The 56,251-nt window shown below is 69.7% G+C and carries 51 protein-coding genes and 1 pseudogene (1 of these 52 cut by a window edge); 17 read left to right on the top strand and 35 right to left on the bottom strand.

The annotated features are described in order from the left end of the window. Window positions 1–529: the 3' portion of a DUF3747 domain-containing protein gene (locus CJZ98_RS05045; RefSeq protein WP_094588990.1), read on the top strand. 218 nt of this gene lie to the left of the window's left edge; 529 of the gene's 747 nt are visible here — the last part of the coding sequence; its start codon lies off the left edge, out of view; it ends in the stop codon at window positions 527–529. A gap of 373 nt (window positions 530–902) precedes the next feature. Here the strand turns inward: CJZ98_RS05045 and rplL are convergent, their stop codons facing one another. Both rplL and rplJ read right to left on the bottom strand, forming a co-directional pair. Further along, the gene (gene rplL / locus CJZ98_RS05040) at window positions 903–1,286 is read right to left on the bottom strand and encodes a 50S ribosomal protein L7/L12 (RefSeq protein ID WP_094588989.1); all 384 of its coding nucleotides are present in this window, start codon (window positions 1,284–1,286) and stop codon (window positions 903–905) included. Window positions 1,287–1,360: 74 nt separating this feature from the next. Further along, window positions 1,361–1,894 (bottom strand): 50S ribosomal protein L10, encoded by a 534-nt coding sequence (rplJ, locus tag CJZ98_RS05035; protein WP_094588987.1) that lies wholly within the window; start codon window positions 1,892–1,894, stop codon window positions 1,361–1,363. A gap of 359 nt (window positions 1,895–2,253) precedes the next feature. On the opposite strand from rplJ, the gene CJZ98_RS05030 reads away from it, so the two are divergent. Further along, complete coding sequence (locus tag CJZ98_RS05030; protein ID WP_198537503.1) at window positions 2,254–3,471, top strand: FIST signal transduction protein; 1,218 nt, start codon at window positions 2,254–2,256, stop codon at window positions 3,469–3,471. Beyond that, window positions 3,471–5,813, top strand: a complete 2,343-nt coding sequence (locus CJZ98_RS05025; protein WP_094588985.1) for a putative bifunctional diguanylate cyclase/phosphodiesterase — start codon at window positions 3,471–3,473, stop codon at window positions 5,811–5,813. The genes CJZ98_RS05030 and CJZ98_RS05025 overlap by 1 nt, the downstream gene beginning before the upstream one ends. A 4-nt stretch (window positions 5,814–5,817) precedes the next feature. Here the strand turns inward: CJZ98_RS05025 and rplA are convergent, their stop codons facing one another. The 6 genes from rplA to gloA all read right to left on the bottom strand — a co-directional run bounded on the left by rplA (window position 5,818) and on the right by gloA (window position 11,635). Beyond that, entirely contained in the window at window positions 5,818–6,525 is a 708-nt protein-coding gene (gene rplA / locus CJZ98_RS05020; RefSeq protein WP_094588984.1) for a 50S ribosomal protein L1, read from the bottom strand. A gap of 104 nt (window positions 6,526–6,629) precedes the next feature. After that, window positions 6,630–7,055, bottom strand: a complete 426-nt coding sequence (rplK, locus tag CJZ98_RS05015) for a 50S ribosomal protein L11 (protein WP_094588982.1) — start codon at window positions 7,053–7,055, stop codon at window positions 6,630–6,632. A gap of 135 nt (window positions 7,056–7,190) precedes the next feature. Next, window positions 7,191–7,865: a transcription termination/antitermination protein NusG gene (nusG, locus tag CJZ98_RS05010; RefSeq protein ID WP_390625480.1), complete on the bottom strand. Its 675-nt coding sequence runs from the start codon at window positions 7,863–7,865 to the stop codon at window positions 7,191–7,193. 52 nt (window positions 7,866–7,917) lie between these two features. After that, window positions 7,918–8,172 (bottom strand): preprotein translocase subunit SecE, encoded by a 255-nt coding sequence (secE, locus tag CJZ98_RS05005; protein ID WP_094588980.1) that lies wholly within the window; start codon window positions 8,170–8,172, stop codon window positions 7,918–7,920. A 156-nt stretch (window positions 8,173–8,328) separates the two neighbouring features. Further along, window positions 8,329–11,244 carry an ATP-dependent Clp protease ATP-binding subunit gene (locus CJZ98_RS05000; RefSeq protein WP_094588978.1) on the bottom strand — a complete coding sequence of 972 codons (2,916 nt, stop codon included), beginning with the start codon at window positions 11,242–11,244 and terminating at the stop codon, window positions 8,329–8,331. Next, complete coding sequence (gene gloA / locus CJZ98_RS04995; protein WP_094588976.1) at window positions 11,234–11,635, bottom strand: lactoylglutathione lyase; 402 nt, start codon at window positions 11,633–11,635, stop codon at window positions 11,234–11,236. Before gloA ends, CJZ98_RS05000 begins: the two co-directional genes overlap by 11 nt. 167 nt (window positions 11,636–11,802) lie before the next feature. On the opposite strand from gloA, the gene eno reads away from it, so the two are divergent. Further along, entirely contained in the window at window positions 11,803–13,095 is a 1,293-nt protein-coding gene (gene eno / locus CJZ98_RS04990; RefSeq protein ID WP_094588974.1) for a phosphopyruvate hydratase, read from the top strand. Window positions 13,096–13,254: 159 nt separating this feature from the next. Here eno and CJZ98_RS04985 read toward each other — a convergent pair whose 3' ends face one another. Together CJZ98_RS04985 and CJZ98_RS04980 are read right to left on the bottom strand one after the other, a co-directional pair. Continuing rightward, complete coding sequence (locus tag CJZ98_RS04985; RefSeq protein WP_232756214.1) at window positions 13,255–15,855, bottom strand: arylsulfatase; 2,601 nt, start codon at window positions 15,853–15,855, stop codon at window positions 13,255–13,257. After that, entirely contained in the window at window positions 15,848–16,834 is a 987-nt protein-coding gene (locus tag CJZ98_RS04980; protein ID WP_332835042.1) for a formylglycine-generating enzyme family protein, read from the bottom strand. Before CJZ98_RS04980 ends, CJZ98_RS04985 begins: the two co-directional genes overlap by 8 nt. Window positions 16,835–17,593: 759 nt before the next feature. Here CJZ98_RS04980 and CJZ98_RS04975 point away from each other — a divergent pair. Next, window positions 17,594–19,654 carry an HAD family hydrolase gene (locus CJZ98_RS04975; protein ID WP_094588970.1) on the top strand — a complete coding sequence of 687 codons (2,061 nt, stop codon included), beginning with the start codon at window positions 17,594–17,596 and terminating at the stop codon, window positions 19,652–19,654. Here CJZ98_RS04975 and CJZ98_RS04970 read toward each other — a convergent pair. Both CJZ98_RS04970 and purT read right to left on the bottom strand, forming a co-directional pair. After that, window positions 19,651–20,709, bottom strand: a complete 1,059-nt coding sequence (locus CJZ98_RS04970; protein ID WP_094588968.1) for an LCP family protein — start codon at window positions 20,707–20,709, stop codon at window positions 19,651–19,653. The two genes, CJZ98_RS04975 and CJZ98_RS04970, sit on opposite strands and share 4 nt — an antisense overlap. A gap of 63 nt (window positions 20,710–20,772) precedes the next feature. Then, window positions 20,773–21,963, bottom strand: coding sequence for a formate-dependent phosphoribosylglycinamide formyltransferase (gene purT / locus CJZ98_RS04965; protein WP_094588966.1), 1,191 nt, complete (start codon window positions 21,961–21,963; stop codon window positions 20,773–20,775). 50 nt (window positions 21,964–22,013) lie between these two features. Between purT and CJZ98_RS04960 the strand changes: the two genes are divergently transcribed. Beyond that, a complete protein-coding gene (locus tag CJZ98_RS04960) occupies window positions 22,014–22,184 on the top strand; it encodes a cytochrome B6 (RefSeq protein WP_094588964.1) in 171 nt (56 codons plus the stop codon). 7 nt (window positions 22,185–22,191) lie between these two features. On the opposite strand, the gene CJZ98_RS04955 is transcribed toward CJZ98_RS04960, so the two are convergent. From CJZ98_RS04955 to CJZ98_RS04945, 3 genes are all read right to left on the bottom strand, one after another. Next, window positions 22,192–22,428, bottom strand: a complete 237-nt coding sequence (locus tag CJZ98_RS04955; RefSeq protein ID WP_094588962.1) for a hypothetical protein — start codon at window positions 22,426–22,428, stop codon at window positions 22,192–22,194. Between the two features lie 46 nt (window positions 22,429–22,474). Further along, complete coding sequence (gene mraY / locus CJZ98_RS04950; RefSeq protein WP_094589063.1) at window positions 22,475–23,548, bottom strand: phospho-N-acetylmuramoyl-pentapeptide-transferase; 1,074 nt, start codon at window positions 23,546–23,548, stop codon at window positions 22,475–22,477. A 255-nt stretch (window positions 23,549–23,803) separates the two neighbouring features. After that, window positions 23,804–24,088, bottom strand: a complete 285-nt coding sequence (locus tag CJZ98_RS04945; RefSeq protein WP_094588960.1) for a DUF3134 domain-containing protein — start codon at window positions 24,086–24,088, stop codon at window positions 23,804–23,806. A 54-nt stretch (window positions 24,089–24,142) separates the two neighbouring features. On the opposite strand from CJZ98_RS04945, the gene CJZ98_RS04940 reads away from it, so the two are divergent. After that, window positions 24,143–24,400 (top strand): hypothetical protein, encoded by a 258-nt coding sequence (locus CJZ98_RS04940; protein ID WP_094588958.1) that lies wholly within the window; start codon window positions 24,143–24,145, stop codon window positions 24,398–24,400. Window positions 24,401–24,417: 17 nt separating this feature from the next. Continuing rightward, complete coding sequence (locus tag CJZ98_RS04935) at window positions 24,418–25,623, top strand: argininosuccinate synthase (RefSeq protein ID WP_094588957.1); 1,206 nt, start codon at window positions 24,418–24,420, stop codon at window positions 25,621–25,623. A gap of 4 nt (window positions 25,624–25,627) precedes the next feature. On the opposite strand, the gene CJZ98_RS04930 is transcribed toward CJZ98_RS04935, so the two are convergent. From CJZ98_RS04930 to CJZ98_RS04915, 4 genes are all read right to left on the bottom strand, one after another. Next, window positions 25,628–26,146: a hypothetical protein gene (locus CJZ98_RS04930; RefSeq protein WP_094588955.1), complete on the bottom strand. Its 519-nt coding sequence runs from the start codon at window positions 26,144–26,146 to the stop codon at window positions 25,628–25,630. Between the two features lie 278 nt (window positions 26,147–26,424). Further along, the gene (gene rpsF, locus CJZ98_RS04925; RefSeq protein ID WP_094588953.1) at window positions 26,425–26,793 is read right to left on the bottom strand and encodes a 30S ribosomal protein S6; all 369 of its coding nucleotides are present in this window, start codon (window positions 26,791–26,793) and stop codon (window positions 26,425–26,427) included. Between the two features lie 111 nt (window positions 26,794–26,904). After that, window positions 26,905–27,372, bottom strand: a complete 468-nt coding sequence (locus CJZ98_RS04920; RefSeq protein ID WP_094588951.1) for a Tic20 family protein — start codon at window positions 27,370–27,372, stop codon at window positions 26,905–26,907. A 101-nt stretch (window positions 27,373–27,473) separates the two neighbouring features. After that, the gene (locus CJZ98_RS04915; RefSeq protein WP_094588949.1) at window positions 27,474–28,469 is read right to left on the bottom strand and encodes a shikimate dehydrogenase; all 996 of its coding nucleotides are present in this window, start codon (window positions 28,467–28,469) and stop codon (window positions 27,474–27,476) included. Between the two features lie 141 nt (window positions 28,470–28,610). On the opposite strand from CJZ98_RS04915, the gene dnaK reads away from it, so the two are divergent. After that, window positions 28,611–30,506, top strand: coding sequence for a molecular chaperone DnaK (gene dnaK / locus CJZ98_RS04910; RefSeq protein WP_094588947.1), 1,896 nt, complete (start codon window positions 28,611–28,613; stop codon window positions 30,504–30,506). A 96-nt stretch (window positions 30,507–30,602) separates the two neighbouring features. On the opposite strand, the gene pstS is transcribed toward dnaK, so the two are convergent. From pstS to psbQ, 3 genes are all read right to left on the bottom strand, one after another. Next, window positions 30,603–31,631: a phosphate ABC transporter substrate-binding protein PstS gene (gene pstS, locus CJZ98_RS04905; RefSeq protein WP_094588945.1), complete on the bottom strand. Its 1,029-nt coding sequence runs from the start codon at window positions 31,629–31,631 to the stop codon at window positions 30,603–30,605. Window positions 31,632–31,692: 61 nt separating this feature from the next. Then, complete coding sequence (locus CJZ98_RS04900; protein WP_232756213.1) at window positions 31,693–32,865, bottom strand: NAD(P)/FAD-dependent oxidoreductase; 1,173 nt, start codon at window positions 32,863–32,865, stop codon at window positions 31,693–31,695. A 17-nt stretch (window positions 32,866–32,882) separates the two neighbouring features. Further along, window positions 32,883–33,374 carry a photosystem II protein PsbQ gene (gene psbQ, locus CJZ98_RS04895; RefSeq protein WP_094588943.1) on the bottom strand — a complete coding sequence of 164 codons (492 nt, stop codon included), beginning with the start codon at window positions 33,372–33,374 and terminating at the stop codon, window positions 32,883–32,885. Window positions 33,375–33,496: 122 nt separating this feature from the next. Between psbQ and purU the strand changes: the two genes are divergently transcribed. Then, the gene (gene purU / locus CJZ98_RS04890; protein ID WP_094588941.1) at window positions 33,497–34,369 is read left to right on the top strand and encodes a formyltetrahydrofolate deformylase; all 873 of its coding nucleotides are present in this window, start codon (window positions 33,497–33,499) and stop codon (window positions 34,367–34,369) included. Next, a complete protein-coding gene (locus CJZ98_RS04885; protein ID WP_094588939.1) occupies window positions 34,366–35,712 on the top strand; it encodes an O-antigen ligase family protein in 1,347 nt (448 codons plus the stop codon). Before purU ends, CJZ98_RS04885 begins: the two co-directional genes overlap by 4 nt. On the opposite strand, the gene CJZ98_RS04880 is transcribed toward CJZ98_RS04885, so the two are convergent. The 3 genes from CJZ98_RS04880 to acnB form a co-directional block, all read right to left on the bottom strand. After that, window positions 35,706–37,313, bottom strand: coding sequence for a B12-binding domain-containing radical SAM protein (locus CJZ98_RS04880; protein WP_094589059.1), 1,608 nt, complete (start codon window positions 37,311–37,313; stop codon window positions 35,706–35,708). The genes CJZ98_RS04885 and CJZ98_RS04880 overlap by 7 nt on opposite strands. A gap of 158 nt (window positions 37,314–37,471) precedes the next feature. Then, complete coding sequence (locus tag CJZ98_RS04875; protein WP_094588937.1) at window positions 37,472–37,906, bottom strand: hypothetical protein; 435 nt, start codon at window positions 37,904–37,906, stop codon at window positions 37,472–37,474. A 111-nt stretch (window positions 37,907–38,017) separates the two neighbouring features. Continuing rightward, window positions 38,018–40,651, bottom strand: coding sequence for a bifunctional aconitate hydratase 2/2-methylisocitrate dehydratase (gene acnB, locus CJZ98_RS04870; protein ID WP_094588935.1), 2,634 nt, complete (start codon window positions 40,649–40,651; stop codon window positions 38,018–38,020). Between the two features lie 250 nt (window positions 40,652–40,901). Here acnB and CJZ98_RS04865 point away from each other — a divergent pair, with 250 nt between their 5' ends. Continuing rightward, window positions 40,902–41,975: a 3-deoxy-7-phosphoheptulonate synthase gene (locus CJZ98_RS04865; protein ID WP_094588933.1), complete on the top strand. Its 1,074-nt coding sequence runs from the start codon at window positions 40,902–40,904 to the stop codon at window positions 41,973–41,975. Between the two features lie 139 nt (window positions 41,976–42,114). Continuing rightward, on the top strand, window positions 42,115–42,516 hold the full coding sequence (locus CJZ98_RS04860) for a hypothetical protein (RefSeq protein WP_094588931.1): 402 nt from the start codon (window positions 42,115–42,117) through the stop codon (window positions 42,514–42,516). Between the two features lie 52 nt (window positions 42,517–42,568). Here the strand turns inward: CJZ98_RS04860 and CJZ98_RS04855 are convergent, their stop codons facing one another. From CJZ98_RS04855 to CJZ98_RS04840, 4 genes are all read right to left on the bottom strand, one after another. After that, window positions 42,569–43,279: a diacylglycerol/polyprenol kinase family protein gene (locus CJZ98_RS04855; RefSeq protein WP_094588929.1), complete on the bottom strand. Its 711-nt coding sequence runs from the start codon at window positions 43,277–43,279 to the stop codon at window positions 42,569–42,571. Window positions 43,280–43,366: 87 nt separating this feature from the next. Beyond that, a complete protein-coding gene (locus CJZ98_RS04850) occupies window positions 43,367–44,479 on the bottom strand; it encodes an RpoD/SigA family RNA polymerase sigma factor (protein WP_232756212.1) in 1,113 nt (370 codons plus the stop codon). A 175-nt stretch (window positions 44,480–44,654) separates the two neighbouring features. After that, entirely contained in the window at window positions 44,655–46,793 is a 2,139-nt protein-coding gene (gene ppk1 / locus CJZ98_RS04845) for a polyphosphate kinase 1 (RefSeq protein WP_094588927.1), read from the bottom strand. Between the two features lie 88 nt (window positions 46,794–46,881). Further along, window positions 46,882–48,126 carry an MFS transporter gene (locus CJZ98_RS04840; protein WP_094588925.1) on the bottom strand — a complete coding sequence of 415 codons (1,245 nt, stop codon included), beginning with the start codon at window positions 48,124–48,126 and terminating at the stop codon, window positions 46,882–46,884. 81 nt (window positions 48,127–48,207) lie between these two features. On the opposite strand from CJZ98_RS04840, the gene CJZ98_RS04835 reads away from it, so the two are divergent. Further along, window positions 48,208–48,552 carry a YbjQ family protein gene (locus CJZ98_RS04835; protein ID WP_094589055.1) on the top strand — a complete coding sequence of 115 codons (345 nt, stop codon included), beginning with the start codon at window positions 48,208–48,210 and terminating at the stop codon, window positions 48,550–48,552. A gap of 7 nt (window positions 48,553–48,559) precedes the next feature. On the opposite strand, the gene CJZ98_RS04830 is transcribed toward CJZ98_RS04835, so the two are convergent. Both CJZ98_RS04830 and CJZ98_RS18175 read right to left on the bottom strand, forming a co-directional pair. Next, the gene (locus tag CJZ98_RS04830; protein WP_094588923.1) at window positions 48,560–49,582 is read right to left on the bottom strand and encodes a methyltransferase; all 1,023 of its coding nucleotides are present in this window, start codon (window positions 49,580–49,582) and stop codon (window positions 48,560–48,562) included. Window positions 49,583–49,759: 177 nt separating this feature from the next. Then, entirely contained in the window at window positions 49,760–50,221 is a 462-nt protein-coding gene (locus CJZ98_RS18175) for a GNAT family N-acetyltransferase (RefSeq protein ID WP_157910875.1), read from the bottom strand. Between the two features lie 90 nt (window positions 50,222–50,311). On the opposite strand from CJZ98_RS18175, the gene moaC reads away from it, so the two are divergent. Next, window positions 50,312–50,836, top strand: a complete 525-nt coding sequence (moaC, locus tag CJZ98_RS04820; RefSeq protein WP_094588919.1) for a cyclic pyranopterin monophosphate synthase MoaC — start codon at window positions 50,312–50,314, stop codon at window positions 50,834–50,836. Window positions 50,837–50,843: 7 nt separating this feature from the next. Further along, window positions 50,844–52,151 (top strand): molybdopterin molybdotransferase MoeA, encoded by a 1,308-nt coding sequence (locus CJZ98_RS04815; RefSeq protein ID WP_094588917.1) that lies wholly within the window; start codon window positions 50,844–50,846, stop codon window positions 52,149–52,151. A 34-nt stretch (window positions 52,152–52,185) separates the two neighbouring features. On the opposite strand, the gene CJZ98_RS04810 is transcribed toward CJZ98_RS04815, so the two are convergent. The 3 genes from CJZ98_RS04810 to CJZ98_RS04800 are packed head-to-tail and all read right to left on the bottom strand — an operon-like array spanning window position 52,186 to window position 53,922. Continuing rightward, window positions 52,186–52,686, bottom strand: coding sequence for a molybdopterin synthase catalytic subunit (locus CJZ98_RS04810; RefSeq protein WP_232756210.1), 501 nt, complete (start codon window positions 52,684–52,686; stop codon window positions 52,186–52,188). Continuing rightward, window positions 52,679–52,936 (bottom strand): molybdopterin converting factor subunit 1, encoded by a 258-nt coding sequence (gene moaD, locus CJZ98_RS04805; RefSeq protein WP_094588915.1) that lies wholly within the window; start codon window positions 52,934–52,936, stop codon window positions 52,679–52,681. The genes CJZ98_RS04810 and moaD overlap by 8 nt, the downstream gene beginning before the upstream one ends. Beyond that, window positions 52,933–53,922, bottom strand: a complete 990-nt coding sequence (locus CJZ98_RS04800; RefSeq protein ID WP_094588914.1) for a class I SAM-dependent methyltransferase — start codon at window positions 53,920–53,922, stop codon at window positions 52,933–52,935. Before CJZ98_RS04800 ends, moaD begins: the two co-directional genes overlap by 4 nt. An 84-nt stretch (window positions 53,923–54,006) precedes the next feature. On the opposite strand from CJZ98_RS04800, the gene CJZ98_RS04795 reads away from it, so the two are divergent. Then, complete coding sequence (locus tag CJZ98_RS04795; protein ID WP_094588912.1) at window positions 54,007–55,941, top strand: DUF3376 domain-containing protein; 1,935 nt, start codon at window positions 54,007–54,009, stop codon at window positions 55,939–55,941. Here CJZ98_RS04795 and CJZ98_RS04790 read toward each other — a convergent pair. Continuing rightward, window positions 55,917–56,251, bottom strand: a pseudogene (locus CJZ98_RS04790) (dihydrofolate reductase family protein); the annotation flags it as partial. The gene CJZ98_RS04795 and the pseudogene CJZ98_RS04790 overlap by 25 nt on opposite strands.

The following is a 56,251-nucleotide window of genomic DNA, read 5'->3' as shown; positions in this document are numbered from 1 at the left end:
CGATGGCCTGATCGATCCGGCCCTGAACCGCTTCGACTACACGGGCATCTGCAGCCGCTATCTGGACAGCAACGGCTATTCGCTACGGGTGGGCCAGCAGGATCTGGGCACCACCTACCGGCTGCGGCTCAGCCAGCAGGGCAGCACCCTGCAGCTGCTGGCCATGACTCCGGAGAACCCCACCGAGCTGCTGGTCGGCCGGGGAACCGTGACCCTGCGCGATCGTGACGGTTTCGTGGGCCTGACGCTGGAGCCGGGCTGGGAGCTGCAGCGCCGCGTCTACGGCCGCCAGACCCTCAATCACGTGTACTTCGCCAACGCCACGCCCCTGGGTCAGCTGATCGCCGCCAGCAGCGGCAGTGATGGCAGCAACGGTGACGGCCGCCCGGGCGACGGTCGCTTCGGCGCCAGCCGCCGGGCCGGCCTGGGTCCCGCCACGGCTCCCGGCCTACCTGGGGCTGGCGACTTCTCGGACAGGGCCCTGGCCAGCGGTCCCGTGCCGCTGCAGGTGATCCCCTTCCGGGAGTGAGAGGCCGGGGCGCCGCTGCGCGGCCAGCCACCCCCTGCAGGCCAGCGAAGCGGGACAGTTGCAGCAGCGGCCCTCCTCCCCCTTCCCCCTCCCTTCAGACCGGGTTATGGTCTAAGCGTGTGAGGAGTGCGGAACCCACTTCCGGGGTCGAAACGAGGACAGACTCCCAGAAGAGTTCCGGCTCAGAGCCCTGCCTTCGGCGGGGCTTTTTTTTGCCTGCCTATCCTTGGGCATCGCTGCCCCTGGCGTCGCTCTCCCTTGGGAGCGTTGTCAGCAAAAAGCCGGCCCCAGTGGGGCCGGCTGCGGTGGGACCAGGGTCCGGAAGGGCTGGGGTGGCGCCGGGCCCCTTGGGCCTGGTGCCACTCCGCGGCGATCACTTGATGGTGACCTTGCCGCCGGCCTCTTCCACGGACTTCTTGATGGCTTCGGCATCGGCCTTGGAGATGCCTTCCTTGATGGGGGTGGGGGCACCTTCCACCAGGGCCTTGGCTTCGCCCAGACCCAGGCCGGTGGCCTCGCGGACGGCCTTCAGCACCTTGATCTTGGCGGCGGCATCGAAACCATCGAGGATGGCGTCGAATTCGGTCTTCTCCTCAGCGGCCTCGGCGGCAGCGGCGGGAGCGGCGGCCACGACGACGCCAGCGGAGGCGGCGGCGGACACACCAAAGGCCTCTTCGATCTGCTTGACGAGCTCGGAAGCTTCCAGCAGGGAGAGGGTCTTCAGCTGCTCGAGGATCTGGTCAGTGGTAGCGGACATGGTTGGGAATCAGCAACAGATCTGTATGGACAGTGATCGGTTGAGCTCGGGCGGCTCGACGGGTGGGGCAGGCCTCAGTTGGCGCTGCCTTCGCCATCGGCGTGCTGCTTGAGCGCCCGGGCAAGACCGGAGGGAATCTCGTTGATGCCCACAGCAACCTTGGTGGCCACGGCGTTGATCGCACCGGCGATCTGGGCCAGCAGCACCTCCTTGGAGGGCAGGTCCCCGATGGCCTTGATGTCGGACTGGGAGAGGATCTGACCTTCGAAAAGGCCACCCTTCACCTCAGACTTCTTCGTGTCCTTCTGGAAGGACTGGACGGCCTTCACGGCAGCGCCGATATCGCCCTTGACCAGGACGAAGGCGTTGGTGCCAGTGAGCAGGGAATCGAGATTCGACCAGGCGTCGTTGCCATCAATGGCGCGGCGCATCAAGGTGTTTTTGGTCACCTTGCACACACCGTTGCTGGCCTGCAGACGGGTCCGCAGATCAGACATCTCCTTGATGGACAGGCCCTTGAAATCAAGGACCAGCGCCAGTTCGGCCTCACCGAGGAGCCCCTTGAGCTCTTCGACGATCTGTTGCTTGCTCTCCAGCGTGCGGCCCATAGGAAGTGGAACGGATCGGGGGAACAAGCGGGGTACGCGGCCCTGGACACCTGATCGCCCCTGGGAAGGGGCCGCTGGGGCAGTCAGACTGCCGCTGCTCAGGCTCGAGGCCGCTGCATGCTCGGGAACCGTTCCAGCAGGGAAGCCGCAGGGCTGCTCCGCCGGAGGGAATGAAGCTCTCGCGTGCACCTCGGCAGGGTTTACGGCCCGGAGGGAAATCCCGCTGGACTGACCTGCTGTCTGGGGTCGGGCGCGTGCCCTTCTGGACGAATCCAGTCCCTTAAGCTACCCCATGGCCATTCCCCCTATCCGTAGGCTGGCCACGGCCAGCCAATTTAGGTTGAGCCTCACTGTCGCCGATGGGCGCCATGCTTAGCTTCTGCTCCGGCAACACCCGCTCCGTGAATACCCAGCGGGCGGTGCTTGAGGCCCTGGAACTGGCGGGGATCGAGCGCCGGGGCAGCCCCGACCTGGTGCTGTTCAATGCCGCCGTCGGCCACGACCTCGCCAAACTGTCGGCGGCGATTCAGGCGGAATGCCCCGGCACCCGGGTGCTGGGGGCGTCCTGCGCCGGCGTGGTCGGACGGGATGGTCCGGGTGAGTCCATGCACGACATCGCCCTGATGGCCATCCATGGCGAGGGAGCCTGCATCAGCCACGTCGACGGCCTGTTCGGCTCCAGCTCCTACGCCAAGGGGGTCGAGCTGGCCGAGGGCCTGCTGGCAGCGCCTCGGCCGGTGCACATGCTCTACCTGCTCGCCTCCGGCATCGATATCGCCAACGACCAACTGATCGCCGGCATCGAGTCGGTGCTCGGGCCCGATGTGGTGATCTTCGGAGCCACCTCATCCGACCAGATGCAGGGCGTGGCCACCTTCCAGTGCATCGACGGGCAGCTCTACAAGCACGCCGCCTTCGCGGTGGGCATCTGGGATCCCAGCCTGGAGGTCGAGACCCAGGCCAGTCACGGTTTCGTGGCCGTGGGGACGCCCCTGCGGGTCACCCGCCGCGAAGGCAACCGCATCATCGAGCTGAACGGCCAAGCGGCCTGGCCGGTGTTCCTCGAACGCCTGGGCCTGCCGCCTGAAGCCCGGGAGGCCGACACGATCCCGATCGGTGCTCTGGCCGAAGCTCTGCCTGTCGCCCTGGCCGCGGAATACGGCAACGACCACATCCTTCGCGCGGTGACTCACCACTCGGAGCAGGGTGAGATCATCTACGCCACAGCCTGCGCGGAGGGGACCGACCTCTGGCTCACCGTGCGCGATGAGGAGCGGATCTTCAGCGACATGGAGCGGATGTTGCAGGCGATGGACTCACGCCAGCCAGGGCGCACACCTGTGGCCGTCTTCCATGCCGACTGCCTGGCACGGGGCCGTCGCCTGTTCGCCCGGGTGATGAAGGAAGAGCTGGTTCACCTCATGCAGGAGCCCTTCACCCACGAAGGAGCAGTGCCACCGTGGCTCGGCATGTATGGATTCGGCGAGTACGCTCGACTGGGCGGCCGCAACGCCTATCACAACTACACCACGGCCCTGGCGGCACTCTACCGCCGCAACGGTGCCGACGGCAGCTGATGGTGTCCGAATCACTGCCGTCACCCCAGGCCAGGGGACCGCGGGCTTTCCACAGCACGGATTACATCCGCCTGCAACAGGAGCTGATCGCCGTACGCACCAGCTTCGACCGGCAGATCGCCCAACTCACCCGACTCAACCGGATCTCCAATACGCTGCTCTCCCTGCAGCAGGGGGGGCATGGCCTTCAGGTCTTCGCGGAGACCATCCCCGATGTGCTGGATATGGCCATTGGTGTTGTCTGGGAGCTGAGTGGGCGCCAGGTGGTTGACCATTCCGCCTGCGGCCTTGACCTCGAGGGCAAGGACTGGCGGCATCTCAGCCTGGAGCTACTCGATCGGCTACTGGCTCACGAGACCCACGAAACCATCCGGGCCGATGCCGCAGAGATCCCGCTGCTTGCCCAGAGCGACCTCTGCGATGTGCTGATCTGCCGCTGCATCAACGGCGAGAACCAATGCATCGGTGTGGTGATGGCGGCCAACACCGTCACCCTGTCCGGCATGTTTGACCCCATCAGCAACGAGACGCTGGCGGTGCTCACCCAGGTGGCCGAACGCTTCGCCGCCCACCTCGAGATACGCCGCTTCCACGATCTGCTCGACCTGCGGCTGCAGGAGCTCAAGGATTCCGAGGAACGTCTGCTGCGTGTGCTGCAGGGCACCAACGACGGCTGGTGGGACTGGGATCTCAGCAGCAATCTCTGCCTGGTGTCGAGCCGCTGGATCGCCATGCTCGGCGGCGAGAGCCGTGAACCGCAGCTGCGCGAGGGTTTCTGGCTGGAATGCATCCAGCCCTCGGATCGCGACCGCTTCGAACGGAACCTGAGACAGGCCCTGGAGGGGCAAGGCGCTGACACACTCGAACAGGAGATGGAACTGTGCCGCAAGGATGGCCGCGCCCTGCCGGTGCTGGTGCGGGGCACCGTGAGCCACGATGACCAGGGCCAGGCGGTCCGGTTCTCAGGCACGATCCTGGACCTCACCGAGCGCAAGCGGCATGAGGCGCACGTGCACCGCCTCGCCTTCTACGACGACCTCACCGAACTACCCAACCGCCGCGGCCTGATGGATCAGCTGCCGGGAGCGATCGCCAGCTTCCAGACCACAGGGCAGCGGATGGCTCTGGTGATGATCGATCTGGACGGTTTCAAGACTCTCAACGACACCTACGGCCATGCCGCCGGTGATCAGATGTTGCGCATCGTCGGCCAGCGCCTGCGCCAGCGCCTGCGCAACAACGATCTGGTGGCACGGCTGGGCGGCGATGAATTCATGGTGGTGCTCCATGCCCTCGGCCAGGACCTGCAGACTGCGCAGGCGAGGGCCCGGGGGGTGGCCGAGGAGATCCTTGACCAGCTGAGCCAGCCCTACCAGTTGGATGTGGGCATCAGCCATCACAGCGCCAGCATCGGGGTGGCCGTGATCGACCACCGCAGCGCCACGGCCTCGGACCTGATGCAACATGCCGATGTGGCGCTCTACGAGTCCAAGGGAGCAGGACGGGCAACGGTGCGGGTGTTCAACACGCACATGCAGGAACAGGTCACCCGTCGAGTGCGGCTGGAGCAGGAGCTGCGCACCTCCATCGAGCAACAGGAGCTGGCCCTGCACCTCCAGGGCATCGTCAATGGCGCGGGGATTCTCAGCGGGGCCGAGGCGCTGTTGCGCTGGCCTCGCTCGGGGGGCCCGGTAGTGAAACCCGATGACTTCATTGCCATCGCCGAGGATTCAGGCCTGATTCACACGATCGGCGAGTGGAGCCTGATGCGCGTGGGCGCTGTGCTGCGGCAGTGGAGCGCGGAACTTCCAGCAGACTTCCGTATCTCCGTGAACCTGAGCCCCAACCAGTTTCTACATCCACAATTCGTGGAACGCACCCTGCAGCAATTGCAGGATGCAGGCATCGAGAGCCTGCGACTCAAGCTAGAAATCACAGAGGCGACAATAATGGACGATCTCGACAAAGTCACCGAACGCATGAACCACCTACGCGATCATGGCGTGGAATTCTCCCTCGACGATTTCGGCACGGGCTACTCCTCGATCAGCTATCTACGCCAACTGCCATTCAAGGAAGTGAAGATCGACAAGAGCTACGTGCAGAGGTTTCTCTCCAACCCCAACGACGACGCCGTCATTCGCTCAGTTGTGAGTCTGTGCCAGTCGCTGGGGATGGATGTTGTTGCCGAAGGAATCGAAACGGAGGAGCAGTGGCACCGCTTGCGCGACTACGGCTGCGACCGCTTCCAGGGCTACCTGTTCAGCCTGCCGAGGGAGCCTGGACCCACGGGCCCAGGCTCCCTGTTGCATCCCCGCTGGCAGCAAACCAGCCAGGACTAGGCCCTCAGGACTCCTGCTTGATGTCCTGCAGGGCCGCAACATCCACCTCCACGGAGGGGCCCATGGTGGAGGTGATGTAGAGGCTCTTCCAGTAGCGACCCTTGGCACCGCTGGGCTTGTTGCGGTCGATGGTCTCCTGCAGGGCCTTGAGGTTATCGAGCAGCTTGGCGGCATCGAAGCTGGCCTTGCCGAAGCGCACGTGCACGATGCCGGTGCGGTCGGCGCGGAACTCGAGTTTGCCGGCCTTGAACTCGTTGATGGCGCCCGCGAGATCGGTGGTCACGGTGCCGGCCTTGGGGTTCGGCATCAGGCCGCGGGGACCGAGCACCCGGCCCAGCTTGGCCACCTTGGGCATCATGTCCGGGGTGGCGATCAGCAGGTCGAAGTTCATCTCGCCCTTGGCGATGATCTCCACCAGCTCGTCGTCACCCGCCAGGTCGGCGCCGGCGGCCTTGGCCTCGGCCACCTTCTCGCCGCGGGCGATCACGGCAATGCGGATGGTCTGGCCGGTGCCGTGGGGCAGAGCCACGGTGGTGCGCAGCTGCTGGTCGGTGTACTTGGGATCGATGCCGAGGCGCGCGTGGGCCTCGAGGGTCTCATCGAACTTGGCGTTGGCGTTGGCCTTCACCAGTTCCACCGCTTCCAGCGGAGCGTAGGTGCGGTCTTCGACCGTCTTGGTGAGGGCGTTGAAGCGCTTGGAAATTTTGGGCATGACAGGAGTGGGGTGCGGGCGACCGGTATCGGTCTCCCCCGGTGGGGTGGATGGGGACGGAACTCAGCGGCAGGCCGGGCGGATGGCCGGACAGCCGATGGGACTCAGTCGGTGATGGCGACGCCCATGTTGCGGGCGGTGCCTTCGATGATGCGCTGGGCCGCCTCGAGGTTGGAGGTGTTGAGGTCGGGCAGCTTGGTCTTGGCGATCTCCTCGAGCTGGGCGCGGCTGATGGCGCCGACACCGCCCTTGGAGGAGGTCGCGGCACCTTTCTCGATGCCGGCCGCCTTGGAGATCAGCACGGAGGCGGGCGGGGTCTTGGTGATGAAGGTGAAGCTGCGGTCTTCGAAGACCGAGATCTCCACCGGGATCACGTACCCGGCCTTCTCCTGCGTGCGGGCGTTGTACTCCTTGCAGAACGCCATGATGTTGACGCCGTGCTGACCGAGGGCGGGGCCCACCGGCGGCGCGGGGTTGGCTTTGCCGGCCTGGAGGGCCAGCTTGATCACGGCTACGACTTTTTTGGCCATCGGCTGGGCTGCGGAACGGGTTTCCCCGCGAGGGGAATCTGCGGATCGCCGAACCTAGGGCAACGGCGGTGCGGCGCTCCCCCGCGGGCGGGGGATCACCTGGGGCCGCCCTCCGCAGGGAGGCGGCCGTGGCGATCAGCTCTGTTTGCTGATCTGGGAGAACTCGAGTTCCACCGGGGTCTCCCGGCCGAAGATCGAGAGCAGGGCCTTGAGCTTGCTGCGCTCGCCCGACACCTCGATCACCTCGCCCTGGAAGTCCTTGAACGGTCCGGCGGTGACCAGGATCTGATCGCCCTCGGCCAGATCCACCTTGACCACGGGCTTCTTCTCGGCGGCGCGCTTGAAGATGCGGTCGACTTCCTGACGGCTGAGGGGGCGGGGCTTGATGTGGCCACGGGCCTTGCCGGTGGCGCGCCGGTCTTCGGCGCCCACGAAGTTGATCACGTTCGGGGTGCTGCGCACGGCCATCATCGTGTCCTCGTCGAGAACCATGCGCACCAGCACGTAGCCGGGAAACACCTTCTCCTCGGTGCCCTGGCGGCTGCCGTCCTTCTTGATCTTGACGGCTGGGGTCTGGGGGATCTCGATCTCGAGGATGCGGTTGTCCACGCCCAGGGTCACGGCGCGCTGCTCGAGGGTCGCCTTCACCTTCTTCTCACAGCTGGAGGCCACCTGCACGGCGTACCAGCGAGCCACCTGGGCCCGGGGCGCCGCCTCACCGGCCTCGGGGGCCGCGGCGCCGGCCAGATCCAGCACGGTCCCGGCGTCAGTGGAGGCGAGATCGGTGGTGGTCAGGTCGACGTCGGACACAGGCGGGGGCGGCGGGAAAGAGGACGAGAACGGCGGGACGGGCGGGCCCGGCTCAGCGGAAGACCTGGGTATTGGCCCAGCTGTAGAAGCGATCCACGGCGGCAATGGCGAAGGCCGAGAGGGTCACCATCAGGATCACCGCCAGGGATTCGCTGAACAGCTGCTGGCGACTGGGCCAGACCACCTTGCGCAGCTCCTCGAGGCTGGTGGCCACGAAGCCCGTCTTCGGCGTCTCGGTGGGGCTCACCGGATCGCCGCTGGGCGCCGTGGTGCCGGGCGCCGTATCAGCCGTATCAGTGGATGTCACCGTCGGGTCCGGGGGGCTGGGGGATGTCGGTCGACTGGGGGAGCTGGGGTCCCCAGGTGATCGCGCGGCACTGGGGCGGCGCGGACCGGCAAACAGTCACCCTACCGGACGTCGTTCCGGGGCCGGTAGGGCAGGAGAATTGGGCTGGCCAGCCGTTCAGGGGAGCGGGGTGAAGGCCAGCCGGTCGGCGCCGGAACCCGCACTGCCCTCACCGGCGACACTGACCCGCACGCCGCGGGCGCCGCTGAAGTGCTCCTCCAGCAGCTCGGTGGCCAGCGGGTTCTCGATCGCCCGGCGCAGCAGGCGCCGCAACGGCCGGGCGCCGTACTCCGGCTCGTAGCCCTGGCGGGCCAGCAGCGGCAGCACCGGCGGGTCGACCTCCAGCTCCAGGCCCTGCTCCCGCAGCAGCAGCGCCAGCTCCGCCAGTTGCAGACGCACGATCCGCTCCAGATCGGCCGGCTGCAGGGGCCGGAAGCGGATCACCTCGTCGATCCGGTTGAGGAACTCGGGGCGGAAATGGCTGGCCAGGGCCCGCTCGATCGCTGCGGCCAAGGTCGCCTCGCGGGCCTCGGACTCAACCTCCGCCCCCGGCCCCCCGACGCCGGCCTGATCCCGGGCGCTGTCGAGGATGGCGCGGCTGGCCAGGTTGCTGGTCATCACCACCACGGTGTGGCGGAAGTCCACGGTGCGGCCCTGGGAATCGGTGAGGCGGCCGTCGTCGAGCACCTGCAGCAGCACGTTGAACACATCCGGGTGGGCCTTCTCCACCTCATCGAGCAGCAGCACCGCATAGGGGCGCCGCCGCACCGCCTCGGTGAGCTGGCCGCCCTCCTCGTAGCCCACGTAGCCGGGGGGGGCCCCCAACAGCCGGGCCACGGCGTTGCGCTCCATGAACTCGCTCATGTCGAGCCGCACCAGGGCCTCCTCCTCGTCGAACAGGGAGGCGGCCAGGGCCTTGGCCAGCTCGGTCTTGCCCACACCGGTAGGGCCCAGGAACAGGAACGAGCCCACGGGCCGGCGGGGATCCTTCATGCCGGCCCGGGCCCGGCGGATCGCCGCGGCCACGGCCGCCACGGCCTCGGGCTGGCCGATCACCCGCTCGCCCAACCGGGCCTCCAGCTCCAGCAGCTTCTGGCGATCGCCGGCCAGCAGCCGCTGCACCGGGATGCCGGTCCAGCGGGCCACCACGTCGGCGATGTCACCGGCCTCCACCTGCTCCCGCAGCAGCGACTGGCCACTGGCCTGGTCGGCCTGGAGCAGGGCCTCCAGCTCGCTGCGTCGCTGCTGCACCCCATGCAGTTGGTCGTACTGCAGCCGGGCGGCCTCCTCCAAGTCGCCATCGCGCTCGGCCTCGGCAATGGCCTGGCGCAGGGCCTCGTCCTCGGCCAGCAGCTGGCGCAGCTCGGCCAGCTGTTCGCGCTCGCCCTGCCAGCGCTGCTGCAGCTCCTGCAGCCGCTCGGCGGCGACGCGCCGCTGCTCCTGCAGCTGGGTGCGCTCGGCCAACGGTGCCGTCTCGGCGGCCAGCAGGGCCAGCTCCACCCGGCGCAGCTCGCTTTCTGCCTCCTCCACCAGCCGCGGCTTGGAGGTCACCTCCATCTTCAGCTGGGCAGCGGCCTCATCGATCAGGTCGATGGCCGAATCGGGCAGGCAGCGGTCGGCGATGTAGCGGTCGGCCAGGCGGCTGGCGGCCACCACGGCCCCGTCGGCGATCGCCACGCCGTGGTGCAGCTCGTAGCGCTCCTTGAGGCCCCGCAGGATCAGGGTGCTCTCCTCGATGCCAGGCTCCTTGATCAGCACCTGCTGGAAGCGGCGGTTGAGGGCCGGGTCCTTCTCCACGCTGCGGCTGTATTCCTCGGGGGTGGTGGCGCCGATGCAGCGCAGTTCGCCCCGGGCCAGGGCCGGCTTGAGGATGCTGCCGGCGTCGCTGCCGGAGCGCTCGCTGCTCACCACCGCGTGCAGCTCGTCGATGAACAGGATCACGCCGGCCTCCCCAGGGGTGGCATCGGCGTCGGCCACCTCCTGGAGCACGCTGCGCAGGCGCTCCTCGAACTGGCCGCGGAACTTGGCGCCGGCGATCAGGGCGCCCATGTCCAGGGCGATCAGGCGCTGACCCCGCAGCGAATCGGGCACCTCACCGGCCACGATCCGCTGGGCCAGCAGCTCGGCGATGGCGGTCTTGCCGACGCCGGGCTCGCCGATCAGCACCGGGTTGTTCTTGCCCCGGCGCGAGAGCACCTGGATCAGGCGACGGATCTCGGTATCGCGGCCGATCACCGGATCGAGCTGACCGGCGCGGGCCGCGGCGGTGAGGTCACGGCCGAACTGCTCCAGGGCGCCGGGTTCGCGCTCCAGGGTGAGTCCGCCGTCACCCGCCTCACCGCTGGCCTCGCTGGCCCCGCCCGACCCCGCCGGACGGGGCTGCGACGCCACGGACCTGGGGGATCGCCCCCCAGCCGGACTGGCCGCAGGGGGAAAGACCTCGGCGGCCTGGGGCCGCTCGGGGCGGCGCGGCACGGCCGGCAGCGACGGCGCCGGAGGACCGGTGGCCGGCCGGCCGCCGGAGCCGGCAGCCCCAGGCCGCAGCTGGCGCAGCAGGATCTCCTCGCTCAGCCCCGCCTCGGCCAGCAGGGCCGCCCCGATCCGCGGCTCATCCAGCAGGGCCAGGAGCAGGTGGGGCACATCGAGCAGGCGCGAGCCCCAGGCGGCACGGCGCCGATCGGCGTCCTCCAGAAGATCTTCAAGCGCATCGCCGATGAACAGCTCACGGCCGCTGCCCGAGGGCAGATCGGCACAGAAATCCTCGAGGCGATCCAGCAGCCGGCCGGTGTCCAGCGGCAGGGGATCGATCCAGGCGGCGTAGGGCGGTTCGGAGAGCAGAACCTGCAGCAGGTGCTCCACATCCATCTGGCCGTGGCGCCAGCGGCGGGCCGCGTCCTGGCTGGCCAGCAGCAGCTCCCAGGCCGCGTCGCTGAAGCGCTCGGGCGTGCTGGTGAGGGAGCCGCGCTCCGGGCCAGCGCCGGAGGTCGGGACGGCGCCCGGGGGGACGCCAGCGCCGCCGAAATCAGGCCCCATGGGCCCTCGAGGCGAGTTCGATCAGTTCCACCTTGTAGCCGTCGGGATCCTCCGCGAAGGCGATCACCGTGGTGCCGTGCTGCTTCGGCCCGGGCTCGCGCACCACCCGACCGCCCTTGGCGCGGATGGCCTCACAGGTGGTCACGATGTCGTCGACTCCCAGGGCGATGTGGCCATAGCCGGTGCCGATCTCGTAGTGGCTGGTGTCCCAGTTGTGGGTGAGCTCCAGCACCGTGTGGTCGCTCTCCTCCCCGTAGCCCACAAAGGCCAGGGTGTAGCGGCCGCCGGGATAGTCCTTGCGGCGCAGCAGCCGCATGCCCAGCACCTCCGTGTAGAAGGCCAGCGAGCGCTCCAGGTCCCCGACCCGCAGCATGGTGTGGAGCAAACGCATGGAGGAGGTCAGCCGGGCGGCGCAGCCTTCCATTCTGGCCAGTGACGCCAGCGCCCGAACCGCCACGGCCCTGAGCGTCCGGGCCTGAAGGCCAATTTCGTGCCAACGATCACCAAAGGCCGGGCAGGGGCGACCCATAGGATCTGGCGCACAGACCCAAGGCCGCTGTGATCGACACCCTCGACCTCGTCATCGACACCATCGTGGCCCGGGAAGTGCTCGATTCCCGCGGCACCCCCACGGTGGAGGCCGAAGTGGTGCTTGAGGGCGGGGCCAGCGGCCGGGCGATCGTGCCCAGCGGCGCCAGCACCGGCGCCCACGAGGCCCACGAACTGCGCGACGGCGGCAGCCGCTACGCCGGCAAGGGCGTGCTGCAGGCGGTGAAGAACATCGAGGAGAAGATCGCCCCCGCCCTCTGCGGTTTCAGCGCCCTGGACCAGGGCACCGTGGACCAGGCGATGCGCGACCTGGACGGCAGCGACAACAAGAGCGCCCTGGGCGCCAACGCGATCCTGGCCGTAAGCCTGGCCACCTCCCGGGCCGCCGCCGCCGGCGTGGGCCTGCCCCTCTACCGCTACCTGGGCGGCCCGCTGGCCACCCTGCTGCCGGTGCCGCTGATGAACGTGATCAACGGCGGCGCCCACGCGGCCAACAGCCTGGACTTCCAGGAGTTCATGATCGTGCCCCACGGCGCCCCCAGCTTCCGCGAGGCGCTGCGCATGGGCACCGAGGTGTTCCACGTGCTCAAGGGCCTGCTCTCCGAGCGCGGCCTCAGCACCGCGGTGGGCGATGAGGGCGGCTTCGCCCCCGATCTCGGCAATGACGCCGCCGGCGACCTGCTGGTGCAGGCGATCGAAAAGGCCGGCTACCGCCCTGGCGACCAGATCTCCCTGGCCCTCGATGTGGCCAGCACCGAGTTCTACAAGGACGGCCGCTATGCCTTCGGCGGCGGCAGCTACAGCAGCGCCGAGATGGTGGAGGAGCTGGCCAAGCTGGTGAGCCGCTACCCGATCGTGTCAATCGAGGACGGCCTCGCTGAAGACGACTGGGACGGCTGGGCCCTGCTCACCGAGCGCCTGGGCAAGACCGTGCAGCTGGTGGGCGACGACCTGTTCGTGACCAACACCAGCCGCCTGCAGCGCGGCATCGACCTGGGGGTGGCCAACTCGATCCTGATCAAGGTGAACCAGATCGGCTCCCTCACCGAAACCCTGCAGGCGATCGACCTGGCCGGCCGCGCCGGCTACACGAGCGTGATCAGCCACCGCAGCGGCGAAACCGAGGACACCACGATCGCCGACCTGGCGGTGGCCACCCGCGCCGGCCAGATCAAGACCGGCTCCCTCAGCCGCAGCGAACGGGTCGCCAAGTACAACCAGCTGCTGCGCATCGAAGACGAGCTCGGCAGCCAGGCGGTCTATGCCGGCGCCGAGGACCGCGGCCCCCGGGGTAGGGGCTGAGGCCGCTGCGCTGACAGGCCCTCTCCTGGCCGGGCCGCCAGCTCAGCGCCCCCGCTATCCCGCACCTAAGCCGATCCAGGGCATGACCAGGGCCGTGGCCCAAACGGCCCCTGGGCGTGATGCCCTGGATCGGCGATCAGCACAGGCCTGACCAGCGCCCTATTCGCTCAGCCGGTTGTTGCGCATCGCCGCCTCAAGGCTCTTGATGTCTGCAGGGGACAACTGGGGCCGATCGATCTTGATCGTCAGCTTGTTGAGCGTGCCGGTGAACCGGAACGGCGGCTGGTAGTCGGCGTCGTTGACACCGGTGAGGGTGTCGGAGCCGATGTCGAAGCTCTCATCCCACTGCAGGATCATCGGCAGGGTTTTCTCCATGGTTTTGGTAGCCACCGCCTTGCCGTCGACCTTGAGGGTGCCGGTGCCGGGGCGGCCGACGCCGCTGAAGTCGTTGAAGGCCAGGGTGCCAGCCCCCTTGCCGTCGTAGACGAAATCAAACTCCACCTTGTGCCTGCCCGGGGTGAGCGGCTCGGTGCCCTCCCACTTCAGGCGCTCCAGATCCACCATGTTCCAGAGCCAAACCGGTCTGTTGTTTTTCAGGTAGAAGCCGTAGCCACCGAAGCGGCCCCCCGAGGTGAGCAGCATGCCCTCGGCCCCACTGGCCGGCACGTCGATGTCGGCGGTAACGGTGTAAGAGGTGTTGAGCAGAACGGGCGAATCGCCCTGGGGCAGCCCCACCATCGGGCGGGTGTAGACGAAGCTGTTGCGGCCAGCGGTGATGTTGGGCCGTGGCGCCACGATGCGCGCCGCCACCGAAGCATCGAGTGGGAACACCTGATACTTCTTCGCCTCAGCGATGAACGCCTGCTTCAGCTCCTTCACCTTCTGGGGATTCTGCGCAGCCAGATCGGTGGTCTGACTGAAGTCTTTGTTCAGGTTGTAGAGCTCCAGGGTCTGATTGTTGAGGGGATCGGGGTTGGCCGGGCCGAAGGCGTCCCAGGGGGCGCGGTTCACCTTGGTACTCAGCAGCCAGCCGTCGTCGTAGAGGGCCCACTGGCCGAACATCTCGAAGTACTGGGTCTTGTGGCGTGAGGGCACCTTGGCATTCTTCGCATCAAAGGTGTAGACGAAGCTGGTGCCCTCGATCGGTTTCTGGGGGATGCCATCCACCACCTCGGGCGCCCGCAGACCAGCCGCCTCCAGGATCGTGGGCACCACGTCGATCACGTGCACGAACTGCTCACGCAGGCCGCCCCTGTCCTTGATGCGCGCCGGCCACGACACCACCATGTTCTGGTTGACGCCGCCCAGTTTGGAAGCGTTCTGTTTGAACCAGGTGAACGGGGTGTCGAAGGCCCAGGACCAGCCCGCTGACATGTGGTTGTAGGTCTGCTCGGTGCCCCAGACGTCGATGAACTTGGATTGCACCTCGACGGGCAGCTTATTGAGGCCATTGAAGAAGGCCACTTCGTTGGGGGTGCCCAACGGACCGCCTTCGGCGCTGGTGCCGTTATCGCCGTTGATGTAGATCACCAATGTGTTATCGAGCTTGCCGAGGTCGTCAAACTGCTGGATCACCCGGCCGATCTCGTAATCGCTGTAGGCGGCGTAGGCGGCGAACACCTCCACCTGGCGGATGAACAGTTTCTGGGCTTCCGGGCTCAGCTTGTCCCAGGGGGTGATCACATCGGCGGGCCAGGGTTCCAGCTTGGCGTCCTTCGGAATCACGCCGAGCCGCTTCTGGTTGGCGAAGATCCGTTCCCGCAGTTTCTCGTAGCCGTCATCAAAAAGATGCATGGCATGGATCCTGTCCACCCACTCCTTGGTGGGGTGGTGGGGGGCATGGGTAGCGCCTGGTGCGTACTTGATGAACAGCGGCTTGCTGGGGTTGATCTGGTGCATCCGCGTCATGTAGTCGATGGCGTCATCGGCCATCTCGGTGACCAGATTCCAGGTGCCGGGATCCTTGCCCTCAAACGGATAGATCTGCGTGGTGTTGCGGAACAGGTTCGGCTGCCACTGGTTGGCGTCACCGCCCACGAATCCGTAGAAGTACTCGAAGCCCATGCCGGTGGGCCACTGATCAAACGGCCCGGCCTGGCTGGCCTGGAAAGCGGGCACGTTGTGGTCCTTGCCGAACCAGGCGGTGGCGTAGCCGTTGTCCTTGAGCAGCCGGCCGATCGTGGCCTTGTCGCGCTCGATGATGCTGTTGTACCCAGGGAAGCCGGTGGACTGCTCCGAGATCACCCCGAACCCAGCGGAGTGGTGGTTGCGGCCGGTGATCAGGGCAGCGCGGGTGGGGGAGCACAGCGCCGTGGAGAACATGCGGTTGTAGCGGAGCCCCGCCTTGGCGATGCGGTCCATCGCCGGGGTGGGGATGACGCCGCCGAAGGTGCTGGGCACCCCGAATCCGGCGTCGTCGGTGATGATCAGCAGCACGTTGGGCGCGCTCTGCGGCGGCACGATCCGCGGCGCCCACCACGGTTTGGATTGCAGGGCGCCGTCCTTGATCACCCCACCGAAGGGTGGGGATGGGGCCGGGAGCTGGTTGCCGGGGAGTGTGGTGGTGGCATTGGGGGCTCCGGGGGTGCCGCTGATCCGTTGGGCGGCAGCCGGCACCCAGCCCACCTGCCAGCCCACCAGCACGACCACCAGGGCCAGGGCCCCGAGGCGGCGCACCAGGCCGGGGGTGCCGGAGACACTGAACCAGGCCAGGAGACGACGGATCCGGGCGAATCGGGCGTTGGAGGGGGAATCAGCCACGGAGGGGCAGCGGGGAGGGCAGGGAAGGGGAGGCCAGGGGAGCGGCCAGGCGGAAGCCGATGTGGGAGGTGCCGGTGTCCGGGCTCTGGGCCTCGCGGGCAGCAGGCCGGTAGCGGCTGCAGTAGTCGGGGGAGCAGAGGAAGGAGCCGCCCTTGATCACGTGCTTGGCCACGCCCGGATCGCGAGGATCCCCCGTGGCCACCGCAGCGCTGACCACGGGATCGGCGCGATTCGCCTGGGCTTCATGGCCAGGCTCATACCAGTCCTCGGTCCACTCCCAGACGTTGCCGGTCATGTCGAAGAGGCCGTAGCCGTTCGGCGTGAACGAGGCCACCGGGGCCGTGCCGGAGAATCCATCCTCGGCCGTATTGCGGATCGGGAACGGCCCCTGCCAGGTGTTGGCCCGGCGCGGGTTCCAGGTGTTGCCCCAGGCATAAACCTGATCGCTCAGGCCGCCCCGGGCCGCAAATTCCCACTGGGCCTCGCTGGGCAGGGAGGCCCCTGCCCAGGCGGCGTAGGCCTCCGCGTCCTCGTAGGCCACCTGGACCACGGGATGGTCGTCCAGGGCGGCGAGCGTGCTGTCCGGTCCGGCCGGGTGGCGCCAGTCGGCCCCCGGAACCCAGTGCCACCAGCTCAGCTCCTCGATCGGCCCGTGCCCGGAGACGGGCCGAAAGACCAGCGAACCCGGTGCGCGCTCGGCCGGCGCCAGGTCGGGGAACTGCTCGATCGAGAGGGGGCGCTCCGCGACGGTGCGGTAGCCGGTGGCGGCCACGAAGGCGGCGAACTCCCGGTTCGTCACCTCATGGGCACCGAGGCAGAAGGGGGAGAGGCGAACCCCGCCCGCGGCGCGCTCCTCCCCCAGTTGCCCCGCGGCTCCGATGCGAAACTGGCCCGCAGGGATCGGCACCATGCCCGCCGGGCAGGCCGATGCCGTCGCCGCCTGGGCCAGCAGCGGCCGCATGAAGAGAACCGCCAGCACGACCGGGAGCAACCAGATCAGTTCAGGCCGAGGCATTGAGGCTCGGCCGTGCACAGGTGAACGGATCGCAGGAGTGGAGGCGCAACTGGGTCGCCATGTTCCGACATCTTCAACGGGAAGCCTGACCAGCCACAACAGTCCTGGAAGGAGTCCTGCATTGGAAATTCACAGACTGCAGGATTGCCGCGAAGACAACGGGCAAACAGGGCGGCAACGCAGGTCCCGAAGCTGATGTCCCGGTCGTTCTGAATGATCGAGCCCTGGATGGGAGGGATGAAACAGCCCTGGCGGAACGCATCCATGCCGACACCCACCTGCGGGACATGGCGAGCACAGGTGGACGCCGGGGTGCTTCTAATTGCAATAACGCAATACCGCGATTCCGCGATTCCGCGATTCCGCAATCCCATAGTCCACGATGCCGCTGGGATCGCTGATCCTGCCCACCAGCATTCCCGGTCCTCTGCTGCTCGAAGGGAAAGGAGTCGAGAGCGTTGGCCGCCATCGCCTAGGCCGCCATTCCGGCGGACCCCTCCCCAGACCAGGGCGGCCCAAGTGTTTCGATATGCAACAGAATCGGGGCCTGGTCTTCCCTTTGGAGGCCTCGCTTCCCTTGTGCCAGCGTCGATCTGGGCCTCCTCCATAGCAGGCGCGGGCTGCTGAGCCCTTTTGGTGGATTTGCGCCCACCCCCTTGAAACGCGCCTAGGCGTGAGGTAACAGCCGGCGCCTGGCGCTGCGCCCACCGCTTCGGGGGACCCATGGGCTTCCAGCTCCTGCATCTGCACCTACACGGCCTGTTCCGCGGCCGCGATCTGGAGCTCGGCCGCGATGCCGACACCGGCGGCCAGACCACCTATGTGCTGGAGCTGGTGCGTGCCCTGGCGGCCCGCCCTGAGGTGGACCAGGTGGAGGTGGTGACGCGCCGCATCCCTGACCGGCGCGTCTCGCCCGACTATGCCGAACCACACGAGTCGCTCGGCCCAGGTGCCGGCATCCTGCGCTTGCCCTTCGGCCCGCGCCGCTACCTGCGCAAGGAGCAGCTCTGGCCCCACCTCGATGAACTCGCCGATGCCCTGGTGGCGACCCTGGCCGCCCGTCCGCGGCTGCCGGACTGGATCCACGCCCACTACGCCGATGCCGGCTACGTGGGCACGCTGGTGAGCCGGCGCCTCGGCATCCCGCTGGTGTTCACCGGCCATTCCCTCGGTCGCGAGAAGCAGCGGCGCCTGCTCGCCAGCGGCCTCACCCATGAGCAGATCGAGCAGACCTACGCCATGGGTCAGCGCATCGAGGCCGAGGAGCAGGCCCTGGCGGCCAGCTCCCTGGTGGTGACCAGCACCCGCCAGGAGGTGGAGAGCCAGTACGCCCGCTACGACCGCTTCGCCGGCGAACGGGCCGAAGTGCTGGCGCCGGGGGTGGACACGCGCCGCTTCCATCCGGCCCTGCTGCCCGGCGAGGCGGCGGCGGTGGAGGCGCTGCTGGCGCCGTTCCTGCGGGACCCGGCCAAGCCGCCGCTGCTGGCGATCTGCCGGCCGGAACGGCGCAAGAACATCCCCGCCCTGATCGAGGCCTTCGGGCGCTCCGACCTGCTGCGCCAGCGCCACAACCTGGTGCTGGTGCTCGGCTGCCGCCAGGACCCCGGCCAGATGGACCGTCAGCAGCGGGAGCTGTTCCAGCAGGTGTTCGAGCTGGTGGACCGCTTCGATCTCTACGGCCAGGTGGCCTACCCCAAGCAGCACAGCGGCGCACAGATCCCGGCCCTCTACCGCTGGGCCGCCGCCCGGGGCGGGGTGTTCGTGAATCCGGCCCTCACCGAGCCCTTCGGCCTCACCCTGCTGGAGGCGGCCGCCTGCGGCCTGCCCCTGGTGGCCACCGATGACGGCGGACCCCGCGACATCCTGGCCCGCTGTGACAACGGCCAGCTCGTCGATGTGACCGACCTGGATGCGCTGCAGACGGCCCTGGAGGCCGCCGCCGCCGACCCGCTGCGCTGGCGCCGCTGGCGCGACAACGGCCTGGAGGCGGTGAGTCGCAGCTACAGCTGGGATGCCCACGTGTGCGGCTACCTGGGCCATGCCACCCACCGCTGCCGACCGGAAGCCACCGGCGCCGCCCCTCGGGTCGCCAGTCCTGTTGCCAGCCCCGGCTCCAGCGCCCTGGTCCCCATCCCGGAGCGGCTGCTGCTACTGGATCTCGACGGCTGCCTCCAGGCCCCCGAAGCCGCTGGCCTCGACCAGCTGCGTCGCCGCCTGGCCGCCGATCCGTGCAGCGGCCTGGGCATCCTCAGCGGCCGCAGCTACCAGGCGGCCCGTCACCGCTACGCCGAGCTCCAGCTCGTGGATCCCCAGGTGTGGATCACCCAGGCCGGCACCGAGATTCGCCTGGGCCACGGCGCCGAACTCGACCTGCTCTGGCAGCAGCAGATCGCACCAGGCTGGGACCGCCAGGCGGTGCTGGCGGCCCTGGCGGAGCTCGACTCCCGGCTGCGGCTGCAGGCGGAGGCCATGCAGGGAGCGTTCAAGCTCAGCTATCTCCTGAGGCCGCCCCCGGCCGGAGCGCTGGCGATCGTGCGCCAGACCCTGCGCCAGCGGCGTCTGGAGGCCCGGGCCCAGCTGGTTCAGCACTGGTACCTGGACGTTCTGCCGCCGCGGGCCTCCACAGCCGAGGCGATTCGCCACCTGTCCCTGCGCTGGCGGCTGCCCCTCGATCGCTTCCTGCTGATGGCCTCACCCCAGGGCGGGGCCGAGCGGCTCGGCGCCCTGGGGCTTCACCACTCCGGTCGGGCCCGCGACCCCGTGGCGGGGTTGAACCTGCCCTAGGGCGACGGTTGCTCCTGGCTTCGGTAGTAGGCGCTGTCAGGGTTGGCGTCCGGCATCCAGTAGCTGATGTCGTTATGCCAGTAGGGGGTGCCGGGCAGCCGGCTGGAGGAGAGCTTGGTGGTGCCCATGGCCGTCAGCAGGGCGCCCAGATCAACCGGCGAGAGATCGGTACGGATGTCGCTGCCGGCGATGCGCAGCAATTCCGGCAGGCGGGTCACGGTGGCGGGGCTGGCCAGCTTGCGGAACACCTCAGCGAGCACAAGCTTCTGGCGCTCCATGCGGCCGATGTCGCCCAGCTCGTCGTGACGGAAACGCAGGAAGCCCTCCAGCTCCTTGCCCTTGAGCAGCTGACGACCGGGGTAGAGGTCGATGTAGAGGCCCTGACTGTTGTCCACGTAGTAGAGGCGCTTGGGCACATCCACCTCCACGCCGCCAAGGGCATCGGCCAGACGCTGCACCGCCTCCAGGTTCACGAGCATGTAGCGGTCCACCGGCGCCGCCAGCAGCTTGCTCAGCTCCTGCTTCACCAGCTCCGGCCCGCCGCTGGCGTAGAGGGCGTTGGCCTTGATCACCCCATACCTGGGCGAGTCGATGAAGGTGTCGCGCGGCACCTGGGTGAGCACCGTGCGGCCCTGCTGCAGCTGCACCGTCATCATCACGTCGGTGTTGCTGGCCACCTGGTCGCTGCCCAGCACCACGATGCGGCGGTTGCCCATGCCCGCCGGAGACACCAGGTCGGTGAGGGAGGTGCCGGGGTGGGGCAGGGCGGCCAGGGCGGCGATGGCCAGGCGGGGCAACGGGCCGCTGAGGCCGTAGCCCAGCCCCAGGCCCGCCACGAACACCGGCAGGCTGGCGACGCCGCGGCGCAGGAGTCCTGGCGTCGCCTTGCGGCCGCGCTGGCGCGGCTCCTGGCGACGCTGGCGGCGGCCGTCCAGGGCCGTCACCGTGGCTGGCTCCGCCTCAGCCCGCCCTTCCGCCACGCGCCGCCCATCGTCCCGCCGGGCCTTGCCGCGCCGGGGGCGTTCACTGTCGTGGCGGGGGACGGCCTGGGCCATGGCTGCTTGCGATCGCCGCACCATAAAGCCCGTGATTCCTCGTGGCCAGGGGCCTCTGCCGGTTCAGGGAGCCGCCACCACCCGCACCCGCCCGGCGGCGCGATCGGCCTTGGCGCGGGCCTCCTCCAGGTCGGAGCCGCTGGCCAGGGCCACGCCCATGCGTCGCTGGGGCCGGGCATCGGGCTTGCCGAACAGCAGCACCTGCACGTCGGTTTCGGAGAGGGCCTGCTCCAGGCCCGTGTAGGCCACGCTCTCCAGGGCGTCCTCGGCGAGGATGACGCGGCTGGCGGCGGGCCCCGTGGAGCGGATCTCCGGAATTGGCAGCCCCAGCACCGCCCGCAGGTGCAACTCGAATTCGCTCAGGTTCTGGCCGGCCAGGGTCACCAGGCCCGTGTCGTGGGGTCGGGGCGACAGCTCCGAGAACACCACCTCGCTGCCGCCGTCCGGGCCGGCGCACACGAAGAACTCCACTCCGAACAGCCCCGCGCCGCCCAGGTTGTCCGTCACGGCCCGGGCCATGGACTGGGCGGCGGCCAGCTGGTCCCAGCCCAGGTGGGCCGGCTGCCAGCTGGTCTGATAGTCGCCGCGCTCCTGCAGGTGGCCGATCGGAGGGCAGAACAGGGTGGGGCCTTCCCACTGCTTGACGGTGAGCAGGGTGATCTCCTGCTCGAAGCGCAGGAACTCCTCCACGATCACGCGCTCGCCGCTGCCGCGGGCGCCGGCCATCGCCGCCTCCCAGGCCACGGCGATTCCCTCGGGACCCTCCACCACGCTCTGGCCCTTGCCCGAGGAGCTCATCACCGGTTTGACCACCACGGGCCAGCCGAGGGGCGCGGCGGCCGCCACCAGCTCCTCGGCGCTGCTCGCATAGGCGAAGCGGGCCGTGCGCAGGCCCAGCTCGCCGGCCGCCAGATCGCGGATGCGGTCGCGGTTCATCGTCACCGCCGTGGCGCGGGCGGTGGGGATCACGGTGGTGCCCTCCGCCTCCAGTTCCGCCAGGGCATCCACCGCCAGGGCTTCGATCTCCGGGATCAGCACATCCGGTCGGTGGCGGCGCACAACGGCCTTGAGGGCCTCGGGGTCGGTCATGGCGATCACCTCGGCCGTGTCGGCCACGTGCATGGCCGGCGCGCCGGCGTAGCGATCCACGGCGATCACGCGGCAGCCTAGGCGCTGGGCGGCGATGGCCACCTCCTTGCCCAGTTCGCCGCTGCCCAGCAGCATCAGGGTGCGGGGAAACGGTCGGCTGGCCATGGCCGCGGCGGGGGACGAGATACTCGACAGACTCTGCCGCGTCGAACCCCGTGCCGACCCCCGTACTGCTGGCCTACGCGACGGCGGGCGATGCCGCCAACGGCCTGCTCAACGGCTGGAGCATCGACGATCTGCAGCGCTGGGCCCTGATCTACCTGGGCATCTCCTCGCTGGCCTTCATCGTGGTGTGGGTGGTGGGCTACGTGCGGCGCCCCGGCTGACGGCCCTTCACGCGATCAGGTCGAGCTGGCGCACCGGCGACTCCTCGTCGATGAAGCCGTAGGCCTCGAACACCGTGGCATCGCCGTGGGTGATGTGCTGGCCGTCGCTGTGCCGCTCCAGCACGAAGCCCTCGCTGGCCATGCGCCGCATCAGGGCCGCCGCCTCCTCGAAGCGGGCCGCCATCGCCTCCAGGCTGGCGCAGTCGGCCGTCAGGCCGGTTTCCTTCCAGGTGAAGTAGGCCATGGCAGGGGGTGAGGACAGGGACACCGGCAGGGGCTTGCGCTCCGGGTCAGGGCAGCAGGGCCAGCCCCACCAGTACCAGTAGCAAGCTCGCACCCCAGAAGCCCACCACAACCTGCTGCTCGCTGGCTCCCCCCAGCTCGAAGTGGTGGTGCAGCGGCGCCATGCGCAGCACCCGCCGGCCCACACCATCGGGCCCCTTGGTGGCCTTGAACACCCACACCTGCGTGATCACCGACAGCGATTCGGCCAGGAACACGCCGCCCATCACCAGCAGCGGCCAGAGGCTGTTGCTCAGCAGGCTCACCGCCGCCAGGGCGGCGCCCATGGCCAGGGATCCCGTGTCGCCCATGAACATCCGCGCCGGGTGACGGTTCCAGAGCAGGAAGCCCAGCCAGGTGCCGGCCATGGCCGCGCAGAACCCCGCCAGGGCGGGGTCGCCCTCATTGCCCCGCAGCATCAGCTGCAGTCCCAGGCCGCCGAACACAATGGCACCGCAGCCTGCAGCCAGGCCGTCGAGGCCGTCGGTGAGGTTGGTGGCGTTGCTCTCGGCCAGCACCACGAACAGCCCCAGGGGCCAGATCAGCAACCCCAGAGGCAGCACCCAGCCCAGGGGCAGGGCGATGTCGCCGGGATCGGCACCGCCGAGCCACTGGCCGTGCCAGGCCCAGCCCAGGAAGGCGGCGGCGACCAGGGCCTGCAGCAGCAGCTTGCCGCGGGGGCTGAGGCCGGTGTTGTGGCGCTTGGTCAGGCTCTGCCAGTCGTCGATGGCTCCGATGGCCATCGCGGCCAGGGTGAGGGCGGCCACGGCCAGCAGCCGCGGATCGTCCGGTGCCACCAGGCCCCCCACGATCACCCCCACCGGCACCGCCAGCAGGCCGCCCATCGTGGGTGTGCCCGCCTTGCTCAGGTGCGCCTGGGGGCCCTCCTGGCGGATCACCTGTCCCAGCTTGAGGGCCCGCAGGCGCGGCACGCCCCAGGCCCCCACGCCCGCGCTCACCAGGGCCGCCACCAGCAGCGGCAGGCTCAGCTGGGGCGCCCTGGCCAGCCAGTCGCCGGCCAGAGCCAGCCCCAGCAGCACAAGGCCCAGCAGCAGGGCCAGCGGGCGACTGTTGCCGGGCAGGGAGGCCAGCAGCCGGGTGATCGGCCCGGCGGGGCGGCTGGAGGCCCCGGAGGGCGAGGACGGGGAGGCCAAGGGGTGACTTGGGGGCGGCGGGCGAATGGCGAGCGGGACACGCAGCCGCAGCGCGAGGCGGGCGAGCGCGCTGCCCGTACCGCGCCGGACCCTAGGTCAACCGGTCAGGCGGCCAGCCAATGGGGCGGCCCGCCGAATTGGGGCAAGCCGTGCTGGGGCAAGCCGTGTTGGGCCAGCGGGACCTCAGTCTTCCCAGTCTTCTTCAGTCTGCTCGTCAGCGGCGTTGTAGTCCTCCTTCTCGCCCATCAGCGCCGAGAGCTCCTCCTCCTCCACGGTGCTCACATCCGGGCTGGCGGTCTCCTCGTCCGCCACCAGGCGGCCGCTGGTCTCCAGCCAGCTGAGCAGATCGGGCTCTTCGCGCAGCGGCAGCACCGGCGCGGGCTCGTTGCGGCCGTAGCGGGTCAGCGACGGGTTGATCCCGTCCAACTGACTCAGGCTCTGGCTGAGGCTCGTGCTGGGGCTGCCCATGGATTTGGAATCTCCGCCAATCGACCATTGTAACGGACCTGTGGCAACTTTCCTTTGACGCCTCCGTTCACCACCAAACTCGTGCAACTGGCCTGGGTCTGGGGGTTGGCCCTGGGGCTGAGTGCCCTGCTCCGCTGGGCCGGGGTGCTTTGGCCCAATGGACTGGCAGTGAACCCCGAGCTGGCCTTGGTGCTGGTGCTGGTGCCTCCGGCCCTGATGGGCCTGGCGCTACTGCGGGGCCTGCTGGCGCCTCCGCCGCCCGGAGCCGGCGCGCCCCTGGGCGACCCCGGCAGGGGAGAATCGTCCGACTGAGCACACGGAGAGCATTGATGGGTCGGGCCAAGAAAGCGGTGCTGGCGTATTCCGGCGGCGTGGACACCAGCGTCTGCATCCCCTACCTCAAGCAGGAGTGGGGCGTGGAGGAGGTGATCACCTTCGCCGCTGACCTGGGCCAAGGCGATGAGCTCGAACCGATCCGCCAGAAGGCGCTCGATTCCGGCGCCAGCCAGTCGATCGTGGGCGACCTGATCGAGCCCTTCATCACCGAATTCGCGTTCCCGGCGATCCGCGCCAACGCCCTCTACGAAGGCCGCTATCCCCTCTCCACCGCCCTGGCCCGGCCCCTGATCGCCCGCCGGCTGGTGGAGATCGCCCGCGAGGTGGGCGCCGATGCGGTGGCCCATGGCTGCACCGGCAAGGGCAACGACCAGGTGCGCTTCGATGTGGCCATCGGCGCCCTGGCCCCCGATCTGAAGGTGCTCACCCCGGCGCGGGAGTGGGGCATGAGCCGCGAGGAGACGATCGCCTACGGCGAGCGCTGCGGCATCCCCTCGCCGGTCAGCAAGAAGTCGCCCTATTCGATCGACCTCAACCTGCTGGGCCGTTCGATCGAGGCGGGCCCCCTGGAGGATCCCAACGTGGAGCCCCCCGAGGAGATCTACGCCCTCACCGTGAGTGTGGAGGCCGCTCCCGATCAGGCCCAGGTGGTGGAGATCGGCTTCGAGAACGGCAACCCCGTGAGCATCGACGGCGTGCGCCTCGATCCGGTGAGCCTGATCCGCCAGGCCAATGCCCTGGCCGGCAGCCACGGCTTCGGCCGGCTCGACATGATCGAGAACCGGGTGGTGGGCATCAAGAGCCGCGAGATCTATGAAACGCCTGGTCTGCTGCTGCTGATCAAGGCCCACCAGGAGCTTGAGAGCCTCACCCTGGCGGCGGATGTGCTGCGCACCAAGCGCCAGCTGGAGCAGCAGTGGGCGGATCTGGTGTACCAGGGCCTCTGGTATGGCCCGCTCAAGGAGGCCCTCGACGGCTTCATAGAGCGCACCCAGCAGACCGTGAATGGCACCGTGCGGATCAGGCTGCACAAGGGCAACGCCACCGTGGTGGGCCGCAGCAGCGCCACCAACAGCCTGTATGTGCCCACCATGGCCACCTACGACGCCGGCGATCAGTTCGACCACCGCGCCGCCGAGGGCTTCATCTACGTGTGGGGCCTGCCCACCCGCCTCTGGGCCGCCGCCCGGCGCGGCTAATCGCTCAGGCCACCCGGCCGTTCTGACCCATCAGGCGGCTGGTGGCGGCCCGGCCGCGCCGCAGCTGGGGCAGCGACGGCAGGCTGGGTTGGCCGGGGCCCTCCGGCTCCGGCGCCTGGGACGGGGTTTCTGACGCTGGGTCCGCCGCGGCGGGTTCCGGCGGCTCGACAGCTGCCCCAGGGCTGCCCCCGGTTTCGCCTGCCTGGGGCAGGAGCCGGCTCAGGCGATCGTGCAGGGCGTGATTCTCATCGAGCAGCAGGCGCTGACGCTCGAGCAGGGGCTCGATCCGCTCACCGAACTTGCGCTCGAAGATCGCCGGCAGGTCGCTGAGCAAACCCTCCAGCTCGGTGAGCTGGCGCTGGCTGGCCTCCAGCTCCAGGCGCGCGGCCTCCAGAGCGGGCCGCTCCAGCCCACCTGCCGCACGGCCAGACGCTGACTCCCCAGCCACCTGGCTGCCGCTGGGCTGGATGCCGTTGGCTGGGCCGCCGCTGGGCTCTCCAGGAGTGGGACTGTCGCTGCTCAAGGTCGTCTGCAGGGCCTGGCGTGGAGAGCCTTCGGGCTTGGCTGGTCAGGGAATGCTGGGTAATCGGCCGTCCGAGGGGGCCTGAGCGGGCGGCTCGTCACCGCGTGGGACTCAGCCTAGAGCGATTCCGCCGTGTCGGCTCGCCGGGCTGAACCTGCCGGGGCCAGCGCAGCGGCACCGGGCGCCCTTCCACAGTGAAAAGGCCCCCGCAACGGCGTGAACCATCGCAGGGGCCTGGCAGTGAAGCGGCCACGGACCTGGCCGGGGCGTGTGGGACTTCAGGCCTCGGCCGTCTGCAGGGCCGCGGCGTCGCTGGTGGCGGTGGCCACGGGGCCGCTGCGGGGAGCGGGCAGGGGGCCGTCCTGCTTGACGGTGAGGTAGCGGATCACGTCCTCGCTGAGGCGCATGGCGCGCTCCAGGCTGGCCACCTGCTGACCGTCACCGTTGTGGGTCAGCTGCACGTAGATGCCTTCCTTGTGCTTGGCGATGGGGTAAGCCAGGCGGCGCTTGCCGCGCATCTGGCAATCCAGCACCTCGGCACCGGCCTCGGTCACGAGGTCGCGGTACTTGGTCACATGGGTTTCCACCTCTTCCTCCGGGATGTCCGGACGAAGGATGTACATCGTTTCGTAGTAGGGCTGCGACATGGCTTGCGCGATCCGACGTGGGCGCCGAAGGGGACGGTGGCTGGCGGCGGGCCCCGGGGGCTTGCCCCACCAGCGACGGATCCACCACCTTATCCCGCGGTGGGGAGCCCCTCAGTAGAGCTGCATCCGCACGGCGTCGGACACGCTGGGGATGTCCGCCTCCTTGCCCCGCACGCACTGCACCACGGCGTAGGCCACGAGCACCAGCACCCCCAGAAACACGGTGTTGCTGAGGGTGCGGGCGGCGAAGCCGCCGCCCAGGGGGCTGAGCAGGATGCTGAAGGCCAGGGAGATCACCACCAGCACGATGTCCAGCAGGATCGCCTGCAGCACGTTGAAACGCACGTAGTAGGGCACCCGCTGGTTGCGCACCACCGCCAGATAGAGGGCCAGGAACAGCAGGAAGCCGCCGAAGGGCACCATCTGCTGCAGCATCACCACCGGCAGGGCGGGCAGGCTCAGCCACTGCAGCGCCGGGAACAGGCCGAACAGGGAGCGCCCGAAGGGCAGCCCATCGCTCCAGGGCAGCAGGTAGGCCAGCAGGGCCAGCAGGCGCTGCCAGGGGGGAATGTCGGCCATGGGTGGGGCAAGCCCGCTGCTGGGCCGAGGCTAGGGCGCCCGCCGCTGGCCGGTGCCCTGCCCGCCCGCTCGGCGAGCGTCCTCCTCCGCGGTCGTCCGGCTCAGCGGCCTTCCAGCTGGACCAGGGCAGCAGCGCGCATCGCCGCCACGGGAATGGCCTCCTGGCCGCTCCACAGCCGCAGGGCAGCGGCCCCCTGCTGCACCAGCATCTCCAGTCCGTCGTGGGTGGGGCAGCCGCGGGCCGCGGCCGCCTCCAGCAGCGCCGTTGGTCGTGGGGTGTAGATCAGGTCGTAGACGGTGGCGCCGGGCCGGAGGGCTTCCAGCTCGGCCGGTGAGATCGGCGAGCGCTGGGCGGCGGCGGGATCGGTGGCGCTCGCCATGCCCACAGGGGTGGTGTTCACCACCAGGTCGGCGGCAGCCAGGGCGGCGGTCAGGGTGTGGGGCCCGCTGGGGTAGGAGCTGGGCGCGGTGCCGGCACCCACGCCGGGGCCCGCGCCTGGTTCCGGTTGGCCCCAGACCAGGCCCTGCAGCTGAGGCGCCCAGCCCCGGCAATCCGTCAGGAAGGCCTCGCGGCTGGCGGCGCGCCGTCCCGCCAGCTGGATCGACCCCAGGCCCAGCTCCACCAGGCCCGCCACCACCGCCCGGGCGCTGCCGCCGTTGCCCAGCACCAGGGCCCTCTTGCCCTGCCAGCTCTGGTCGGCCTGGCGCAGCGGCACCAGGAAGCCCTCCACATCGGTATTGGTGCCCAGCCAGCCGCCGCCCGGCCGCGGCACCAGCGTGTTCACGGCCCCAAGCCGCCGGGCCAGGGGGCTCAGCTCACTCGCCAGGGCCGCCACCGCCTGCTTGTGGGGGATGGTGATGTTCAGGCCCCGGCAGCCGATCGCCTCCAGGCCCCGCACGACGGCCTCCAGCTGCGGCGCCGGTGCCGGCAGGGCCAGATACACCCAGTTGAGCCCCAGCTCCCGCAGGGCCGCGTTGTGCATGGCCGGTGAGAGCGAGTGGCGCACCGGATCCCCCAGCACCCCCACCAGGGCAGTGTGTCCATCGATGGCGAGAGCCGCGGCTGGGGCTGCGGCGGGAGGGGTGGCAGGCGGCATCGGGGGGCATGCGCCGGCGCGGGCCGGACGCGGTTGGGGCCGCACCGTACGGCCCCGGTTCGGCAACCACACCTAGCCCCACCAGGGGCCTGCTGTTGAGGATGCCTTCAGTCTGAAATCCCCTGCGGGAGGCGGTTATCCATGGGCAAGGTTGTCGGAATTGACCTTGGCACCACCAACAGTTGCGTCGCGGTCATGGAGGGCGGCAAGCCCACCGTGATCGCCAACGCCGAGGGCTTCCGCACCACGCCCTCAGTGGTTGCCTACACCAAGAACCAGGACCAGCTCGTCGGTCAGATCGCCAAGCGCCAGGCGGTGATGAACCCCGAAAACACCTTCTATTCGGTGAAGCGCTTCATCGGCCGCCGCGTCGACGAGGTGAACGAGGAATCGAAGGAGGTGAGCTATGGCGTGGAGAAGGCCGGCGCCAATGTGAAGGTGAAGTGCCCGGTGCTGAACAAGCAGTTCGCCCCGGAAGAGGTGAGCGCCCAGGTGCTGCGCAAGCTGGCAGAAGACGCCGGCAAGTACCTCGGTGAAACCGTCACCCAGGCGGTGATCACCGTGCCCGCCTACTTCAACGACTCCCAGCGCCAGGCCACCAAGGACGCTGGCAAGATCGCCGGCCTCGAGGTGCTGCGCATCATCAACGAGCCCACTGCGGCTGCCCTGGCCTACGGCCTCGACAAGAAGAGCAACGAGCGCATCCTGGTGTTCGACCTGGGTGGCGGCACCTTCGACGTGTCGGTGCTGGAGGTGGGCGACGGCGTGTTCGAGGTGCTCTCCACCTCCGGTGACACCCACCTGGGCGGCGACGACTTCGACAAGGTGATCGTCGACTATCTGGCCGACAGCTTCAAGTCCAACGAGGGCATTGACCTCCGTCAGGACAAGCAGGCCCTGCAGCGGCTCACCGAAGCCGCCGAGAAGGCCAAGATCGAGCTCTCCAGCGCCACCCAGAGCGAGATCAACCTGCCGTTCATCACGGCCACGCCCGAGGGTCCCAAGCACCTCGATCTCACCCTCACCCGCGCCAAGTTCGAGGAGCTGGCCTCCAAGCTGATCGATCGCTGCCGCGTGCCGGTGGAGCAGGCCCTCAAGGACGCCAAGCTCGCCTCCTCCGAGTTGGATGAGGTGGTGATGGTGGGCGGCTCCACCCGCATCCCCGCCGTGCTCGAGCTGGTCAAGCGCGTCACCGGCAAGGACCCCAACCAGACCGTGAACCCCGACGAGGTGGTGGCCGTGGGTGCCGCCATCCAGGGCGGTGTGCTCGCCGGTGAGGTGAAGGACATCCTGCTTCTGGATGTCAGCCCGCTGTCTCTCGGCGTGGAGACCCTGGGCGGCGTGATGACCAAGATGATTCCCCGCAACACCACGATCCCCACCAAGAAGTCGGAGACCTACTCCACCGCTGTGGATGGCCAGACCAACGTCGAGATCCACGTGCTGCAGGGCGAGCGCGAGCTGGCCAGCGACAACAAGTCGCTGGGAACCTTCCGCCTCGATGGCATCCCTCCGGCCCCCCGTGGCGTGCCCCAGATCGAAGTGACCTTCGACATCGATGCCAACGGCATCCTCAGCGTGACCGCCAAGGACAAGGGCAGCGGCAAGGAACAGAGCATCTCGATCACCGGCGCCTCCACCCTCAGCGACAACGAGGTGGAGAAGATGGTGAAGGACGCCGAGGCCAACGCCAGCGCCGACAAGGAGAAGCGCGAGCGCATCGACCTCAAGAACCAGGCCGAAACCCTCGTCTACCAGTCGGAAAAGCAGCTCTCCGAGCTGGGCGACAAGGTGGGTGCCGAGGACAAGGCCAAGGTGGAGGGCTTCGCCAAGACCCTCAAGGAGGCGATCGAGAAGGAGGACTACGACACCATGAAGGGCACGCTGGAGCAGCTCCAGCAGGCCCTCTATGCCGCCGGTGCCGCCGTGTACCAACAGGCTGGCGCCGAGGGTGCCGCCGCCCCGGGTGGGGATGGTGCCGGTGCCAGTGCCGGCGGCGACGACGTGATCGACGCCGAATTCACCGAGTCCAAATGAGCTGATCGGGCCTGATCCCCACAGGCCCGATCAGCACAAAGCCCCCCATCCGGGGGGCTTTTTCATGCGCCGGTGGTGTGGCGGCGGGGCCGGGCCCTACGGGGCGACCGTGGCCAACGCGGCGCGGGCCTTCTCCAGCACCGGCGCCGGCAGGCTCACATAGCCGAGGGCGGGGGCGCCGGCCTGGGCGGCATCGGAGAGGGCGTAGCCGAAGGTCTTCTGCAGGGCCGGCAGTTTGGCGCCGTTGCCGCCCTTGTAGAGCAGCACCCAGGTGAAGGTCACGATCGGGTAGCCCGCCTTGGGGTTGGGATCGCTGCCAGTGAGGTCGGGGCCCAGGGCGATGCTGGCAAGAGCCTTGGCGGCCTCGGAGGTGTCGGGCTTGCTGAAGCTGCCGGCGGCGTTCTGGATCGCCGCCGCCTGCAGGGGCGGGCGCACGAAGGCCGCCTCCACGTAGCCGAGGCCGCCCTTCACCTGCTGCAGGCTGGCGGCCACTCCCTCGTTGCCCTTGGCGCCGATGCCCGTGGGCCACTGCACGGATTTGGCGGCGCCGGGGCCCGACTTCCAGCTGGAGCTGAAGGCTGAGAGGGAGTTGGTGAAGTTGTAGGTGGTGCCGGAACCATCGGAGCGAAATACCACCTTGATGGCCTGATCGGCGCAGCCCAGCTCCCTGTAGTTGGTGATCTTGCCCTCGAAGATGCCCACCAGCTGGGCCTGGGTGAGCTTGAGGCTGCAGCCCGGGTGGTTGTAGGCCACGGCGATGGCGCCGGCGGTGAGCGGGATCTGCACCACGCCGCGCTTCACGACGGCGGCCTCCTCCGCATCAAGGGGCTTGTCGCTGGCGGCGAAGTCCACCGTGCCGGCGCTGAACTGGCGAACGCCGGCGCCCGAGCCGACCGACTGGTAGTTCACCCGGGCCTCTCCCTTGGCTGCCAGTTCAGCGAACCAGCGCTGGTAGATCGAGGCGGGGAAGGTGGCCCCGGCCCCCTGGAGCGTGGCTCCACCGCTGGGCGCCCCACCCGGACTGCCGTTGCCACAGGCCGTGAGGGCGAGGCTGCCCAGCAGGCCCAGGGTGGCCCCCAGGGGAACGCGGCGCGGACTGCTGGAGCGCTGGCAATTGAGAACCATCGGGGGAAGAGGCTGGGTCAGGCGGCGCTGTGCAAGGCCGTGCCGGCGTCGCCCCCGCAGGTTACGGCGAGCCTGAAATCCCACTCAGGCTGCTGCCCGCCGCGATCCGCTCCGCCACCCACTCCGCCGTGGCCGGGGCCAGCAGCACGCCATTGCGGTAGTGGCCCGAGGCCAGCAGCAAGCCGGGTTCCAGCTGCTCCAGCAGCGGCGCCGGTGCCCCCTGGGGTCGGGCCCGCAGGCCCTGCCAGTGGCGCAGCACCGTGGCCTGGCGCAGCCAGTCGGGGGCAGTGCCACCCAGATCCCTCAGGTTGGCCAGTTCCGCCGCACTGGCCTGGGCTGCGAATGGCTCGCCCGCCGGCGGTTCCAGGGTGGCCCCCAGCCACAGGCGGCCGCCGGGGCGGGGCACCAGGTTCACACCCCCCCAGCTGATCGAGCCGGGCCACTGGCAAGGGTCGGGAGTCCCGGCTGGCAGCTGCAGCTCCAGGGCCTGTCCCAGCACGGGCACCTGGGGGTGGCGGTGGCCCAGGGGATCGAGAAGTTCCGGGCAGGCCAGGCCGGCACTCATCACCAGCCAGGGTGCCTCCAGCCAGCCGCCTCCGGCCAGGGCGATGCGCCAGCGCTCCGCACCCGCCTGGCGCTCGATCGCGGTAGCGGCGTCCGCCACCAGCTCCAGGCCCCGCTCCAGCGCGTCGGCGCGCAGGGCGGCCATGGCGGGGAGGGGATCCAGCTGGCCGTCCTCGGGCGAGAACAGGCCGCCTACGGCACCGGAGGGCAGGCTGGGGGCCAGGGCGGCCAGGGCCTCGGCGGGAAGGGGCTGCAGGGTGAGGCCCCGGCGGGCCCGCTCCGCCGCCAGGCGGGTCTGGGCCGCAAAGGCTGCGGCATCGGGGGCCAACTGCAACAGGCCCGGCCGCCAGGGCAGCCGCTGGCCAGCCGCCTCGAGCTGCTGCCTCCAGCTGCGCCAGAGCTCCAGCGAGCGCTGGCGCAGCCGCCAGCCACGGCCGCTGGAGCGCCGGTAGATACGGGCCATCAACAGGCCCAGGGCCGCGCTGCTCCCGGCCTCCGGTGGCTGGGGCCGGGCCACGGCCGGATCCACCAACATCACCCGATGGCCCTGGCTCTGCAGCAGCCAGGCGGTTGAAAGGCCCACCACCCCCGAACCGATCACCACGACCGGCTGGGGATGCTGGGCCCGGGGTTGGGGCTGGATCAGCGGAGCCTGCTCCGGGGACGACAAGTCCAGAGGCGACCGGCTCAGCTGAGGACGGCGGCGGGGATCACCTCGGCGTAGGAGCCGAAGCCGCTCGCCACGCGGATGTAGGCCTTGCGCAGCTTCTCGCCGTCCTGCTGGCGGGCGGCTTCATCCAGGTCTGCGAGGGCGGCCTTGAGCTTGTCGGCGCGCTGGTTGGCCTCGGCCCGGTCACTGGGCAGCAGGCGCTGGTTGATGTAGAGCATCTCGCGCCCCACTTCCTGCATCGGACCGTGGATCAGGTTGCGGGTGAAGGTCCAGTCGCGCTCGTTCACAAGGGTGGCCAGCTCGGGCAGACGCTCCTTGGCGGCCAGGAAGCCCTCGGCCTGGCGGCTGATGATCGCCAGATCGGCGGGGCTGATGGTGGGAGGCTTGGCCTCGGCGCCGCTGCAGGCCACCAGGCCCACGCTCAGCACCAGGGCCATCGCCAGCAGGGCCAGGCTGCGCAGCGAGGAGCGGAGGGTCTGGAGGAACGCGGACACGCGCTGGACGGCCATGGCGGGCGGTGCGAATCCGGCGACTTTACCGGCGACGACTGCCCTGCAGGCCTGGCGGTCGCGCACTGCAACCGAAGCCGGCCTGGACGGGCACAATGCCAGCACTCCCCCTGCCAGCGGCCATGACGGGCCCCACCGCCATCCTCCAGATGATCTGTCCGGATCAGCCCGGGCTGGTGCGGGAGCTCGCCGGCTGGGTGGCGGCCAACGGCGGCAACATCGTCCACGCCGACCACCACAGCGACCAGGGCGCTGGGCTGTTCCTCAGCCGCATCGAGTGGCAGCTGGAGGGCTTCGGGCTGCCCCGCGAGGCGATCGATCCCGCGGCGGGGGCCCTGGCCGAGCGGCTTGACGGCAGCTACCAGCTGCATTTCTCCGATGTGCGCCCAGCGGTGGCCATCTTCGTGAGCAAGCAGGACCACTGCCTGCTCGATCTGCTCTGGCGCACCCGCACCGGTGAGCTGCCGATGCAGGTGCCGCTGGTGATCTCCAACCACCCCGACCTGGGCCCCATCGCCGAGGAGTTCGGCGCCCGCTTCGAGCACGTGCCGATCAACGCCGCCAACCGCCAGGAGGCCGAGGCCCGCCACCTGGAGCTGCTGGCCGAGCACGGCATCGAGCTGGTGATCCTGGCCAAGTACATGCAGGTGCTCACCCCCGGCTTCCTGACGGCCTTCGATCCCCCGGATGCCTTCCACCAGGTGATCAACATTCACCACTCCTTCCTGCCGGCCTTCAAGGGGGCCCAGCCCTACCACCGGGCCTGGGAGCGGGGCGTGAAGCTGATCGGCGCCACCGGCCATTACGTGACCGAGGAACTGGATGGGGGGCCGATCATCGCCCAGTCCACCCTGGCTGTGAGCCATCGTGATGAGGTGGAGGATCTGATCCGCAAGGGTCGTGACACCGAGCGGCTGGCCCTGGCCCGCGCCGTGCGCCTGCACATCAAGCGCCAGGTGATCGTGTACCGGGGCCGTACGGCGGTGTTCGAATGAGCGCGGCCCCACCGGAGCCTTCGATCGCACCGGAGCTCCAGGCCCTGCCGGCGCGGCTGCGCACGCTCCTTGACAGCGCGCGGCCCGAGCCGGCCAACCCCCTGGCTTGGCGCTGCTTCCAGCTCGGGGCCTTCTTCCTGGCCTCCAGTGCCCTGGTCGCCGGGGTACTGCTGTTTGTGGCCCTGGTGCTGGGCAGTCGCCAGCGGCAGCCCTGGTGGCGCGATCGCGCCAATGGGGCGCTGGCCATCGCCGCCGCCCTGATGCTGCTCGGTTGCCTGGGGGCCAGCAGTGGCCTCCTGGCCTGGGTGGGTCTGGGCAACTGGCTGCCCTTCTTCTGGGCCTTCTGGGGCTTCCAGCCCTATCTGGTCACCCCGGCGGCGCGGCGGCGGGTGGCCATGGCCCTGGTGGCCGGCACCGTGCCGGTGATCGTCACAGGACTGGGCCAGCTGTGGTGGGGGTGGAGCGGGCCCTGGCAGATCCTGGGGGGGCTGATCGTGTGGTGGATCAAGCCCGGCGGCAATCCCGAAGGTCGGCTTTCGGGCCTGTTCGACTACGCCAACATCACGGCGGCCTGGCTGGCCCTGAGCTGGCCCCTGGTGTTGGCGGCCCTGCTGGAGCGGGCCCGGCGCTGGCGCCAGCGCCGATCGGGCACTGCCGCGCCGGCCGATCACCCCGGGGGCCTGGCCCTGCTGCTGCTCGCGCTCGGACTGGCGGTGGCCCAGGTGGCGGCCCTGTATCTCACCGATTCCCGCAACGCCTGGGGGGCCCTGGTGCTGGCGGCCCCGATCGTGGCCGGACCCATCAGCTGGCCCTGGCTGTTGCCCTTGCTGGCGCTGGTGCTGGTGACCTTGGCCCTGGCCAGCCTGCCTGGGGTGCCGGCGCTGCTGCAGGCCCCCGCCCGCGCCCTGGTGCCCGAGGCGATCTGGGCCCGCCTCAACGACATGAAGTTCGCCGGCGAGCGCAACCTGGCCAGTACCCGCCTCAGCCAGTGGGGGGTGGCCCTGGGCCTGATCGCCGAGCGCCCCTGGCTGGGCTGGGGCGCAGCCGCCTTCAGCGTGATCTACCCCCTGCGCACCGGCCAGTGGCACGGCCACCCCCACAACGTGGTGATCGACCTGGCGGTGAGCCACGGCCTGCCGGTGGCCGCGATCGTGGTGGGCCTGGTGCTGTGGCTGCTGATCCGCGCGGCCCGGCGCGGGATCGCCAGGGCGGCGGTGTTTGAGCGGGCCTGGTGGGCTGCGGCCCTGGTACTGGTGGCCCTGCATGCCACCGACATCCCGATGTATGACAGCCGCATCAACATCGCCGGCTGGATCCTGCTGGCGGGGTTGCGCTGCTACTGAGCTGGGCTGGAGCCCAGAGCTTCCGACCGGTGCTTGTCCAGGGTGCGTTTCGGGAGGGGCCCCTCCAGATGGTCCCAGGGAAGCACCACCTCGGCGCCCCAGCACTGGTGGATCACCTGCTCCCAGGCTGGCGGAAGCGGCAGCGGATAGCCAGGGGCGGTGGGGCTGCTCTGGTTGTCGCCGGCCAGCACCGCCCGGTACGCCTTCTTCCAGCCCCCCAGGCTCTCGTGGCTGCCGCGGGCGGCGGCGATCACCGGCGCCAGGCGGCGGTCGCTGCGGGATATCAGGGCCTGGATCACGCTCCAGCCGTAGCTCTCGGGGCGCAGTTCGATGCCCTTGGGCTTGAGGCGCTTGGCCAGCAGCTTGAGGCGCTGCTCGGCCTCGGGCCGCACCCCCTCCCACTGGAAGGGGGTGTGGGCCTTGGGCACGAAGCTGCTCACCCCTAGCGAGAGCCGTAGCCCCGGGGTGGCCTTCTTCAGCTCCAGCACCAGCGCGGCGGTGGCCTCCACATCGGCCTCTTGCTCCGTGGGCAGGCCCACCATTCCATAGAGCTTGAGGCCAGTGAGGCCGCCCTCTTTGGCATAGCGGGCGGCGGCGAAGATCTCCTCGCGACTGAGCTTCTTGTTCACCACCTCACGCATCCGCTCGCTGCCGCTCTCGATCGCGATCGTGAGCGACTTGCTGCCCCGTTTGGCCAGGATCCGCCCCAGCTGGGGGGTCACGGTGGCGGCCCGCACCGAGCTAACGCTGACGCGCGTGCCCTCTAAGCGGTCCTGGTCCAGCCAGGTCAGCAGGTCGGAAAACTGGGGATGCTGGGTCACCGAGGCGCCGAGCAGGCCCAGGCGCTGGGTGGCTGCCAGGCCCTTCTCCACCGCCGGGATCAGGCCGTCATCGAGGCTGGGGGTGCGAAACGGGAGCGTGAGGTAGCTGGCCAGACAGAAGCGGCACAGCTCCGGGCAGCTGCGCACCACCTCCACCATGTGAATCGAGGGCCAGGCGGCCTCCGGGGTGATCACCGTGGAGTGGCTGAGGGTGTTGCCCCGCCAGGTCTGTTTGGCGACGGTGGCGGGGATGCCCGGTTCGATCGGCTCAACCGCCAGCAGGTCACCCTCGGCGGAGTAGCGGGGGGCATAGAGGCCGGGCACGTACACCCCCGGCACCTGGGCCAGCCGCCGCAACCGCTCGGCCCGCGGCGCGCTGCGGTGCTTCTGCAGGGCATCCAGAAAGTCGGGCAGCAGCAGCTCGCCATCCCCCAGCAGCACCACATCAAAAAAGGGTGCCAGTGGTTCGGGGTTGGCGGTGAGCACCGGACCGCCACCGAACACGATCGGATCGCCGTCGCCCCGCTCGCTGGCCCACAGGGGGATGCGCTGCCGTTCCAGCAACTCCAGCAGCACCGGCCCATCCAGCTCCCAGCTCAGCGACAGGCCGAACAGATCGAGGCCAGGCCCGCGGCCGCGGCTGCCGCCGTGGGGCGGATCACCCTGGTCGGTGAACAGCCGGCGCACATCCACATCGGCCCGCTGGGCGAGCGTGGCCCACACCACCTGATAGCCAAGGCTGGTGATGCCCACCGAATAGGTGCTGGGGAAGGCGAGCACGGCCCGCAGGGCACCGGCCTCCGGCTGGGCGGGCTCGAACAGCAGGGTTTCCTGGTTCAGGGTGAAGCAGACGCCGGGATGTCCCCAGCGTCTCACTGCAACGGCTGACCGCTCCCGTGGGGTGGTTGTGGCGACTCCTGTCGTGGAGCGCTGCGGGTCTACTTCCCAATCAGGGCGCTCAGAGGACCGATCAGGCCCGAGATGGCCGCGCTGGCTGCCGCGGCATCGGGGGTGGCCCCCTTGTCGAAGGTGCTGAGCACCGTGTTGGCGGCGGTGTTGATTGCGGGCCACTTGTCGCCGGCCAGGGGCTGGATCACGGGCGCGGCCTTCTCCCAGAGCACCTTGAAGCCACCCAGCATGGCCACGGCGCCCCCAAGCCTGCCGGCCTTGACCTCACTCTCGCCCCGCTGGAGCAGATCGAGCACGGGCTGCACAGCAGGGGCCAGGGCCGCCTGACCGGTGGCCCTGGCGGTGTCCGCCAACATCTCGGTGGCCTGCCGGGCGGCTTCCTTCTGGCTGGAGCAGGCGGTGAGGCTGATGGCCCCGACCACGGTCAGGGCCATCCCCGCGGTGAACAGTCGGTTAAAGCGCATGGCCGATCCGAACGGAGGATGTGCCGAACCGTAAGAACGCCAGTCGCCACCGGCGGTTTCTTCGGGTTGTTGTCAGCATTGCTACCAAACTCCGGGTCGTCCTGGGCCGCCTCACACCCCCGCCAGCACCTGGGCCTCCTCGTCGGCGCTCACCACCCGGCCGCTGTCCTCGAAGCCATCGATCTGGTCGAAGTTGAGGTAGCGATAGAGCTCGGCGCCACGGGGATCGATCTTGGCGGCGGCGATGGCCAGGTACTGGTCCTTCGTGGGGATGCGGCCCAGCTGGGCACACACCGCCGCCAGTTCGGCGCTGCCCAGGTACACTTGGGCGCCGTTGCCGAGGCGGTTGTTGAAGTTGCGGGTGCTCGTGGAGAACACGGTGGTGTCGTCATCCACGCGGGCCTGGTTGCCCATGCACAGCGAACAGCCGGGCATCTCCATGCGGGAGCCGGCCTTCTCGAAGATGGCGTAGTAGCCCTCCTGCTTGAGCATCTCCTCGTCCATGCGGGTGGGCGGGCACACCCACAGGCGGGCACTGTTCTCGCCCTGACCCTCCAGAACCGTGGCGGCGGCGCGGTAATGGCCGATGTTGGTCATGCAGGAGCCGATGAACACCTCATCGATGCGCGCGCCCGCCACCTCCGAGAGCGTCTTCACGTTGTCGGGGTCGTTGGGGCAGGCCAGGATCGGCTCAGTGATCGCATCGAGGTCGATCTCGATCACGGCGGCGTACTCGGCGTCGGCGTCGGCCTCCAGCAGCTGCGGATTGGCCAGCCAGGCCTCCATCGCCTTGATGCGGCGGGCCAGGGTACGGGCGTCGCCGTAGCCGCGGGCGATCATGTTCTTGAGCAGCGCCACGTTGCTGCGCAGGTATTCGCTCACCGTCTCCACGCTGAGCTTGATCGTGCTGCCGGCACAGGAGCGCTCGGCGGTGGCGTCGGTGAGTTCAAACGCCTGTTCCAGCTTGAGATCGGGCAGCCCTTCGATCTCCATGATCCGGCCGTTGAACACGTTCTGCTTGCCCTCCTTGGCCACGGTGAGCAGTCCCTGCTGGATCGCCACGTAGGGGATCGCGTTCACCACATCCCGCAGGGTTACGCCCGGCTGCAGGGAGCCGGAGAACTTCACCAGCACCGATTCGGGCATGTCGAGCGGCATGGCGCCGATGGCGGCGGCGAAGGCCACCAGGCCCGAGCCGGCCGGGAAGGAAATGCCCAGGGGGAAGCGGGTGTGGCTGTCGCCGCCGGTGCCCACGGTGTCGGGCAGGAGCATGCGGTTGAGCCAGCTGTGGATGATGCCGTCGCCGGGGCGCAGGGCCACACCGCCGCGGGACGCCATGAAGTCAGGCAATTCGGCGTGGGTTTTCAGGTCCACCGGCTTGGGATACGCGGCGGTGTGGCAGAAGCTCTGCATCACCAGATCGGCGCTGAAGCCCAGGCAGGCCAGCTCCTTCATCTCATCGCGGGTCATGGGCCCGGTGGTGTCCTGGGAGCCCACGGTGGTCATCAGTGGCTCGCAGCTGGTTCCCGGGCGCACGCCCGGCAGGCCGCAGGCCTTGCCCACCATCTTCTGGGCCAGGGTGAAGCCTTTGCCAGTGTCGGCGGGGGCCACGGGGCGGATGAACAGGTCGCTGGCGGGCAGGCCCAGCTGGGCGCGCACCTTGTCTGTGAGCGAGCGGCCGATCAGAAGCGGGATGCGGCCGCCGGCTCGCACCTCATCGGTGATGGTGCTGGGCTTGAGCTCGAAGCGGGCCACGATCTCGCCGGCATTCGGCTCGCCGGCGGCGCGCTCGATCGTGCCGGCGTAGGGGCGAATCGTGATTACATCGCCGCTGTTGAGGACGCTCACGTCGCACTCGATCGGCAGGGCGCCGGAATCTTCAGCCGTGTTGAAGAAGATCGGGGCGATCTTGCCGCCGAGCACCACGCCGCCGCTGCGCTTGTTGGGCACGTGGGGAATGTCGGTGCCGGTGTGCCAGAGCACCGAGTTGATGGCGGATTTGCGCGAGCTGCCCGTGCCCACCACATCGCCCACGTAGGCCACGGGGTGGCCTTTCTGCTTGAGCTGGGCGATCAACTCCAGGCCACCCGGCATCCGCGTTTCCAGCATCGCCGTGGCGTGCAGGGGGATGTCCGGCCGGGTGGTGGCGTGGGTGGCGGGGGAGAGGTCGTCGGTGTTGGTTTCGCCCTCCACCTTGAACACCGTCACGGTGATCTCGGCGGGCAGTTCGGGCTTGGCGGTGAACCACTCGGCTGCGGACCAGCTGTCGATCACCCGCTGGGCGTAGGCATTGCTGCGGGCCAGCTCCAGCACGTCGTGGTAAGCGTCATAGACGAGCAGGGTTTTGCTCAGCCCGGCGGCGGCGGCCTCGGCGATGGCCGGATCGGCGCTCTCCAGCAGCACGATCAGGGCGCCAACGTTGTAGCCACCGATCATCGTGGCCAGCAGACGCACCGCTTCCACCGGGCTCACCAGCGGGCTGGTGGTCTTGCCCTGGGCCACCGCGCTCAGCCAGTCGGCCTTCACATAGGCGGCTTCATCCACGCCAGGGGGGATGCGCTCGCTGAGCAGGTGCAACAGGAAGGACTCCTCACCGGCCGGGGGGGCCTGCAGCAGTTCTGTGAGGGACTGGGTCTGCCCAGCGTCCAGGGGCAGGGCCGGCACCCCCAGGGCCTCACGCTCGGCCGCGGCGGCCCGATAGCTGGAGAGGAAGGTAGCGGCGCTGGAGATCGGCGCGGTGGACATCGGCGCGAGCTTCCGGGGCGCTGCCCCGGGCGGCGGAGTTACCATCCATTGTTCTGTGCCGCCGGACCGACCTGGGTGGCAACGGCTGCAGAACCGACCCCAGCGGTCACTGACAGGGCTCCTGCGGCCACTGATCCGGGCTACCACACTCCCAGCCGGCGGCCGGGGTGCGGCGCTTCTGACGCCGAGGGTCCTTCTTTCGGCAGAGCTTCTAGGCTGACGGGTCAATCCGTCGACCCGGATCGCGGCCATGCTCCCCACCTCCGATCTCCACGTGGTGGAAACACGGCCGCTCGTGCCGCCGGCTCTGCTCCACCGCGAGCTGCCACTCAGCGACAGCTCCTCACGCACCGTGCGCGACGCCCGCGAGCGGATCAAGGCGATCCTCCGCGGCGACGACCAGCGCCTCCTGGTGATCGTCGGGCCCTGCTCCGTCCACGACGTCGACGCCGCCAAGGAGTACGCCGACGCCATCGCCCTTGAGCACGAGCGCCACCGCGGCCAGCTGGAGGTCGTGATGCGCGTCTACTTCGAGAAGCCGCGCACCACCGTGGGCTGGAAGGGTCTGATCAACGACCCCCACCTCGACGGCAGCTACGACATCAACACCGGCCTGCGCCTGGCCCGCGGCCTGCTCCTGCACCTCGCCGAGATGGGCCTGCCAGCCGCCACCGAGCTGCTCGATCCGGTCGTGCCCCAGTACATCGCCGATCTGATCAGCTGGACCGCCATCGGCGCACGCACCACCGAGAGCCAGACCCACCGCGAGATGGCCTCGGGCCTGTCGATGCCGATCGGCTTCAAGAACGGCACCGACGGCAGCGCCTCCACCGCCCTCCACGCCATGGAGGCGGCGGCCCGGCCCCACCATTTCCTGGGCATCAACCGCGACGGCCACGCCGCCATCGTCACCACCACCGGCAATCCGGATGGCCACCTGGTGCTGCGAGGCGGCAAGCGCGGCACCAACTTCCACCCCGAGGCCGTGCAGGAGGCCGCCGCCGCCGCTGCCAAGGCGGGCCTCCCCGCCCGGGTGATGGTGGACTGCAGCCACGGCAACTCCAACAAGGACTACCGGCGACAGGGCGAGGTGGCCAGCCAGGTGGCCGCCCAGCTCCGCGCCGGCTCCCGCCATCTGATGGGCGTGATGATCGAGAGCCACCTGGTGGCCGGCAGCCAGAAAATCTGCTCCGACCGCTCCCAGCTCACCTACGGCCAGAGCGTCACCGATGCCTGCATCGATCTGGACACCACACGCCAGCTCCTGGCCGAACTCGCGGCGGCGGTGGCCGAAGCCCAGAAGCGCGAGCTGGTGGTGAGCTGAGCGCACGGCTTGACTCACTCTGGCACTCGCCAAGTTTGAGTGCCAGAGTGTTACTCATGTCACAAACTGTCCACGCCTAACAGTTGGCTCGATTGCCATTCCTAGGGTGAATCACCCAAGGCAATCGGGAGGTCATGCCATGACCTATCTCCTGCAGTTCTGCGGCTTCAGCGATCCGCTGCAGCTCTTCTACCTTGAGCAGAGTGCCCTCGGCACCGCTGCCTCCCCCACGCCGAGCCCCGAGGGGCCCATCCCCTCGGGGGGCCTCACCCCGGGGGCAGCCGCCGGTCCGGCCTTCGGCGGCTTCCGACCGTTCCAACTCGACGACCTGCTGGCCTGGGCCCTCAATACCGCCCGCCAGCGCCAGTGGGATCCGGGCCTGGTGCAGTGCACCGTGCTCGACTGCTGGCTGGAGCGGGCCGAGGCGATCCGCCAGTGGCAGCGGCGGCTGCGGGAGGAGCCGGCCGATCGGCTGCTGGTGGCCGGGATCGGCAGTCAGCACGACTGGCAGCAGCGCTGCGAGGCGATGCTGCGGGCCTGAGGGGAGGGGGCCCCAAGCCGAGCGCCGGGGGGCCTGGGCCGGCCACTGACGCTCAGGCTCCCCGTGCCAACAGGTCCCAGAGCAGACCCACCCCCAGCGGCACGGTGAGGTTGTCAAGGCCCAGCAGCGCCACCTGCTCCAGGGCCACACCCACCGCCACGATCAGCACCAGGGCCGCCGGGCTGGGCACGGGGATGGGCATGGCGCTGGCCGATCCGCCCACCGCCACCAGCAGGCCCCACAGGGCCAGCAGCGCCAGCAGGCTCACCGCTGCCATGGCACCGGTGCCCAGCAGCGACTTGCGGTGCCCCCACAGCGTCCAGCTGGGGGAAGGCCACAGCGGACCGATCAGTCCCGCCGTGCCATCGCCCAGGGCGAGCACCAACACCCCGGCCGTCACCGCCGCCGGCTGGGCAGGCCAGAACAGGGCCAGCAGGGCCGTGATCGCCGCCCCATAGGCGATCGTGCCGTAGCTGTGGCGACCCACGTCCTCGATGGCGGGCAGCACCCGCAGCCGGTGGTTGAGGGCCGCAAGCAGGGTGATCGTCGCCGCGGCCGGCAGGGCGATGCTGCGATCGATGCCGGTGGCCCAGGCGATCGGCACCACGGCGCCAGTGCCGATGTGCACCAGCTTGCGACTCCACTCGCGCTGCTCCGGCCAGCGGCGTCGCACCACCAGGGCCGCCGCGGCCAGGGCCGCCAGCCAGAGCCCCACCAAGGCGATGCCGAGCAGCTGGGACTGCAGCAGGGCGGGGCTGGGCATGGAACCGAACCGAAGCCGCCTATCCAATCAGCAACCGGGCCCTCCGGGCCCCAGGGAACGCTGCCAGGCGACCGGACGGCCGCTGCGTCAGGCGGCCTGCTGGTAGTTGGTCATCAGTCGCAGCTTGAGGATGGCCTTGGCCTCCAGTTGCCGCACGCGCTCGCGTGACACGTTGATCTGGCGGCCAATCTCGGCCAGGGTCAGCGGTTCGCTGCCCTCCAGGCCGAAGCGCAGCTTGATGATCTTCTGTTCGCGCTCGTTGAGCTGGGCCAGCCAGGCACCGAGGTGCTCCTTCTGCAGGCTGCGGTCCATCGAGTCCATGGAGCTGTGGCTGGCCGGATCGGCGATCAGCTCACCCAGGGTGCTGCGGTCCTCCTCGCCGCGGGCGTGGGCATCCAGGGAGGCGCATGGGGCGCTCTGGGCGATCAGATCCTCCAGCTCCGTCGTCTCCATGCCCATGGCATGGGCCAGCTCCAGGCGGTTGGGCTGGCGGCCGAAGCGATGGGAGAGTTCGCGGGTGACGCGCCGCATCTTCGAGAGCTTCTCGCTCACGTGGATCGGGAGGCGAATCGTGCGGGCGCTGTTGTCGATGGCCCGGGTCATGCCCTGGCGGATCCACCAGTAGGCATAGGTGGAGAACTTGTAGCCCATGGCAGGGTCGAACTTGTCGACGGCGCGCTCCAGGCCGATGGCCCCTTCCTGCACCAGATCAAGCAGTTCCAGGCCCTGGTTCTGATACTTCTTGGCGACACTCACCACCAGCCTCAGGTTGGCGGCCATCATGCGGTCGCGGGCACGGGTGCCCATGCGGATCTGGTGGCGCTGGCGAGGGGTCAGTTCGTCAACCGGCAGGGCCTGCAGACGCTTCATCGTCTGCACATGGTGGGCCAGTTCGATCTCCTCGGCGGGCGTGAGCAGCGGCACCCTGCCGATGTTGCTGAGATACCAGCCGATCGAATCGGCTCCGAGGCGTCCACCCTGGCGGGCGCCGCCGGTCTTGGCGACCGGCGCCTTGGCCGCTGCCTTCTTGGGGATGGCGGGCTTGCTAAGCGACGACTTGGCGATCAGCTGAATACCGGAGGCAGTGGTGTCTTGAAGGCCGCCGGCAGGGGCGCCATCACCCTGATCGCCAGCCCTGGAGCCCGACGATCGTGGATCACGGCTGGATCCCCCTGGGTTGGAATGCTGAGGCGTCCCCATGACCCCCGGCCTCCTGTTTTGATGTGGCCGGAATGTAGCACCGTTGGCAAGTGGCTAGCGGTGTAAATCGGAAGACATCTGGTAGGAATTGCTCCGAATGTTCTTCTCACTTCCCCTGCAGCGCAAGGACTTCGGCTCATGAGCCCTGGCAATCACCGTGTTGGCTCGCGGTATCTCAGGCGACACTTTGTAGACCGTGGCGCCAGCCATTGATCAGCTCTCGCTGCACGGCACGCTCCTCATCGCCCTCGGGAAAACGCTGCAGGAAGCGGCCATCGCTCTGCATGTCCCAGGCGCTGCTGTTGTCGTTCAGATAGCTGTCGATCAGGGTCTCCAGGCGCTGGCGCAGCAGCGGGTCCTCGATCGGCGTCACCGCCTCTACCCGTCGATCAAGGTTGCGCGGCATCCAGTCGGCGCTGCCGATGTACATCTCTTCATCACCGCCGTTGGCAAACCAGAATAGGCGCGAGTGTTCCAGAAAACGCCCGATCACGCTGCTGACGCGGATGTTGTCGCTGATGCCCGCCAGCCCTGGCCGCAGGCTGCACATGCCCCGCACCACCAGGTCGACCTCCACCCCGGCCTGGGAGGCCTCATAGAGCAGGGCAATGATGCGGGGATCCACCAGCGCATTCATCTTCGCCTTGATGTGGGCCGGCCTGCCCAGAAGGGCGTGTTCGGTCTCGCGCAGGATCAGCGCCTCCATGCCCTTGCGCAGGGTCACCGGGGCCACCAGCAGGCGCCGGAAATTCTGCTGCTTGGAGAAGCCGGTGAGGTAATTGAAGAGCTCCGCCATGTCCTGGCCCAGCTCTGGTCGGGCGGTGAGCAGGCCCAGGTCGGTGTAGAGGCTGGCGGTCTTGGAGTTGTAGTTGCCGGTGGCGATGTGGCAGTAGCTGCGCAGCCGCTCCTTCTCCTTGCGCACCACCAGCGTGATCTTGGTGTGGGTCTTGAGCCCCAGCACCCCATAGACCACGTGCACCCCGGAGCGCTCCAGTTGGCGCGCCCACTGGATGTTGTTGTCCTCATCGAAGCGGGCCTTGAGCTCCACCAGGGCCATCACCTGCTTGCCATTCTCGGCGGCGCGGATCAGCGCTGCGATGATCGGCGAGTCCTTGGAGGTGCGGTAGAGGGTCATCTTGATGGCCAGCACCGAAGGGTCGTCGGCGGCCTGGTTGATGAACTCCTCCACTGAGGTGGAGAACAGGTCGAAGGGGTGGTGCAGCAGCACGTCGCCGCGGCGCAGCACCGAGAAGATGCTCTCGAACTCCTCCGGCTTGATCGAGCCGTCCTCCAGCCGGGTCTTCTGGGTGCGCGCCAGGGCCTGGGCGGTGCGGCCCAGGTGGGGCTTGTCCTTGAGCTGGGGCAAGGGGATCGCCAGCAGGCTCATCAGGTCGTCGAGCCCCAGGGGGCCGTTGATCCGGTAGAGGTCGTCCGGCTCAACGGCCGTGCCCTCCATCAGCAGGTCCACCACCTCGTCGGGCATCTCATCGGCCACCTCGAGGCGCACCACCTCGCCACCGCGGCGGCGCTTGCGCAGACCCTCCTGCAGGGCCTCCATCAGGTCGTCGGCCTCCAGGTCGCGCAGTTCCAGGTCAGCGTCGCGGGTGACGCGGAAGAAGTAGTGCCCCTCGATCGTCATGCCGGGGAACAGCAGCTCAAGGTTGAAGGCCACCACCTGCTCCAGCGGCACCGCCGTGTAGATCGGCGTGGGCTCGTGCTCGCTCAGCTCGGTGGGGATCTGCACGAAGCGTGGCAGGTTCTTCTGGGGCACCTTCACCCGGGCGAACTGCTGTTGGCCAGTGTCCGGATCGCGGATCAAGGCGGCCACGTTGAGGCTGAGGTTGCTGATGAAGGGGAAGGGGTGGGCCGGATCCACCGCCAGGGGCGTCAGCACCGGAAAGATGGCGCTCTGGAAATAGGCATTCACCCACTCCTTCTGGCGGCGGCTGAGCCGGGTGTAATCGAGCAGCTGGACGCCGTGCTCAGCCAGCTGGTGCTTGAGGTAATGGCGATAGTGGGCCTGTTGCTGCTCCAGCAGCGGCAGCAGGCCCTCGCGGATCCGAACCAGCTGCTGGCTGGGGGTGGCGCCGTCGTCGCTGAGGGTCTGCAGGCCCGCCTCGATCTGCGACTTCAGGGAGGCCACCCTCACCATGAAGAACTCATCGAGGTTGTTGCTGAAGATGGCGCTGAACTTGGCCTGCTCCAGCAGCGGCGTGTGCTCGCTCAGGGCCTGGGCCAGCACTCGCTGGTTGAAGGCGATCCAGCTCAGCTCCCGGTTGATGTAGTGCTCCGGAGCGACCACTGGTTGTGCCATTGCCCGTTCCGCCCCTGCGACTTTTCCCCAGCCGAAACCATAGCCAGACCCTCCAAGCCATTCCGTGTTTCTCCCGCTTGACAGTCCCTCAGGCAGGGCTGCGCTCCGGCCCCGGCGAGCGCCCGGCCACCAGCGCCACCACCCCCAGCATCAGGGCGATGCCGAGCCAGAAGGGGCTCTGGCGGCCCACCAGGTCGTAGGCCACCCCTGCCAGGGGCGGCCCCAGGAAGCTGCCCAGGCTCTGGAGCCCCTGCAGACTGCCGAGGGCCGCGCCCTGGCCGGCGGCGTCGAGGCGGCGTGACACCAGGCTGCGCAGGCAGGGGGTGACCAGGCCCGTGCCCAGGGCCAGGATCGCCACGGCGATGAACACCAGCGGCTGGGCGTTGGCGGGGGTGGCCAGGGGCACCTGCAGGAAGCCCGCCATCACGAAGCCCAGGCCCGCCAGGCTCAGGCGCCACTCGCCGAAGCGCTGCACCAGCGGACCGATCAGGCCGCCCTGCACCACCGTGGCCACCACCCCCACCACCAGGAAGGCGGTGGCGGCAGGGGCCGGCCCCCAGCCGAAGGCCTGCTTGAAATAGAGCACCAGCACGGCGGTGAAGCCGTTGAAGGCCAGGAAGAACAGGAAGAAGGCCAGGCAGAGGCGGCGCACCTGGGGGTTGGTGAACACGCGCCTGAGCTGGGTGAAGGGGTTGAGCTCCCGCTTGCGGGGCAGGGGCAGCCGCGCCTCGATCGGGTGGGTCTCCGGCAGCAGCCCCAGCACCAGCAGCAGGTTCACCAGGGCGAAGGCGGCCGCTGCCCACACCGGCAGGGTCACGTTCACGCCGGCCAGCAGGCCGCCAAGGGCGGGGCCGAGGATGAAGCCCAGGCCGAAGGCCACGCCGATCAGCCCGAAGGCCTTGGCCCGGTTTTCGGGGGTGGAGATGTCGGCCAGTACGGCACCGGCGGTGGCGGCGGTGCCGCCGCTCACCCCATCGATCAGCCGGGCCACGAACAGCAGCGTCAGCGGCAGGGCGGTGCCGGCGGCCCAGGGGATCGCGCTCCAGTCGATCGTGATGGTGAGGGCGAACAGGCCCAGGCCCAGCACCGAGCCGGCCACGCAGCCCGCCATCACCGGCCGGCGGCCGAAGCGATCGCTGAGGGCGCCGATCAGGGGCGTGAAGGCAAACTGGGCCACGGCGTAGCTGCCCGCCAGCAGGCCGAGGGTGCGGCCGCTGCCGCTGAAGCTGGCCAGCAGGTAGGGCAGCAGCGGAAACACGATGCTCTCGCCCAGCCGGTCGTTGAGCAGGGTGATGAAGGCACAGAGGGTGGTGGAAGGCCGGGACCAGCGCACGACCGGTGGCGTCGGGTCCCTCAGAGTCCCACGGGCCGGGGACCCGCCATAGCGTTGGCACCACCCGCTGGGATGCCGCCCGTGGTTCAGCCCGTGTTCGTGACCACCACCTTCAGCATCGAGGGGTACGCCATCCGCGAGTACTACGGCATGGTGCGCGGCATCGTCGTGCGCTCCCCGACCCTGCTCCAGGGCTTCCTCGGTGGGCTCAAGACGATGATCGGCGGCCGGATCGGCGCCTACACCGAGATGTGTGAGCAGACCCGCCAGCAGGCCTACGAGCAGATGATCAGCCACGCCCGCAAACTCGGCGCCAACGCCATCGTGGGTGTTCGCTACGACGGCTCCGAGGTGGAGAGCGGCGCCTCTGCGGCCACCGAGGTGCTCTGCTATGGCACGGCGGTGCTGATCGAGAAGCTGGAGTGAGCCGCGCTCACTTGTAAGCCACCCCCGCGCTGGCCGGTCCCCCCAGGGGGATCACCTCGGTGCGGCGGAAGCCCGCCTCCCGGCACCAGCGGTCGAAGTCGGCGCCGGTGAAGTCGAAGGCGTCGCCGAATTCGATCAGCATGTTCAACGACATCATCAGGCCGAAGGCGTTGCTGCGGCGCGCATCGTCGATCAGATGCTCGACGACGATGAAGGCACCGCCCTCCGGCAGGGCCTCGTAGGCGGCGCGCACGAGCTGGAGCTTCTTCTCCAGGTTCCAGTCGTGCAGGATCAGCCCCATGGTGATCACGTCGGCCTTCGGCAGCGGATCGGCGAAGAAATCAAGCGGCACTGCGTCGATGCGGTCCGCGAGCCCCTCGGCGGCAATGCGGCGGGCGGCAATCGCCGTCGCTGGCGGCAGGTCGGCGGTGGTGCAGTGGAGGTGGGGGTGGCGGCGGGCCACCAGGGTCGAGAGCAGCCCGGAGGCACCGCCCACATCGCAGAGGCTGCGGTAGGGAGAGAAGTCGAAGCGCTCCGCCAGGGCCTGGAAGTTGCCGGCGGAGATGCCGCTCATCGCCGCCATGAATTGCTCGAGCCGCTCCGGTTCGGCGTAGAGCTCCTCGAACATCGGCGCACCGCTGGCCTTGATCTCGTTCTGGGGCGCTCCGGTGCGCAGGGCCTCGGCCAGGTCGCCCCAGAAGGGATAGAGACGGTCATTCGCCATCTCCAGGAAACCGCCGATGTAGCCCGCTTGGGCCCGATCGAGGAACAGGCCCGTCTCTTCGGTGTTGCGGTAGCGGGCCCCCTCGCCGTCTCCGTCCCGCTCCAGGAAGCCGAGAGCCACCAGGGTGTCGAAAAAGTCCGGGTTGGCGCGGGGGTGGAGGGCCAGGGCCTCCACCAGTTCAGGCCCCGTCAGGGAGCCCGTGCCGAGGCTGCTGAACAGACCGAGCTCGACGGCCGAGAGCAGCACCTTTGCCGGCCAGAAGGCCATGCCCACTTCGAGGATGCGAGCCGGGGAGGGCGACGTCATGGCAGAGCGTCGGGCCCAGCGATGCTACGGGCCCTGCTCCAGCTCCAAGGTGCCAAGCCCAAACGGGTGGCCTGCTGCTTGGTGACGCGGCATCAGGAGTGGAACGGCGAGCCAGCGCCGCCATGCAGGGGCAACCCATAGAGACGGCTGGACGGGTGCCGGTCATCGCAATGGGGCTCACCCGAGAGGCTTGGTCAGCAGCTGGCGGTCCGGGTCCCGGTAGCCACTGCGCAGGTAGAGGGCATGGGCGCGTTCGTTGCTGGCTTCGGTTTCCAGCCGCAGGGCCCGCAGTTCAAGGTCCTGGCAGGCCGCCTCCAGCTGGCGCAGCGCCTCGGCGCCCGCGCCCCGCTGGCGGCCTTCGGGCGCGATGTAGAGCTCATCGACAAAGGCAATGCGGCCATCCAGCTCGAGGCTGAAGGAGAAGGCCAGCAGCAGGTAGCCCCGGGGGATCGCGTCGATCTCGATCAGCCAGAGCCTGCCGGCGTTGCGGTCGGCCAGGAACTGCTGGAGCAGCTCCCGCTTGCGCCCCCCGTCGAAGGGGTAGGCGAAGTGGTCGTAGAAGGCCTGCACCAGGGGCAGCAGCACCGGCAGGTGGCCGGCATCGGCCTCCACCAGGCGGATCGAGGCCGTTGACAGCACCGGAGGCAGCCCTGGGGGTCCCTCCAACCGTAGGCAGCCCCCGCCCCAGGTCCGGCACCAGCAGGATGGGGGCTCCGACAACCTGCCCCGATGACCGCGGAGTCTCCAGCGGCCGCTTCTCCCCGGCTCAGCCACCTCAACGCCAGCGGCGAGGCGCACATGGTGGAGGTGGGCGACCGGCCCGCCAGCGACCGCCGCGCCCTGGCCGAGGGCTTTCTCAGCATGGATCCAGCGGTGCTGGCCCTGGTGCTGGAGGGCAGGGCCCCCAAGGGCGACGTGCTGGCCGTGGCGCGGGTGGCGGCGATCCAGGCCGCCAAGCGCACCTGGGAGCTGATCCCCCTCTGCCACCCGATTGCCCTGACGGGCCTTGAGGTGCGCATCGAGCCGGCGGCCGATGGCAGCGGCCTGCGCCTCGAGGCGGCCGCCCGCACCACCGGCCCCACCGGCGTGGAGATGGAGGCGCTCACGGCGGTGCAGGTGGGCCTGCTCACCCTCTACGACATGGTGAAGAGCGCCGATCCGGCGATGACGATCGGGCCGGTGAGGCTGCTGGAGAAGACGGGGGGACGCCACGGCCCCTGGCGCCATCCCGCCGCCGTGGGCTCCCGTGCCTGAGCGCCCCATGGCCAATCCCGCTCGATCGTCAGAGCCGTTCCCCGCCGAGGGACTGCCGCTGGAGCAGGCCCGCCAGCGGATCCTGGAGGCCATCGCCGCCCCCGGCGCCGCCGAGCGGCTGCCGCTGGCGTCGGCCCTGGGTCGGGTGAGCGCCGAGCCGGTACGGGCGCCTGCGGCGGTGCCGGGCTTCCGGGCCGCGATCCTCGATGGCTACGCCATCGCCGAGGCAAGTGTCCCGCAGCTGGGACACACCTGGCCCGTGGTGGGGCGCTCGGCGCCGGGGGCGCCCTTCCGCCGCGCCGGAGGGCCGGGGGCCGGTCCTGATCGGCTGGAGCCCGGCGAGGCGATCCGCATCCTCACCGGCGCGCCGCTTCCCGAGGGGGCCACCCGGGTGCTGGCCCAGGAGCTGGTGGTGGTCGAGGGAGGTGCGGCTGATCGGCCGGCCACTGCGTCGCCGATCCGCCTGGCCCGCGAGGCCAGCGCCAACCCCTGGATCCGCGCCGCCGAGGAGGAGGCCACCGCCGGCCAGGAGCTGTTACCCGCCGGCGTGCGCCTGGGCCCGGCGGACCTGGGCCGGCTGGCCGGCTGCGGCGTGGCGGAGCTGGCGCTGCGGCCCCGGCCCCGGATCGGCCTGCTGGTGAGTGGCGATGAGCTGGTGCCGGCCGGCCAGCCCCGCGGCCCCGGCCAGATCTGGGAGAGCAACGGCACCCTGCTGGAGGCCCTGCTGGCCCGGCTGGGCTACGCCGTGGCCGAGCGGCGGCTGGTGGGCGATGCGCCCGAAACCCTGCGGGCTGCCCTGCTGGAACTCGCCGGCGGCTGCGATGTGGTGGTCAGCACCGGCGGCGTGTCCGCCGGCGACAGCGACTGGATCCGGCCGCTGCTGGCCGAGCTCGGGGCCGTGGACTTCTGGAAGCTGTTCCTCAAGCCCGGCCGGCCCTTCGCCTTCGGCGAGCTGGGCGGCAGGCCCTTCTTCGGCCTGCCGGGCAATCCGGTGGCGGCGGCGATCACGGCGCTGCAGCTGCTCTGGCCAGCCCTGCAGGCCCTGGAGGGGGCCGAACCGCAGCTGCTGCCGCGGCTGAAGCTGCGTCTGGCGGCGGATCTCAAGCGCGGTCCTGGCCGGCCCGAGCTGGCCCGGGCCCGCCTGCAGGTGGGGCCAGGGGGGGAGTTGCTGGCGCTGGTGGAGGGCAGCCAGGCCTCCTCGCGGATCGGTTCGCTCCAGGGCGCCGACCTGCTGCTGGAGATCCCCGCCGAAGCGGGCACCCTGGCGGCCGGCAGCGAGCTCTGGGCCCAGCTGCTGCGACTGCCGCTGTTCTGAGGCCGGAGGCTTTGGCTGCGGCCTGGGCTCGACCTCACCCCAGCGGCGTGTTGCCCTCCACCCAGGTGCCCACGCCGCCGCTCCACTCGCGCTTCCAGAAGGGGGCCTCGTGCTTGAGGGCCTCCAGCAGTTCGCCGCCGCAGCGCTGGGCCGGACCGCGGCGGTCGGCGGCCACCGCCACCAGCACCAGGGCCTCGCCGGGCAGGGCACGGCCCACCCGATGGGCCACCAGCACCGCCGCTACGCCATGGCGGGCGGCACAGGCCTGGGCCAGGACCTGCAGCTGGCGCTCGGTCATGCCGGGGTAGTGCTCCAGTTCCAGGGCCTCCAGCACGCCGCCGCCGGCCGCCGTGCCCCGCACCCGGCCGATGAAGTGGGCCTCGGCGGCCGGGGAGTCCAGCCCCAGGCCGCCGCACCAGCCGCCGGGGTGCGCGCCGGAGCCGCCGCCAGGGCCTGTGCCGGCCAACAGCGCCAGCGGATCGAAGGGCTCCGCGTGCAGCCGCACCACCAACAGGGCCGGACGCGCGTCAGCCACCGCTGATCGGGGGCAGAAAGGCCAGTTCGTCGCCAGGGGCCAGGGGCTGGTGCGGATCGGCGAAGGCCTGGTTCACGGCCACCCGCACCGTGGCCGGGATGGCGCCATCCCCCAGCCCCAGCTGCCGCCAGAGCCCCTCGGGCGTGGTGCCGGCCGCCAGCTCGATCCGGCGCGCGTCCCAGCCGGCCCGCTCCCGCAGGCTCGCGAACAGGCGCACCTGAACCGTCAGACCGGTTCCCGCAACGCTCATCGCGTCCCCACCAGCACCCGGTGGCGCGGGTCGCAGGCCTCTCGCCGCACGCTGTGGAAGCCAGCCTCCGCCAGGGCGGCCGGCAGGTCGAGGCGGAAGTAGGCCTCCAGGTAGGGCTCGGTGCTCTTGAGCAGGGTGGCGATCGGGGCCGGCAGGCGGCGGATCACGGCCGAGTCGGGGTCCTGGTCCACCAGGGCGAGCACGCCGCCGGGGCGCAGCAGCCGCGCCATCTCGCGCAGGATCGCGCGGGTGGCGTCACTGGGCAGCTCATGGCACACGAACTGCAGGGTGATCAGATCGAAGCTGGCCGCCGGCAGCCCGCTGGCCTCGGCGGCGGCGTGGTGCCAGGCGCGGATGCGGCCCTCGGCGTCGCGCACCCGGGCCACCGCCAGCATCTCGGGCGAGAGGTCGAGGCCGCCTACGGCCACATCCCGGCCCTCGCGCCGATCGAGCCAGTCCTTGAGGGCCAGGGTGCCCACCCCCACCGAGCAGCCCACGTCGAGGGCGTCGTGCACGGGGCCGCTGAGGCTGGGTTCGATGGCAGCGAAGATCGCGTTGCGCAGCCGCGCCTGGGCCTCGGCCGGCGCCAGCGCCTCCGCAGGCCACACCCGCAGGGCCATCGAATCGGTGGCCTGCTCGGCCTCGCAGGCGGCGGCCCAGCAGAGGTTGCCCTGCTGGTAGGCGTGGAAGCGGGCCCGGTAGTAGGCCGGTGTGCGTGTGGCGGGGTTGGTGCTGGCGGCCAGCAGGGGTTCGGCCAGGCGCTGCAGGACCTCGCGCCGCTCCCGCCAGGCGATACCGCGCTTCTCGGCGGTGCGGATGATCAGCCGGCGGGCCTGCAGGAACAGCAGCCGGCGCAGGGGCTCGATCGCCAGCAGCCGGTCGATCGCCCAGCCCAGGGGGTTGGCGTGGTCCACCCAGTTGGGGGGGGCCGTCGCGGGGGAGCCGGCGGTCCCGCCGGCCGCCAGGGGCACCTGGGTGGGGGTCATCGGTGGGAAGGGCACGGGCAGCGAGGCTGACATCCCCAGGATGCCTGCGCAGGCTGGTGCAACGAGGCATGCCGCGCCGAGGCCATGGTGGAAGCCGACGACCCTTGCCCCCCCAGCCAGGGCAGCGACCCGCCGGCCGCCGTGCCGGTGACGCTCAACTGCTCGGGCGGCATCTCCCTGGGGGCCTACATGGCCGGCGTGTTCACCGAGCTGGTGCAGGCCGCACTGCGGCCGCGGGCGAAGGGGGCCGAGGCGCCGATCCGCATCGACACGATCACCGGCGCTTCGGCCGGGGCGATGACCGGTCTGATCGCGGCCCGCTGCCTGCTGCAGGATCCCGGGCGGTCGCTGGCGGAGCTGGCGGACGACCGCGCCAGCGATCGCCCCGGGGCCGCCGAGCCCCGCAATCGCTTTTTCCAGGCCTGGGTGCGGCGGGCGGACATCGGGGTGCTCACCAGCTACGCCAAGGAGGAGGCGCTGCTGCGGCAGGCGCACCGCACAAGCCCGCCGCCCCGGCCCCGGCGCGGCCTGCTCAGCGGCGCCTCCATTGCCGCCATCACCGACGACATGACCGGCGACTGGCTGGTGGACGATCTGCCCGGGATGCGGCAGGCGCTGGAGCGGCGCAGCCTGGCCCTGCTGATGACGGCGACGAACCTGCAGGGGGTGCTGCGGGCCAGCCCCAGCGGCGTGCGCACGGTGAACGCTGCGGAAACCCGGCGCTTCCTGTTCCATCGCACCATGGAGGGACTGGCCGCGGCGCCGGCCCAGGCCGGGGGCCTGGAGCTACTGAACCTCCGCTGGCGCAAGGCCAAGGACTCGGCGCGGGCCTCGGGGGCCTTCCCTCTGGCCTTTCCGCCCGTCTCGAACACCAGCAACCCCAGCAGCATCAACCTCAACCTCAACGCCGACAGCCTGGCCCTCTACCTGGCGGAAGCCCACGCCCAGGACGGCACCGCCGCCGGCCGCGATCCCGACCGCGTCTGCTGGCTGGAGGCCGCCAACGACATCATTGATCCCGCCGATCCCGGCCTGCGGCTGCGCTTCGACTACAGCGACGGCGGCGTGCTCGACGGGCTACCGATCCTCAGGGGCATCGGCCTGCTCAACCAGCTGACGGCCCCGCCAGCTGCGGACGCGGATCTCCAGGCCTTCGCCGCCGACTGGTTCCGCCAGCCACAGGCCGAGGATCAACGGCGCTTCGTGTATGTGCAGCCGATCCCGGTGACGGACCTGCGCAGCAGCCCCTCGCTGCTGCGGCCCTTCTTCGGGGCCCTGGCCAGTGGGCTGGCCGGGCTGCTCTACCCCAGGGCCGAACACGACCATCTACGGCTGGAGCAGATTGAGGAGATCAACAAACTGGTGGCGCGGCGTGAACGGCTGATCGAGGAGCTCGCCCTCCCGCCCGACGATCCCCAGGCCCTGCACCTGCGCCAGGTGCTGCCCTACCGGACGGTGCGGCTCGATCCGATCGATCCGCTGCTCCCGTTCCGCTCCACGGCCAGCGGCTCAAACCCCTTCCGCACGCTGCTGCTGGAGGAAACGGCCAAGGTGATGGCTCAACCCGTGGCCGCCGCGCCCACCGACGACGTAGCCGCCCTGGTGCGCTTCGAGACCCTGCTGGGCAAGCGCAGCCCGGACCAGCCGCTGCCGCAGGGGGCCCTGGCCCCGGCCGACCTGCTGGCCAGCGACTTCCTCGGCGCCTTCGGCGGCTTCTTCAACGAGCGCTACCGCCGCCATGACTACCTGATCGGGCGCCTCTCGGGCCTGGCCTGGCTCGGCCTGCCCGGCCCCCACGGCGAGCCGCCGCTGCTCAGCGACGACGAACTTCGGAGCGCAGTACAAGCACTGGTCCAACGCGCCCGCGGCGACTATCTCCCCCAGCCGCAGCGCTCAGGCCTGCGCCTGCGGGACTGGCTGCGGCTGCTACGCCTGGCCGTGGTGCGGCTGCCCTGTGTGCTGCTCAGCGACTGGCTGGCCTCCAGGCGTTGCACTCAAGCGGCGCGGGCTGCGAGGTAGGTGGCCTGCGCAACGCCGAAGTCGTAGACCCAGGGCTGGGCGAGGGTGACTGTCACATCGGTTGGGAGGTGTCCAAAGAACCTGCGGCCGGTGCCGATTAGAACGGGAATCGTTGTAATGGTCGCTCTGTCGATCAGGCCAGCCACAAGAAAACGCTGGATCACCTGGCCAGCATCCACGTAGGGCCTCCTGAGAAACACCAGATCTTCTGCGCCGCAATGGATCTGAGCAGCTTCTGCCGGTAAAATGTGCGCAAATCGGCCTGTTACGGCCAAATTGCCGACCAAAGTTTTCCACATGTACCGACGTG

The organism is Vulcanococcus limneticus LL, from assembly GCF_002252705.1.
Classification (GTDB): domain Bacteria; phylum Cyanobacteriota; class Cyanobacteriia; order PCC-6307; family Cyanobiaceae; genus Vulcanococcus; species Vulcanococcus limneticus.
This window is presented reverse-complemented; position numbering and strand designations above follow the sequence as displayed.

Coding starts and splice junctions, on each gene's coding strand:
- CJZ98_RS04975 (WP_094588970.1), top strand. CDS start 17,594: ATGGGCTTCCAGCTCCTGCATCTGCACCTACACGGCCTGTTCCGCGGC.
- acnB (WP_094588935.1), bottom strand. CDS start 40,651: ATGTCCACCGCGCCGATCTCCAGCGCCGCTACCTTCCTCTCCAGCTAT.
- dnaK (WP_094588947.1), top strand. CDS start 28,611: ATGGGCAAGGTTGTCGGAATTGACCTTGGCACCACCAACAGTTGCGTC.
- rpsF (WP_094588953.1), bottom strand. CDS start 26,793: ATGTCGCAGCCCTACTACGAAACGATGTACATCCTTCGTCCGGACATC.
- CJZ98_RS04800 (WP_094588914.1), bottom strand. CDS start 53,922: ATGACCCCCACCCAGGTGCCCCTGGCGGCCGGCGGGACCGCCGGCTCC.
- CJZ98_RS05030 (WP_198537503.1), top strand. CDS start 2,254: ATGGGCGCCATGCTTAGCTTCTGCTCCGGCAACACCCGCTCCGTGAAT.
- CJZ98_RS05025 (WP_094588985.1), top strand. CDS start 3,471: ATGGTGTCCGAATCACTGCCGTCACCCCAGGCCAGGGGACCGCGGGCT.
- CJZ98_RS04815 (WP_094588917.1), top strand. CDS start 50,844: ATGGCCAATCCCGCTCGATCGTCAGAGCCGTTCCCCGCCGAGGGACTG.
- rplK (WP_094588982.1), bottom strand. CDS start 7,055: ATGGCCAAAAAAGTCGTAGCCGTGATCAAGCTGGCCCTCCAGGCCGGC.
- moaD (WP_094588915.1), bottom strand. CDS start 52,936: ATGAGCGTTGCGGGAACCGGTCTGACGGTTCAGGTGCGCCTGTTCGCG.
- CJZ98_RS04865 (WP_094588933.1), top strand. CDS start 40,902: ATGCTCCCCACCTCCGATCTCCACGTGGTGGAAACACGGCCGCTCGTG.
- pstS (WP_094588945.1), bottom strand. CDS start 31,631: ATGGTTCTCAATTGCCAGCGCTCCAGCAGTCCGCGCCGCGTTCCCCTG.
- psbQ (WP_094588943.1), bottom strand. CDS start 33,374: ATGGCCGTCCAGCGCGTGTCCGCGTTCCTCCAGACCCTCCGCTCCTCG.
- rplA (WP_094588984.1), bottom strand. CDS start 6,525: ATGCCCAAAATTTCCAAGCGCTTCAACGCCCTCACCAAGACGGTCGAA.
- CJZ98_RS05000 (WP_094588978.1), bottom strand. CDS start 11,244: ATGGGGCCTGATTTCGGCGGCGCTGGCGTCCCCCCGGGCGCCGTCCCG.
- gloA (WP_094588976.1), bottom strand. CDS start 11,635: ATGCGTTTGCTCCACACCATGCTGCGGGTCGGGGACCTGGAGCGCTCG.
- CJZ98_RS04860 (WP_094588931.1), top strand. CDS start 42,115: ATGACCTATCTCCTGCAGTTCTGCGGCTTCAGCGATCCGCTGCAGCTC.
- rplL (WP_094588989.1), bottom strand. CDS start 1,286: ATGTCCGCTACCACTGACCAGATCCTCGAGCAGCTGAAGACCCTCTCC.
- CJZ98_RS04920 (WP_094588951.1), bottom strand. CDS start 27,372: ATGGCCGACATTCCCCCCTGGCAGCGCCTGCTGGCCCTGCTGGCCTAC.
- CJZ98_RS04855 (WP_094588929.1), bottom strand. CDS start 43,279: ATGCCCAGCCCCGCCCTGCTGCAGTCCCAGCTGCTCGGCATCGCCTTG.
- CJZ98_RS04915 (WP_094588949.1), bottom strand. CDS start 28,469: ATGCCGCCTGCCACCCCTCCCGCCGCAGCCCCAGCCGCGGCTCTCGCC.
- CJZ98_RS04955 (WP_094588962.1), bottom strand. CDS start 22,428: ATGGCCTACTTCACCTGGAAGGAAACCGGCCTGACGGCCGACTGCGCC.
- rplJ (WP_094588987.1), bottom strand. CDS start 1,894: ATGGGCCGCACGCTGGAGAGCAAGCAACAGATCGTCGAAGAGCTCAAG.
- purU (WP_094588941.1), top strand. CDS start 33,497: ATGACGGGCCCCACCGCCATCCTCCAGATGATCTGTCCGGATCAGCCC.
- ppk1 (WP_094588927.1), bottom strand. CDS start 46,793: ATGGCACAACCAGTGGTCGCTCCGGAGCACTACATCAACCGGGAGCTG.
- CJZ98_RS04875 (WP_094588937.1), bottom strand. CDS start 37,906: ATGCGCTTTAACCGACTGTTCACCGCGGGGATGGCCCTGACCGTGGTC.
- CJZ98_RS04850 (WP_232756212.1), bottom strand. CDS start 44,479: ATGGGGACGCCTCAGCATTCCAACCCAGGGGGATCCAGCCGTGATCCA.
- CJZ98_RS04885 (WP_094588939.1), top strand. CDS start 34,366: ATGAGCGCGGCCCCACCGGAGCCTTCGATCGCACCGGAGCTCCAGGCC.
- CJZ98_RS04795 (WP_094588912.1), top strand. CDS start 54,007: ATGGTGGAAGCCGACGACCCTTGCCCCCCCAGCCAGGGCAGCGACCCG.
- CJZ98_RS04945 (WP_094588960.1), bottom strand. CDS start 24,088: ATGGGCAGCCCCAGCACGAGCCTCAGCCAGAGCCTGAGTCAGTTGGAC.
- moaC (WP_094588919.1), top strand. CDS start 50,312: ATGACCGCGGAGTCTCCAGCGGCCGCTTCTCCCCGGCTCAGCCACCTC.
- CJZ98_RS04970 (WP_094588968.1), bottom strand. CDS start 20,709: ATGGCCCAGGCCGTCCCCCGCCACGACAGTGAACGCCCCCGGCGCGGC.
- CJZ98_RS04935 (WP_094588957.1), top strand. CDS start 24,418: ATGGGTCGGGCCAAGAAAGCGGTGCTGGCGTATTCCGGCGGCGTGGAC.
- CJZ98_RS04830 (WP_094588923.1), bottom strand. CDS start 49,582: ATGACGTCGCCCTCCCCGGCTCGCATCCTCGAAGTGGGCATGGCCTTC.
- purT (WP_094588966.1), bottom strand. CDS start 21,963: ATGGCCAGCCGACCGTTTCCCCGCACCCTGATGCTGCTGGGCAGCGGC.